Origin of the sequence: Burkholderia sp. 22088 (genome assembly GCF_052045915.1) — a bacterium.
Classification (GTDB): Bacteria; Pseudomonadota; Gammaproteobacteria; order Burkholderiales; family Burkholderiaceae; genus Burkholderia; species Burkholderia cepacia.
In genome coordinates, this window is sequence record NZ_JBQEPY010000030.1 from 1 (window position 1) to 56,640 (window position 56,640).

Genomic DNA, 56,640 nt, shown 5'->3' on the forward strand with positions numbered 1-56,640 from the left:
AGCGCTAAACGACTACGAATCCATCGCAAACCGATATTTGTCGATAATAAGTCAAATTGCAAATTAAATTAATCATGGGGCCGCTTCTCCGGTTTCAATCGCGACAGTGCGTCGAACCCATGTGACTCGTGTACGGCGACGACTCGATCCACTTCGGATCGGCAGACAGCAGCGGATTGATTCGTGTTCGAGGCCACGCTGAGGCGATCGGGCGACTTGAACGGATACGCGACGGGCGATCGCCCGATCGGGCGCCGGCGCACCGCGGTGGCGTCGGAACCTGACCCAGTTGACACGGCGGATGCGACCACCGGCCTGATCTTGCTTACCGCCCCCTGATATATGCACAGTGTTCTCGGCGGCAATCGGCCGCCGTGAACTGCCCCCTCTTGATTGGAATCAATCGCCCTCTCGAGCTTCGCGATCAGCCAACTCGCATCAACCTTCGATGCACTTGCCTCGAACCCCGACTCGCTTTCCGCGATACCGATCGCGGAGATGAGCCGCGCGCTTCGCGCGACGCGTGACCAAGTGGCCGCGCACGGATCTCGCGCCGGCCGCATGCCCTGTCTCCGCCGGTGCCTGTTCCCTCCTTCATACGCGCTCGGGCGTCAGCGGCTCGCCGCAAAGGCATCGATTCCGGTCAGCTTCGCGGACCACGCCCACAGACGCGCCGCCTCATCCGGATCGATCGCATGCGGCCGCACGCCGGATTCCTCGTTTCCCTGCGTGACGACCGCGACGTCGCAATCCTCGCAATAGACACCGCCGATCGCCGCAAGACGCGGCGACGTTGCCGCCCATACCTGGGTTGCGGCACCCTGGGCCGGCGTCTTGAAAGTCGGATCGACCGGCACACCGTGCTCGTCCACCCAGCCCTGCGCCATCATCTCTTCACGTGTCAGATGACGCTGCAGCGGCGTCGCGATCTTGCCCGGATGCAGCGAATAGGCGCGGACGCCGAACGGGGCGCCCAGCGCGTCGAGTTGCACCGCGAACAGCGCGTTGGCGGTCTTCGACTGCGCATACGCGAGCCATTTGTCGTAGCCGTGTGCGAACTGGACGTCATCCCAACGAATCGGCGACAGCCGGTGCCCGAGCGACGACACCGCGACCACGCGGGCGCCGCCGCCATGCGCGAGCACGGGCCACAGCCCGTTGACGAGCGCGTAATGGCCAAGATGATTGACGGCCATCTGCGCTTCCCGGCCATCGCCGACGCGTGTCTCCGGGCACGCCATGATGCCCGCGCTGTTGATGACGATGTCCACGTTGCGCCGCGCATCGACGAACCGCGCCACGAACGTGGCCACGCTCGCGAGATCGGCGAGGTCGAGTGCCGCAATCTCCACACCGTCGATGCCGCGCGTTGCTTCGCGCGCGGCATCGACGTGCCGTGCGCCGACGACGACGGTCGCACCGGCTTGCGCCAGTGCGCGCGTCGTTTCCAGGCCGAGGCCCGAATGGCCGCCCGTGACGATGGCGGTCTTGCCACGAAGGTCGAGATCGGCCAGTACGTCGCTTGCCGTCGATGCTGCGCCGAATCCGGAATGAAGGGGGTGTTGCCTGCTCGTCATCGAAGGCTCCTGGAACGATGCGTGAAGCACGCGCCCGCCTGTCGGTCGCGTCACTGCACGAGGCCATTTTCCGGCGGCGCCCCCGGACTGTGAATGCAATAGAATCCGATTTTTCGTCGAGATCGTCCGGAGCTTGAACGTGGATCCCCTGTCGGAAGTCCTGTCTCTGCTGGAAACGCGCGACTCGTATTTCACCGGCCTGAGAGCAGGCGGCCAGTGGGCGGTCGCCATTCCCCCGCCCGAGGGAATCAAGTTCAATGCGGTTGTCGAGGGAAGTTGCTGGCTGACCGTCGACGGCGCCGGGGCGCCGATCCGGCTGCGCACGGGAGACTGCTTCCTGCTCGCATCGCCGCGGGCATTTTCGCTGGCGAGCGATCCATCGGTTACGCCGGTCCCTGCCGCCGACGTGTACCGGAACGTCGAACACGGCATCGCGCACTATGGCGAACCGGCGAACTGCTTTCTGATCGGTGGTCGCTTCTCGTACGAGGAAGGCATGCCGCTGCTGCTTGGCAGCCTGCCGCCCGTGGTGATCGTGAACGGTGACTCCGAGCAGGCGGCGGTGTTGCGCTGGGCGCTGCAGCGGCTCGCACATGAATTCGGCAAACCATCGCCGGGGGCGTCGCTGATGGTTCGGCATCTCGGCCACATGATGCTGGTCGAGATCCTGCGCCGCTACGTGGACGGCGGCGCGAACAGCGATGTCGGATGGCTTGCCGGGTTCGCGGACTCCCGGGTGAGCACGGCGCTTGTCGCCATTCATGCGGAGCCCGCGCGACGCTGGACAGTCGACGAACTCGCGACCTGCTGCCACGTATCGCGTTCGACGTTCGCGCTGCACTTCAAGCGGCGGCTGGGATTCGGGCCGCTCGAGTACGTACTGCGCTGGCGCGTGCAACTCGCGATGCGGGAACTGCGACGCTCGAACGCATCGATATCCGCAATCGCGCAAATGCTCGGCTACGACTCGGATAGCGCGTTCGGACATGCGTTCAAGCGCATCGTGGGTTGCTCTCCTCGTGCCTATCGACATGACATCACGGGCGGGACGGGCGGCTAGCGTCATCGCCCGGCACGCTACCGCCTCTGTTGGCGCCCCAGAACCCGTTTCAGTCACGCCATCGATGCTGCCATCCTCCGATGGGATTCATTCCGATCAACATCATCGGGATAAGTTTTCTTATCACAACACCACTATATGTAAATCAAACTTGCGATCCGGACAACGCGCGACCACGAGCGTCCCCGTCGTGACGGCCCTGTCGAAGGTTGGCATGAGCCTTTGCGCGGCCTCGCCGGTGACAACGTCCTTTCTGTCTACGCCCGGCTGCGAGTGCATGCGCGCTTCGTGCCGAATCCCGTTTCGTGGAACGCCAATCGAATGATCGCAACGGCTTACCGCGCGCATCACGGAATGGCGTGCATCGGCTGGCGACTGACGCCGCCTTCGCACTGACGTCCAGACGCGGGCCCGTCGATTCGACGGCTGTCACAATTTCGGCAAGCAACGTCAGGTGCATGCCCCCCAGCCCCATGTCGCGGAATCGGGAGAGGTGTCGTTTTCCGTATAAGGCATGAATGGTCGGCGTCGACTGGTTGTCGAGACAGTTGCCTCGTCGCGGTCGAAATAAGATGGACACCCGATCGACGATGCGCGTATGATGGTTTCATTCGAGCGCCCGTTTGCTGTTTGCCCGCTCGCCCTCCACTCGCCACCGTGTTGCGTCGCGTACCGCCTCGCTCGCAACGTTTGTCCCTTTCACACCGACCCGCCGCGCCATGCATCAGGCGATGCTGGCAGCATACGCTCGTCCTTGCGAGTCGCCGCAATCGATCGCCGGGAGTTCATGATGAGCATGCATATTTACCGTGGATTCGAGATCTATCCACTGATTTACCCACACGTGCCTGCGTTGGATGGCAACCCGCATAACTACGATGCCGGCTTCGACGCAGCGGTCAAGATTTGTCTTCGCGGCACCACCGATACGCTGACGCAGAGCCAGACTTTCAGGCTTCTCGACGACAGCCCGTTCGATACCGCCGGTGACGCACGTCGTGCGTCATTGCGCTATGCCGAGAGTGTCATTGACGAAAATCGCGAAAAGCAAGGCTTCTTTTCGAGCGCCGTCTGACGCGACTCACGATGGCAAAGTAACTTTCCAGCAATTTGGAGGACGAAATGATCGTCGACGAACTTCTTGACCTGATCAGAGGGTGCAAGGTCACTCGGAGCGACGCTGTCCTGCCCGCTGGAATGACCCATTCCGCGCTATGTCATCAACAGGAGCTGCAGATGTTCGCGGCTGTGCGCGCATTTTCAATCGGAGCCGGGTATTCGGAATTCGAATCTGACGAGATCGCAAGCACCGTCATGACACGACTCGGCTAGTTTTCCCGTCGACCGTTTTCAACCAGGAGTTACATGACAACCATCACACTGAAGATCAACGAACCAATCGATGTCGCGCTGCGACGATTCCGGCGCAGTATCGAGAAGACCGGGTTGATTCGGGAGTTGCGCAGTCGCACCAGCTACGAAAAGCCCACGACGGAGCGCAAGCGGAAAAAGGCCAGCGCCGTTGCCAGGCAGCGCTTGCGGACGAAGCGCCTGATGCCGCCCCGCAAAATGTTCTAGGAACATCGTGCACGCCGTGCCGGCCGGGGGCCCGCTTGCGTCGCCATCTCGTCCCCCGGCGTGAATTACCGTGGCCGGACGACGCAGGCTGCAAGCCGGCCGGCCGCCTCGCAGCCGCAAGAGGGATGATCAGTACGCCCGTCACGCCGTGCAGCCGTGCTGCTGCCCGAAATTGACTCCAGCATCGCCTTTCGAGCGAGCGCACGTGCGCTCGCCGTGCAGCAAGTCAAAATGAAAACCATAATCAGAAGGCGAAAAACATGAGCTGGTACTGCGACGCGGAACGCGAGTTGGCCCATATCAGACGATCAATCGGGCTGCTTGAGCAAGCGCAACACGCGTTCATCAACAGATCGACCGTCAACGATCCAGCGTACTGGAGAGTCAAGCTCAACAAGCTCCGCACGCAATCCGAGCGCAACAAGGTTCTCTCACTCCAGGTGGACGAACTCCTGGCCCGCCTCGAACGCATTCAGGATTCACGCTCCCGAAGATAGGAGCCGACTCCTTCTTCGCCCCCCTCTTTTTCCGGGTGCACGCGCATTGCAGGGAGCAATCCCAGGAGCACCATCATGATCGACGCCAACCCAGGCAACACGTTTCGACACCTTCCACTCTCGCCCGAGCAGGACGCGGAAATCCGGCACTATATAAAGAAAAAAGCGCAAAAGGGCGAAGCGTGGGACACCCCTGAGTTGGCGATGATGCTCGGAGACATGCTTTCCCCTCCGCCAAGCGACGACCAGACGCCGGAGGCTACCGTCGAAGAAGTGAAACTGGCCTGCGAATATGCATTGGCCTCGATCGACGAAGCCATGGAGTCCGTATCCGCACGTGAGGAACGACTCGCCGCGATGGAAGCCGAGGAAATGAAGCACCCCAGGCAGTAACGCATCCACGATGCCCGAAGCTCGAGCCGCAGTTGCGCCACCGTTTCTTTGCCTTCAGCCGGATTGAACGACCCGGCCATCCCTCCGCCCGTCACGTCGCGTACGCAATCGCATCGTCACTCGCCTCGAAAAACGCGAATTTCCGCGAACGCCCCGGCTGCAACGGGGCACCCGTCGTTCAGCGGCCGATCGGCAACCCCGTCGGCTCGATCCAGCCCAGCTTGTAAGCGATCAGCAGCGACAGGAACAGCGTGACCGACAGCCCGACGCGTGCCGCGAGCGACCATGCCATCCGCTTGGACTTGCCGCGATCGTGATTCATGAAATACAGCGCGAAGATCAGGCTCGCGATGATCATCGCGAATGCCACGGAAACCAGCAGAGTTTTCATTGGTGATGCCCTTGAAGATCTGAATCGGCCTGAATCAGTTCGGCCAGTTTTTGCCGCTCGTCGGCGAGCGCGCCGACGCCCGACGCCGGCCAGTCCAGCGCGACGCCGTTGCCCAGCGAATCGCGCACGAGCGCCTGGTAGCGCCGGTCGTTGATCCGGCCGTGGTCCATCGTTTCCGAGATCTCGCGCCGGAACGGCAGCGGGAAACTCGCGTATGCGCGCGACAGCGCCGCATATTGTCTCGCATCGATCTCTTTCGACGATGGTATGACTGTCCAGATCACCACGGCCACGATGGCCGTGAACGGGATCGCAGTGTAGCGAAGGATGAACTTGATCGGGGTCATGAAACGGTGGGCAGAAGTGATCGCGAATGCGGGCGGCACGGCAATGCGGCAGCGAAGCCGCGGCCGGTCCGCGCAGCACGACATTGTACTGTCAGCCCCATACGGCTGACAGAGTATGATAATGACATTATCATGTTCATCACATGATTCAAGAGACCCGGCGCCCGTACGCATGCGGCGTTCCCGCCCTGCCGCCCGGCGCCGGTTTTCATGTCCGTGCCCGCGATCCGCGGCGATTGAGCGAAGCCACCATGCCAGCGCAGTACTTTCGAAACCTGACGGGAAAACACCGCAGCGCGACCGCAAACCGTCAGCTCGGGTTTTCGCTGGCGTTCGTCGCCGGCGCGGCCAATGCCGGCGGCTTCCTCGCGGTCAAGCAATACACGTCGCACATGAGCGGCATCGTATCGGCGATCGCCGACCAGACGGCGCTCGGCGACGTGCGGCTCGCGCTGGCCGGCATCAGCTCGCTGGGGTCGTTCCTGATCGGCGCCAGCTGCTCGGCGATCCTCGTCAACTGGGGCCGCCGTCGCGGCCTGCACAGCCAGTTCATGCTGCCGCTGCTGGTCGAGGCCGCGCTGCTGCTTCTGTTCGGGCTGCTCGGCAGCCATCTCGCGCTGTGGGAAACCTTCTTCGTACCGGTGACCGTGACGCTGCTGTGTTTCATCATGGGGCTTCAGAACGCGACGATCACGAAGCTGTCGGGCGCGGAGATCCGCACCACACACATGACCGGCATCGTGACCGACCTCGGCATCGAACTCGGGAAGCTGTTCTACTGGAACCGGTCGGCGATCGACGTCGACGCGCATGCGGTGGTCGCCAACCGCTCGAAGCTGCGGATTCATGCAACGATGCTTTCGTCGTTCTTCATCGGCGGCCTGGCCGGCGCAATCGGCTTCAAGCATGTCGGCTACGTATCGACCGTGCCGCTCGCCGCGGTGCTCGTCACGCTGGCGATCGTACCGGTGATCGACGACCTGCTCGCGTTGGTCCGCAGCAAGCGTTGAGCGCGCACCCGGCCGCGTTTCCCCGCGTGCCCGGTAGTAGCGCCGAAGACTCATCGATTATAATTTGATTAACATACCGACCACCCTCGCCTCGCAATGGAAACAAAAACCGCCCGCTTGACCGTCCTGATCGATCCCGCGAAGAAGGAAGCATTCGAGATGCTCTGCGCAGAGCAGGACCTCACGCCTTCGCAAGTCGTGCGGCAACTGATCCGCGAGTATCTCGACCGTCACGGCGTGACGTACAAGACCAAGAGCGCGCTCGGCAAGCGCGTGAAGTAAGCGCGGCCGCGCACGCGGCGGCGCTTGACGCCGCTTGACGCCACTTACGCGCCAATCTCCCACCGCCCCGGAGGCTGCGTACGCTGCACCAGCCGCTGCGGCTCGATGCACTCCCCGGCCTTCATGCGTCTCGCCGTGGCCGCCAGCTTGAGCTCGCCGGCCTGTGCGCACGCAAGTGCGCGCTCGAGCAGGATGCGGAGTGACGGCAGCCGCTGGCCGCCCTTCCACGCAAACGCGATGTAGTTGTTGTCGTCGCCGCACGGCACCAGCGTATACGACGCACCGAACACCGCTCGCAGTTGCTCGAGATGTTGCGGCAATGCCGGATCGTCGTCCATGAAGTTGATCGCCAGTACGCCGGTATCACTCAGGCGCGCCCGGCATGCAGCGAGGAATGCCGCGCCCGTGCACCGGCCACGCATGCCGTCCGCGACGAACGCGTCGTGCAGAATCACGTCCGTCCGGACATCAGCCCTTTCCAGGTGATCCGCGGCGTCGGCGCACACCACCGTGAACCGGCCGTCGTCGGCAGGAATCCTGAATACGTCCCGCAGCGCGATCACGTCCGGGTTGATCTCGACCGCGTCGATCGCCGCACCGGGCAGGTGCCGGTAGCAGTACTTCGCCAGCGAACCGCCGCCGAGCCCGAGCATGCAGATGTGCGCAGGCTCCGGCTGCAGCAGCAGAAAGCCCATCATCACGCGTGTATAGCCGAGTTCGAGCCGGCCCGGATCCCGGAGCGACATGAAGCTCTGCGTGCCGATATGATCGAAATGGAGCGAAAGTGCGTGCTGCGTCTCCAGCACGAAAGGCCGGCCGTCGTTCAGCGGCGTCGCCAGGAACCTGACGAACGCATCGTAGGAAAATCGTTCCTCGGCCATGGTGGGCTGTCGATCAAGCAGTCGATTGGCGCGGGTGCACTTAGACCTTCTTCAGGTAACAGGCTTTCAGCATGAAGCCGCCCATGTCGGTCTTGCAGTCGACCTCGTGATCACCGCCGACGAGCCGGATGCTCTTGACCTTGGTACCCATCTTCAGCGTGATCGACGAGCCCTTCACGCGCAAGTCCTTGATCAGCACGACCGAATCGCCATCCGACAGCACGTTGCCGTTCGCGTCCTTGACGATGTCGCCGGCCGGCTCGTCACCGGTTTCGGCGCCGGCACCGGCCGACCATTCATGGCCGCAGTCCGCGCATACGGTCAGCGTGCCGTCCGGGTAAGTGTTTTCCATCGCGCATTGCGGGCAGGCGGGGGCGGCGTTCATTGCAGCTTCCATTCAGGAGGAGTTGGGTCGTCGATAAAAATGCCGGGCGCGCTGGCAGCGTCGCCCGGCCGGCCTGACGGCACGCGCCGACGGATCGGCGGACCGCCGTCGGCGCACACGGCATTATAATGCAATTCACATATCTTGACCGCTGTATTATAATCACCGCTTTCGTGCCGTTCGCCGGATTTGCAACCCGTTTCCCCGAGAATACCGGCACATCCAAGCAGGATGCACACACTCCGGCCTCGCCGACGGCTGCTCCGGGTTTCGCGGGAAAGCGTGTTTCACGCGCGCCAGGCGCACCGCCGGCCTGGCACCGCACACCGATTCTCCGTTCAGAGGCTTTCCGACATCGTGGCAACCGTCGTGTACGTTGAAATCGGCCCCGCCTGGAACCGCAACCGCGGCGGCGCCGCACGAAAAGCAGCCGTCGACGCGGCGCGCGGCTTCGAAAGCGACATCCTGCTGATCGCGAACGGGATCAGCAGCAACGCAAAGGACAGCGCCGCCGTCGCAGCGCTGCAGGTGCACGGCGGCGCGTCCGCGCAAGTGCTGGCCACCGGCCCCGACGAGGAGGCGGCGCTGCAGGCGCTGCTGCCCATGCTGCAAGCGCGCTGATTTGCGCACCACCCGGCGTCACGGCATCCCGCCCACCCCGAATCCCCTTTTCACGAGGAAGCGATGAGCGACAACTTCACGTCCAACACCCCGAACCTGTCGGCCTCCGCCATCTGGGCGCTCGAGCGCCTCGCCGACGTCCGCTACGGGCGCGATGCGCCCGCGCTCGGCTGGTCGATCGCGCGGGAACTCGTCAGCGCGGGCTTCGTCAGCCATTCCGCACACGGCCGCTCCGGCGCGTCGATCACGGCCGAAGGGCGGACCTTCCTGAAAAGCCGGAAGTAGACCGCCGGCGGCGGCGAATCGACTTGATCCTTTTGAGCATCACAATGGCGATTTTGCGCCTTATGAGGATCGTCCTGCGCTTCTAAAGTGGAGTCACCCCGAACGAACGGGCGCCAACTTTCCGATCAAGGAGCCAGTCATGAGCCGCATCGCCATCCCCGCCATCGAAACCGCCACCGGCGCAACCGCCGACGTGTACGCACAAGTCCGCAAGGTCGCCGGCGGCACTGTCCCCAACCTGTTCGCCGCCGTCGGCCATCTCGCGCCGAACGCGCTCTCGGCCGTGCTCGACGCCGAAGGCGTGCTCGCCGGCGGCACGCTGACCAGGCAGGATCTCGAAACGATCAAGCTGCTCGTCAGCGCCGATACCGGGTGTGACTACTGCGTCGCCGCGCACAACCTGCTCGGCAAGATGACCGGCCTGTCGGCCGACGCACTGCGCGCGATCCGTTCGCGCGAGCCGAACACCGGTGACGCGAAGCGCGACGCACTGATCCGTTTCGTGCTGAACCTGCAACGGACGAGCGGCACGATCACCGACGACGAATTCGCGGCGATCCGCGAAGCCGGCTACACGGACACGCAACTCGCGGAAATCTCGCTCGCGATCGCGCTGACGATCTTCACCAACACGTTCAACCGCATCAACGACACGGTCGTCGATTTCCCGCCTGTGAAGTAAGTCGCGCGGCTGCAAGAGCATCGGGACGGCATGCGGTGCCGCTGCCGTTCCGATCGCGCCCGTCGCCGGCTCCATTGCCGCGGCGGGCGTGCCGTCTGGATGACGGCCACGGCGCTGCTTGGGGGATCGAAAAAACCGAAGTGCCACGCTGTCGCCGAGTTGTTCGTCGAGCCGGGCAACCGTAGCGATGCGCCCGGCATCGAACCGTGCGCCGACATCTGGCCGATCCGTCTGCGATTGCATCGAACCGCAGCAAGCGCCGCCTCCTTCGCATTTACTCCGCATCGCCGGCCACGCCGTCGTCCGATGCCGCCGCGTCGCGCGGACCACCGAACGACTGGCGCCGCCATTCACCTGGCGTCATCCCCGCCCAACGCGTGAACACGCGGCGAAACGCAGCCACCGACTGATAACCGACGTCGGCCGACACGGCCTCCGCGCTGGCCGACGGCCGGCGCAGCGCATTCGCGGCGAGGCTCATCCGGATATCCGTCAGCAGATCGGCGGCCGAGTGCCCGAGTTTCGACTGGAAATGACGCATGAAGGTCGCGCGCGACATGCTGCACAGCGCGGCCAGTTCGGGCAGCGTCCACGGCCTTGCCGGATCGTCGAGCATCGCGACGATCGCGGGCGCGAGACGCGGCTGGCCGGCCAGCGCCAGCAGGCCGGTCGGCGCCTGCCCCGATTCGCTGATCGCGCGCAGCGCGAGCGCGAACAGCGCCGCCGACAGCGCGTCGAGGATCGCGAGACCGCCGAGTTGCTGCTCGAGCGATTCCGCGCGCATCAGCTCCACGAGGGCGGTCAGCCGCGCGGTGGCGGCCAGCGCGTCCGCCGTGCGGCTGTCCGCCACCGCGCGCACGACGAGATCGGCCGGCAGGTGGCGCCGGATCAGCCGGTCGTGCGGCGGCGCGACCACGAAACGTCCGCACAGCATGTCCAGCCGCTCGCCGGTGCCCGCGTTCTCGCCGATGAAGACGTGACCGCCGGGCCGCTTGACCGCCGGCACCGGCGGCAAACCACTGCCGTCGTGGAGCACATGCGGGGAACCGTGCGGCAACAGCACGAGATCGCCGCCGCCGAGTTCGCGCACGGAGCCGTCGTCGGGATTCTCGAGGATCGCGCGGCCGCGCAGCACCACGTGATACGGGATCTCGCACGCAGGCGATCGTTCATACGTGACCGCCCACGGCGCGCCGAACGCGCAGCGGATTTCGAGTTTCCCGGTAACCGTGACGAGCGCCATGAAGCGGCTCAGCCAGTCGGATTCGAGTGTCATGTCGAGGGGTGAACGCACATCGGAAGTGCGGCGTGCGCCGCGTGAAAGTCCGATTATCGCGCGGCCAGCCGCTGCAATCGCGCACGTTTCCGGTTCGACGCCGTCGATGCACCGGCATCACTCGCGGCCGCCGGACGCGACGCCCGCCGCGACAAGGGTTTTGCTATCATTCCCGCGCCCTGTCTTGCCGAAATGGACATGCCCGCTCGCCGCGTGACGCACTCGCGTACCGCCGATCGCACGCCGCCGCTCACCGACCCACACCGCCGCCCGACCTGCCGGCGAGCGCGTGAACGGGCCCCGACCAGCGCGGCGTCGACGTGCCGACGGCCCGGCCGTCCCATGCCCCCTTCTTTCCGGAAACCACGATGCCGCCCGTCTCTTCCCCGCCCGTTCTCGACACGCCGCGCCTCATCCTCGAAGGCCATCCGCTCGGCGACTTCGATGCGCTCGCCACGATGTGGGCCGAGCCCAAGGTCGTCGAGCACATCTTCAACGGCGAGCCGTCCGCGCCGCGCGACTCGTGGATGCGCATGCTCGCGTATCGCGGGCTGTGGCCGCTGCTGGGCTATGGCTACTGGGCGATTCGCGAGAAGGCGTCGGGCCGCTATGTCGGCGACCTCGGCTTCGCCGATTTCCACCGGCTCATCGAGCCGTCGATTCGCGGTGTGCCGGAAGCCGGCTGGGCTCTCGCGACGTGGGCGCACGGCAAGGGCTACGCGACCGAGGCGCTCGCGGCGGCGCTTGCATGGCTCGACGGGCAGCAACGGTTCGAGCGCAGCGTATGCGTGATCGCGCCGACCAACGTGGCGTCGATTCGCGTCGCGGAGAAGGCGGGTTATGGCGAGCCGCAGCGTATCCGCTTCAACGACGCCGATTCGTTGCTGTTTTCGCGCAAGCGCCGATAGGCGAGCGTGGCCCGTCGGTCACGTCAGTCCAAGGCCGGTTCGTAAAAGCGCAGGAAGAGGCCGTTGTCCATCGGCCAGCAGTTCCCGCTTTCGTCGAGCAGAATCCAGTCGCCCGGCTTCACCGGACGCCAGCCTTCCGGCGTCGCGACTGCCCACGTGTCGTGGCGCCGCGCCACCCGGTCATGGTCGCCATCGACGAACCATCGTGTGGCATCGACGTAGGCGGTACGTTTTCTGAATCTCATCCTGCCACCCAAGAAAGCGGATATCAGCGTCGCGCTCAATGACGAAGCGCGAATCGCGTGTCGGCGCGGGGCGCGCATCGCGATGCCGCAGCGTCCGCGTCGAGCGCGCGCTGCCCGGCCTTCAACGCATGCGTCGCCGCCCGCGTTTCGTGCAACGCCGCCCAGCCCTCGGCGACGAGCGCCTGCAACGTGTCGCGTGCGACGATGGAGATCCGGACATCGGTCTCCTGCATTCTCCTGAGCGCCGACACGACCTCGTCAGGCTGATCGGGCGCCAGCGCAAGCACGAACCGCGAACGCGTCTCGGCGGCCCGGACGGCCCCGGCCCAGTCGGCCCGCCCCACCGCGGCTTCGATCGCGTTCGTGAGCGCTTCGAGACTCTGCACGACTTGCCACGGCATCATGTCGCCTTCCCGTCAGTTGCCTGTCACCGTCCGCATGACGGACGAAATCGCGGCGCATCATGCGCGCGCTTCAGGAAGCGAAATTGTAGGGAACGATACGCGGCGACATCGGTAATAGTTTGTAATGAAATGTCGAGTAACCTTGTCTGGCGGGGGATCGAGTCACACAGGCGGCGTTCGAGACAGCGGAATTCCGCAAGCGTTTTTGCCGGATGCATGCTCGACTGCACACCGTCGGCAGCGCCGCTGCCGACATCGCATCGAAGCGCTTCGGCCGCACGCGCGTGCTGGATGCCGCCCGCTTCGCGCGTTCCGCCCGGCGGCAGACGGCACGCCACGATGCGCTCATCGCGCGAATGCGCTGCATGCCGCGCCGCATGGACAGAAATGACAAGCGGTTGAAAAATCGTCCGCCGGCCGCGAGCCGATCGCGTGCAGCCGTGCAGCGTCACGTCCGTCAGGATTCCGGCGAAGGCTCCGCCGGCTCGCGGTCGCGATCGCCATCCGGACTGCCGTCCCCGGCGGCCACCCGCTTTGCCATGTCGAGGTAGGTCTGCGCCATCGCGCGCAACTCCTCCTCCGACGCGTCCTCGATCCCGATCAGCCGGTCGCTCGCCGCGTGCGTGACGGCCACGAGTTCGTCGAGCTTCAGGTGCATCGCGACACTGTCGCGGTTCTGGTTTCGCTGCAGCAGGAACACCATCAGGAACGTGACGATCGTCGTCCCGGTATTGATGACGAGCTGCCATGCATCCGAATAGTGGAAGAGCGGGCCGGTGACGAGCCACAGCGCCGTGATGGCGACCGCGCTGCCGAACGCGACCGGCGAACCGGCCCACACGGTCACGTGCGACGCGAAGCGTTCGAACGCGCGCGTGACGGGGTGCCTGACCGTGACGGCCCGGGGATCGGTCGTGGCCCGGCCGCCCGGGCCCGTCCTGGCGCGGGATGGATCGTTCGATTCACGCATGGCGCCTCCCGGATACGAATGTCGATATCGGCGCACGCGCGGGCCCGCCGTGCGCAACGGCACGCGGTTCCGCGCCCGCAGGCGGGCGCCGCCCAAAGCCGAGCAAGGTGCGTGCCCGACGGCCGCGCCCGCGCGTCGCCATCGGTGGTCAGGTGTACGCAGCGCGTGAGGCAATCGTGCGGCGCCGGTGTCGGAGCAGGAGGTGTCGCGGTTGCGCAAGGCGATCCGACGGTAGCGCGAAGGCAATCTCCCGCGGCGATACGGCGGGCCGCACGCCACCCGGCAGGTAATATTTTGTAATGATATGTAGAGCAATCTTTACCGGTTTTGCTCTGGTGAGCGTGCGCGACACCCGCATGCGCAGCGCTTTCGCAAACGTTTCCGCACGAACGACATCCCGCCCGGTATTTCAGCCGGTTGCACGCCGGATACCGCTCCGAACGTGTTTACGCGTACATCACGTCGTTCGACTAAACACGACGCCGCATCTTCGTGCGTTCGCCTTCCTGCAACGCGGCGACGCCCCGCCCGCGGCGAGACTCACCGAACGATGCAGATTTCGCCACATTCTGCCGGAATGTTTCTCAGTATCATGCGCGTCTCTTCGGCTTCCCCATGTTCGGACGGGCCTGAGCGCTCGCCACTTTCCCGTTTCGCCCCCTCGTTTAGCGATGCCCATCCGAATCCTGCTCGTCGAAGACGACGTCCCATTGTCCTCGCTGATCGCAGACTATCTGCGCATGCATCAGTACGAGGTGGACACGCTGTTCGACGGCACCGACGCCGTGTCCACGATCGTCGCGCGCCGCCCCGACCTGGTGCTGCTCGACATCAACCTGCCGGGCAAGGACGGCTTCGAGATCTGCCGCGACGCACGCATGCAGTACGACGGCATCGTCATCATGATGACGGCCCGCAACGAGCAGTTCGACGAGTTGCTCGGCCTGGAATTCGGCGCGGACGATTTTCTCCGCAAGCCGGTCGAGCCGCGCATCCTGCTCGCGCGGATCAAGGCCCACCTGCGACGGATGCGCTTGCGCCCGGTCGACGGCGCACCGGCATCGCCACAGCGATTCGAGTTCGGCAAGTTTTCGATCGACCGGGCGGATCGCAAGATTCGTCTTCCCGACGGCAGCGCGCCGCGCCTGACCTCGACCGAATTCGACCTGCTATGGGCCCTCGTCTGCCGCGCCGGCGAGGTGGTCAGCCGGGAAGACCTGACGCAGCTGTTACGCGGAATCGAGTTCGACGGCTTCGACCGCTCGATCGACGGCCGCATCTCCAAGCTGCGCCGCAAGCTGTGCGACGACCTGACGGAACCGAAGCGCATCAAGACGATCCGCTGCAAGGGCTATCAGTTCAGCAAGCACGCGTGGGAGTGACGTGCCGCCTGTCGTGGCATGCGAGCGCACGAACGCGCGAACGGGCGCGCCGTCCGCCGCCCTACCGCATGTTGCCGGTATGGCCCAGCGAATAGCGCCCCGGCTGCGGCCACACCGTCAGGCCGTGCGGCTCCATGCCGACGGGAATCGCTCGAACCGCGCCGCTCGTGGTGTCGATCGCGTAGACGACGTCGTCGAAGCGGCCCGACAGCCACAGCGTCTTGCCGTCCGCGCTGACGTTGCCCATGTCGGGGCTGCCGCCGCCGGGGATCGGCCAGTTCGCGACCACCTTGCGCGTCGCGAAGTCGAGCACCGATACGCTGCCCTTGCCGTGGCGCGGCCCGTGGACGAGATTGGAGCCGCGATTCGCGATATAGAGCTTCGTGCCGTCGCGGCTCGGATACAGCCCGTGCGTACCGACGCCGGTCGGGATGAAACCGGTCTTCGCGAAGCGGTCGCCGTCGACGACGTATATGCCGTCCGCCATCATGTCGGCGACATAGAACACCTTGCCGTCCGGCGACACGCGGATGTCCTGCGGCATCCCTTTCCGGTCGAGTTCGAGGTAACCGAGCACCTTGCGATTCACCAGGTCGATCTTCGCGAGCTTGCCGCCGAACTCGCACGTGAAGAGCGCATACCGGCCGTCGATCGAAAAGTCCGCATGGTTGATGCCCTTGCATTGCGGCACCTCTAGGCTCGATTTCAGCGCCATCGTGCCCGGGTCGTGGAAGTCGAGCCGCGCATGCGCCTCGGCCACGACGATCGCCTCCTTGCCGTCGGGCGTGAAATACATGTTGTACGGGTCGTCGACGCTCACTGCCGGGCCGGGCTTGCCCGTCTTCGGATCGATCGGCGTCAGGCTGCCGTCGGTGCGCCCTTCCGCATTGTTGGCGACCCATAGCGTCCGCAGGTCCCACGCCGGCACGACGTGCTGCGGGCTGCGGCCGACGGCAAACCGGTCGACGACCTTGTACGTGGCCGGGTCGATCGCGTAGACGTCGTTCGATCGCAGGTTCGGCACATAGATGCGCGGCAACGCGCCCGCCACCGCCGCACTCATGCGGCCGGCCCGTGCCTCGCCGTACAGGTTGTCGGGGTTGATCACGGGCGGCATGCCGGGTACGGCCGCGACGGCGGACGCCGCGATCGCACCCTGGGCGCAAAAGCCGGCCAGCGCAGCCGCGACGACGATCGCGGGACGGGGGAAGCGGATGTGACGGCGAAGGCGCGGTTGCATGACGATGTCCCGGTTCGATGGAATGGAACGACGGCAAAGGCGGCGCAATGGCGCGGCGGCGTCAGCGGCCGGCGGTGTCCTTTCTGATCGCGTCGACGGTGCGCGACACGATCGCGTCGGTGCCCAGCCGGCCGAGTTCGACGCTCGCATGACGCGGATCGCCGCCGTAGACGCCGTCGGCGGTGCCGGGCTTCGCGGCGTTGCGCAGCTTGTCGACCCTCACCATGCCCGGCGCGACCGCCAGCAGCAGCGACGTATCGGCCAGCCCCGCGTGCGTGCCGATGTCCGCGGCCGGCACGCCGTGCTCGCGCAGGATCCGGTCGTAACCGTCGGAACTGGTGCCGTAATACTCGGCCGGCACGAACGCGCGCGCGCCCGTGCCGGCCCACGACTTGTTCAGCCGCGCGACCGACTGCCGGATGTCGTTCTGGTAGCCGCCGTGGTCGCCGAGGAACACGATGTTCGTGAATCCATGGGCCCGGAAACTGTTGGCTGCGGACTCGAGGGTCTTTTCGAAGACGTCGTCGGGCACGGTGATCGTGCCGGGAAAGCGCATGTGCGACGTCGGCGGCGCATAACCGCCCTCGGGCACATAGGCGATGACGGGGGCGACGATTGCGTTGCCGAGGCCTTGCGCGATCCGCTCGGACAGCACCGCGACCCGCGCATTGTGCTTGCCCAGCGCGACGTACGGCCCGCTTTGCTCGGTTGCGCCGACCGGAATCAAGATAGTGGTCTTGCCGGCCCGGATGCTGTCGCGCAGCTCGGTCCAGGTCATGTCTTCGAGCCGCACCGTGGCGGGAACCTGGGCGAACGCGGCTTGCGCGACGGTGAAAGCGAGGGCGGCGAAGGCGACGCGTGGCAGGCATTTCATCGCGGATTCTCGACGGAAGGAAAGAGATGACGCTGCGTTCCCTCGCACCATAAACGAACTCGCGCGACTTGTCGCCGACCGCGGCGCAACGACGCACGCCCGACGTCGCGAGAAAGCATTTCGTCAGGATTGACCGGCGGATCGCGAAGTCTCTCGTTCCGTGCCGGCACGCGGCGAGTCGGATCGATTCGATGCGTGCGCTACGTCGCCTCGTGCCGGCCTCCCGCCCGCACGCGTCACGCCGGCAACACGGCCACCGCCTTGATCTCGACGATATAGCCCGGCGCGCCGCCCAGCATGTGCGCGCCGACCGCCGTCCATGCCGGCTTCGGGTGCGCATCGAGGTAGCGGTCGCGCACCTGCATGAACAACGGCAGGTCGCGCATGTCGGTATGGAAGGTCGTCAGGTCGACCACGTCGCTGAACGATGCACCCGCCGCGTCCAGTACCCGCTTCAGATTCTCGAACGCCTGCAGGATCTGTGCTTCACGATCCTCGACAAGCTGCATCGCCGCATCGCGGCCGATCTGGCCGGATACGTACAGCGTATCGCCGACCTTCAGGCCGGGCGCGTAGCCGATCTTCTCGTACACGGCTTCCATTCCCGCCGGAACGATGGCTTTGCGATCACGCATGGAAGTCTCCATGGCCGGCGTCTTCGCGCCGGCCGGTTGGTGGGTGGATAGGTGGATGGGTTGTCGACGAACATCCTGAACACGTGCCAGGCGGCGCGACGACGCGCGGCTCAACCCGTATCGCCGCCCGCGACCGGCAGCACCGTGCCGGTGATGTAGCTCGCCTCGTCGGACGCGAGGAACAGGATCGGCGCGATCTGCTCGTCGAGGCTGCCGTAGCGTTTGAGGTACGTCGATTCCGTGACCTGGCGTACGGCTTCGCCCATCCATGCCTGTTCCTGTTCGCTGTCGCCGGCCGCATTGCGCGGCACGCGGCGCGGCGGTGCGCTGGTGCCGCCCGGCGCGGTGGCCACGACCCGGATGTTGTGTTCCGCATATTCCATCGCGAGCGCCGACGTCAGGGCATTGACGCCGCCTTTCGCCGCCGAGTACGGCACCCGGCGAATCCCGCGCGTCGCATTCGACGAGATGTTGACGATCGTGCCGCCGCCGCGCGCGAGCAGGTGCGGCAGCACCGCGTGACAGGTATAGAGCGTCGGCATCAGCGAACGGCGGATTTCCGCATCGATCTGCGCCGGTTCGAATTCGGCGAACGGGCGCATGCGGATCGCGCCGCCCACGCCGTTGATCAGGATGTCGATGCCGCCGAACGTCCGCACCGCGTGCGCGATCGCCGCATGCGCCCCTTCGTACGTTTCGAGATCGGCGACGAACCCGGCCGTCTCGCCCCCCGTCGCTTCGGCCGCGACCTCGGCGACGAAATCCGCGCGATCGACGAACAGCACCCTGCCGCCTTCGGCCGCCGCGCGCAGCGCGACGCCGCGGCCGATGCCCTGCGCGGCACCCGTGACGACGATGACCTTGCCTGAGAATCGTTGCATGATCATGCCGCCTTTGCCGTGACGTTGGGGGTGAACTTCTCGTAGTGGAAGCTGTTCGGCTTCACGCCTTCGTCGTCGAAATACTTGCGCACCGCGTCGACCATCGGCGGCGGCCCGCACAGATACACGTCGACGTCGCCGTCGTTCAGCGCATCGGCCGGGATGTGCTGCGTGACCCAGCCCTTGCGCGGATGGTTCGACGCCGCGTCGGCCACGACCGTCGCGAAGCTGAAGTTCGGCAGCTTCGCCGCATACGCCTCGATCGCATCGACGAGCACGAGATCGAGATCGCGCGTCACGCCGTAGATCAGGTGCACCTTCTGCTGCGAGCCGCTGCGCGCGAGCACCTCGAGCATCGACAGGAACGGCGCGAGCCCCGTGCCGCCCGCGAGGAACAGCAGCGGCCGCTGCACGTCGCGCAGGTAGAAGCTGCCGAGCGGCCCGTGCAGTTCCAGCGTGTCGCCGGGCTGCGCCGATTCGAGCCACGTGCTCATCACGCCGCCGGGAATCTTCTTGATCAGGAAACTGACCTTCGCGTCGGCCGGCGCCGACGAGAACGAATACGAACGGTGCTGGCCGCTCGCCGGCACGTCGATGTTCACGTACTGGCCCGGCAGGAACACGGGCGCGGCCGTGCCGACGTCGAGTTCGAGCACGACGGCCGCATCGTTGTGCTGCTCGACCTTCGTCACCGTGGCCGCGAACCCGCTCTGGCCCGTCTTGCACGCGACCGACGACGTCGGCACCGCGATCACGCAATCGCTTTGCGGCACCATCTGGCAGGTCAGCACGAGGCCGCCGTCCTTTTCGTCTTCGGTGAGCGCGTCGTCGATGTAGTCGTCGCCGAGATCGTAGCGGCCGCTTTCGGCGCGGCACTTGCAGGTGCCGCACACGCCGTCGGAGCAATCCATCGGCAGGTTGATCTTCGCGCGGAAAGCCGCATCGAGAACCTTCTCGCCGGCCTTGCAATCAATGAAGCGGGTTACCCCGTCCTCGAAATTCAGTGCAATCTTGTAGCTGGACATGGTGTCACCTCCACTTCCTTTCATGACAAAACAACAGCGTCAGACGTGATAGACGTCGAGCACCTGCCGGATGTAGTCGTTCTTCAGCACGATCTTCTTGTACGAGATCAGCAGCTCATCGCCCGCCTTGCGCAACGTGACGAACATCGTGCCGAAGAAGTGATCGGTCACGCGGTAGCGGTGGTTCAGCGTGTGAAAGTTGTAGCGCACGTCCACTTCGTTCTCGCGTTCGGCCAGCACCTCGACGTTCGTCACGTTGTGGCTGGTGCGCGGCTCGGGCGTCGATGCGCCGCTGCGCTCGGTCTTGATCCGGAACACGCGATCCTCGAGGCCGCCGCGGTCCGCGTAATACATCAGCGAGATCTGGCTTTGCGGATCGTCGGTCGGCCGGTCATCGTCGTCCCACGCGGGCATCCAGTACGTGACGTCCTCCGTGTAGCAGGTCAGCCACTCGTCCCACTGGCGATCGTCGAGCAGGCGCGCTTCGCGATACAGCGCGGCGCAGACAGTCCGGTAATCGAAGCTCATGCTGCCACCTCCCCGCGTTCCTTCTTCAGCGCATCGCGCATCACGTTCACCCAGTGTTCGTGCTGGCACACGAACAGCCCTTCGTCCTCGCTGCGCTCGCCGGAAATGCGCGGGTTCAGCCCCATCTTCCTCGCGTTCTCGTCCGGGCCGTCGACCCACAGCGGCGCGCCGCGCGACAGGTCGTTCCACATCGCCGTGATGCCCGCATAACCGGCCTGGCACGCGCGAAACTCCTCGAGATCGTCGGCGGTGCCCATGCCCGTCACGTTGAAGAAATCCTCGTACTGGCGGATGCGGGTCGTGCGGTCGGCTTCGCTCTCGCCCTTCGGCGCGAAGCAGAAGATGCTGACTTCGGTCTTGTCGACGCCGAGCGGTCGCACCACGCGGATCTGCGTGCTGAACTGGTCCATCAGGAACACGTTCGGGTACACGCACAGGTTGCGCGTCTGGTTGACGATGAAGTCGGCCTGCACGTCGCCGACGCGCGCCTTGATTTCATCGCGATGCTGGTACACGGGCCGCACTTCCGGGTTCATCGTCTTCGTCCACAGCAGGATGTGGCCGTTGTCGAAGCCGTACACGCCCGCGACCGACTTGCTCCAGCTGTTCGCATCGACGGCCTTGGTGCCGTCTTCCTTGCGGCGGCCCATCGTCGCCGCGTAGTTCCAGTGCACGGTGCTGACGTGGTAGCCGTCGCAGCCGTTCTCCATCTGCATCTTCCAGTTGCCTTCGTAGATGTAGGACGAGTTGCCGCGCAGCACCTCGAGCCCGTTCGGCGCCTGGTCGACGATCTGGTCGATGATCACGCGCGCCTCGCCGAGGTAGTCCTCGAGCGGCAGCACGTCGGCGCTGAGGCTGCCGAACAGGAAGCCGCGATAGTTCGCGAAGCGCGCCACCTTCTTCAGGTCGTGCGAGCCGTGCGTGTTGAACTGCACCGGGTATTCCGTCGTCTTCTCGTCCTTCACCTTCAGCAGCTTGCCGGTGTTCGAGAACGTCCAGCCGTGGAACGGGCACGTGAAGCTGCCCTTGTTGCCGTGCTTGCGGCGGCACAGCATCGCGCCCTTGTGCGCGCAGGCATTGATGACCGCGTGCAGCTCGCCGGTCTTGTCGCGCGTGATCACGATCGGCTGGCGGCCGATCCACGTCGTGTAGTAATCGTTGTTCTCGGGAATCTGGCTTTCGTGCGCCAGGTACACCCAGTTGCTTTCGAAGATGTGCTTCATCTCCAGCTCGTACAGCTCGGCGTTCGTGAAGATGTCGCGGCGGCAGCGGAATACGCCGGCCTCCTTGTCGTCCTGCACGGCGGTGGCGAGCAGGTGATCCAGGTCGGTGGCTTGGTCGATCGTGGCGGACATGATGGCTCCTCCCATGCGCGTGCCGCGTCCTGCAAGCACGCTCGCATCGGTAATCGGTTGAATCTCGCGGGAACCCGGCCGGCGGCGGCGGCTGCGCGCCGCCGTGCCGTCGGGCGGTTAGGCCGTGGCGGAAGCGCGCAGGCGTTCGACGATCTGGTTGTCCTTGCCCTCGACGCGCGGCGTCAGGACGAAGTTGAACTCGATGTCCTGGTACGCATCGGCCTTCAGGCCGAGCGCGGCGCCGCCGGTCTTGCCGGTGACGGGCGGGATCAGCTCCTCGCGGGTCGCATACGCGAAGTCGTCCCAGATCAGCGGGTCGCCGTCGATGTTGAACTGGGTCGTCAGCTTGCGGTGGCCGTCGCTGGTCACGAAGAAGTGCACGTGCGCCGGGCGGTTGCCATGGCGGCCGAGGCTGTCCAGCAGCTGCTGCGTCGCGCCCTGCGGCGGGCAGCCGTAGCCGACCGGCATCAGCGTGCGGAATTCGTACTTGCCGTCGGCGCCCGTCTTCACCGCGCCGCGCAGGTTGAAGTCGCTCTGCTTGCCGGTCGGGTCGAAGTGCGAGTAGAAGCCGTGCGAGTTCGCATGCCAGCACTCGACCACCGCGCCGGCCACCGGTTTGCCGTCGACACCGGTGACCGTGCCGTGGATCACGAGCGGGCCCGCGCCGTCGTCCGCATCGAGGTCGATCTTCGCGACGCCGTCGCGCACCGGCGCGCCGGCGACGTACAGCGGCCCTTCGATCGTGCGCGGCGTGCCGCCGTCGAGGCCGAGCGCTTCGTCCTCGGCGTCCATCCGGATGTCGAGAAACTTCTCGAGGCCGAGGCCGGCCGCGAGCAGCGCCGCTTCGCCGTCCTGGCCGAGCTTGTTCAGGTAGTTCACGCCGGCCCACACTTCGTCGGGCGTGATGTCGAGATCGTCGATCGCCTTGAACAGGTCGCCGAGCAGCCGCAGCACGACCTGCTGCGTGCGCGCGTTGCCGCCCTTCGTGCTGTCCGCGCCCGCGTTCGACGCGGCCTTCAGCAGATCCTGCACTTCCCGGGTTTCGAAAACTTTGACGCTCATGATGGTGTCTCCACGTGTATTTGGGGGGAATGACGGCTGTGCCTGACTCGGGCTACCGCGCGACGCGGGTGAGTCCGTCGCGGGTGAAACGCCTGACCTTGTCCTCGTCGAGTTCGATGCCGAGACCGGGGCCGTCCGGCACGGTCAGTTCGAAGTCGCTGTAATCGAGCGGCTGCGTCAGGATCTCTTCGGTGATCAGCAGCGGCCCGAACAGTTCGGTGCCCCACTGCAGGTTCGCGAAACTCGCGAACAGGTGCGCGGACGCCACCGTGCTGAATGCGCCTTCGAGCATCGTGCCGCCGTACAGCTCGATGCCGGCCGCGTCCGCGATCGCGGCCACGCGCTGCGCGGCGAACAGGCCGCCGCTCTGTTCGATCTTGATCGCGAACACGTCCGCGCCGTGATGCTTCGCGATCTCGAACGCGCTGTCGGGGCCCTGCAGGATTTCGTCGGCCATCAGCGCGACCGGGAAGCGGCGCATCAGGCGCGCCAGCGCCGCGGCCGAGGCCACCGGCTGCTCGACCAGTTCGCAGCCGGCATCGGCCAGCGCCGGAATCGCGCGCGCGGCCTGCGTTTCGCTCCACGCCATGTTCACGTCGACGCGCACCGATGCGCGATCGCCGACGGCCTTCTTGATCTCGGCCACGTGCCGGATATCCGTCTCGGGCGCCTTCGCGCCGATCTTCAGCTTGAACACGTTGTGGCGGCGCTGGTCGAGCATGCGCTCGGCTTCGGCGATGTCGGTGGCCGTGTCGCCCGACGCGAGCGTCCACGCGACCGGCAGGCGATCGCGCCGGCGCCCGCCGAGCAGCTCGCTCACCGGCACGCCGAGCCGCTTGCCGTGCGCGTCGAGCAGCGCGGTTTCGAGCGCGCTTTTCGCGAAGTGATTGACCTTCGCGAGCTTGCCGAGGAACGCCATCAGCGTCTGGACGCGCGTCGCATCCTTGCCGACGATCGCCGGTGCGAGGTACGCGTCGATCGCGAGCTTCATCGCTTCGGGGCTTTCCGGGCCGTAGGCCATGCCGGCGATCGTCGTGCCTTCGCCGAGGCCCGTCACACCGTCGCTGCAGAACACCTTCACGAGCATCAGCGTCTGGCCGTGCATCGTGGCCATCGACAGCTTGTGCGGGCGGATCGTCGGCAGGTCGACGAGGCGGGTTTCGATACGTTCGATGGTGACGGAGGACATGGGGCACGCGGTGGGGGTGAAGTTCTTGAGGCGATTTATACGTCCCGGCCAGATGGAGCGTCCAATACTTTTAGGCGGGATTTTTGATACCTGGCAGGTATTGAATTCACGCTCATCACGCTGAATACTGCGGTGCGCCATACCTGTTTTGGCTAGGTATGCGGGCTGAGAGGCTTGATGGGTCGCGGTCGTGCGGGTGCGGGGTACGGTTTGGACGGGGGCGCACTGCGGCGGCTTGCGGCAGCGGGAAAACGGCCTGAAACCGACGGCCTGCCGAGTCGATCAGGGTTTTCCTGACGGGAAAAATGGTGGGGCTGGCCGTCCGGCGTTCAGCTTCGGCGTCGGTTTCCGCGAACAACCGGAAGGAATTGGGTTGGCGGGTGTCGACGTTCGTTGTCGATGTCCGTTGTTCATCAGAGGCTGACGGGCGCTGTCGGCCACGAGCGGCTATTCGGAATCGTCCACACTGGGACGCTGGAACGTCGGATCACTCCACGAAACTGCCGTTCGGTAGTGGATTGTGCGAGCGTGCAGGAGCTGGCGGCAGAGCTTGTTTGCCGCTAAAGTCGATGTCGCTCCATTCGAAAAGCATCGGATTGACGTACAAATCCCAATACCGTCCATACGCGAAGCAGAAATGGCTGACCCTAATTCAAAGAATACGATCGAAACGAATCGGCTCGGAGACGGAACTGCCGAAAACGACCAACGGATGCTCACGTCAGCATTTGTTCCCACCGCTGATTTTCGGTCATTGATTGAGTCTGACGAGCGCACGGTGGTCGTCGGACGACGAGGTACAGGGAAGAGCGCCCTGTTTTTAGAACTTCAGCGTCACTGGAAGGCAGACAAGCGAGTACATGTGCTCGGATTCGCACCTGAGGACGATGAGGTAATCGGGTTCAGGTCGATGTTAAAGCCGTTTTCGACATCGTTCAACTTAGCGCGCGCGTCAACCCGACTGCTATGGCGATATGCGATATTGATGGAAGTCGCGTCCGCACTGGAACGAAACTACAAAACAACTAAGCTCGTTGCCGAGGACGGAGTTGTCGCCGCACATGTAAAAAAATGGCAGACGACGAAAGGAAGCTTGCTACAGAAGTGTCGAGCTATCGCGAAAGGCTTTCTGTCTGCAGACTCACCGGAGGAGGCCGTCGGTGATCTTTCGGCAAATCTTGAACTGGGTGATGTCGAGCCACGCATAGTTAATATCCTTGCGAAAATGGATAGAAAATTCGTGGTTTTAATGGATCGACTGGATGAGGGTTATGAACCCGACTCAATTGGCATAGGCATTATTACTGGTCTTGTGTATGCATCAATTGAATTAAATAAGAAGACGGAGAAAATCCGGCCTATCATTTTTCTTCGTGATAATATATATCGGGCGCTCTCCAAGGAAGATCCTGACTATTCCAGAAATATAGAAGGCCAAGTGATCCGGCTCCATTGGGATTGGGCTCAGCTTCTCGTGCTTGTTGCGGCGCGAATGAGGTTATCCTTCAATTTGGAAGGCGAGCGCGATCAGCGAATCTGGGATAGGTGTACCGCTGGCGATTTACAGGGGCGTGAAGGATTTAAGCGCTGCCTGCAATTCACGCTTTATCGGCCTCGAGATCTACTATCATTGCTGAATGAGAGTTTCTATTATGCGGCACGTGACGGTCGCTATACGGCGATCTTAAGTGATCTCGACCAAGCGGCGAGGTCAATTTCTCACGGACGGCTGGACGACCTTTGGAAGGAGTATCAGCGCATCTTCCCGTCTATACAAGAAGCGTCGAACGCGTTTGCAAACGGTGAGCCGGAGTTTGTAGCATCCACTGCAATGGATGCCATTCGTCAAGTCATCGAACGTCTGCCGGAGACCACACCGCAAGGAGTGTTGCAAGACTTTCGATTACTCGAACCGAGTGGGATACTTCAAGGCTTGTACAGCGTTGGATTTTTAGGGGTTCATGAACCTCTCACGTCGGCTTTCACTTTTTGTCACGACGGACGCACCCCGGATAAAGCATTTGTCGACAGCGAGCGGCTCCTGATTCATCCGTGCTATTGGTTGGGATTGAATCTCACGCGAAACGCTCTCATGCCCGATGAAGCCGAAGAAATTACCGATGAATACGACATCAAAGTTGCTTCGACAACTCCGGAAATAAGAAGGGCAAAGATTGGGCAGATAATCACGCAGTTGGATAAAATCCCTGAGGGTCAAGATGGTGCGAGGGAGTTTGAATCGTGGTGCCTTGAAGCATTGCGGACTATATTTGCCACGCATTTGACAAATATCCAACCGCATCCGAACGGAGCGGCGGTTCAGCGACGCGACATCATTGGGCGAAATCGCGAAGCCTCAGAATTCTGGCGTCGCGCCTACTCCGATTACGGGGTTCGCCAAGTAATTTTTGAGACGAAAAATTACGTCGATATTGGCGCTGCTGAATATCGGCAAATGCAATCGTATTTAACTAATACGTATGGGCGACTTGGCTTTATGATTACACGGGATGTCGACGAGAGTCCGAGGGCCGGAAAAGATCTTGATTGGATTAAGGAGTTGAATAAATCTCATAATGTAGTTGTTATGAAGTTCCCGGCAAAATATATTTGCAAGCTACTTTTAAAGCTGAGAAGTCCGGAAAAGCACGATGCCGTTGATAAGCAAGTTGGGGCGCTTTTAGACGCATACGAGCGGAATTATCTGGAGATAAAAAGCACAAGGTCGCGGAAGTAGACACTCGTGACGTTCCATAGATTTCGATGATCGGCCGCATGGGTGAATGGCCGTTGTTGCGTGCGGAAACGACCGCCGACTGGAAGCTAATCAACCGGCTGGTATGGGTCGATCTGCGCCGGTCATGCGTCACAGACCGGCGGTCGGCCGCCGTCGGCGATGGATTCAAGCGACCGTTCGACACAGCTTTTTCGATCGTCGACAATCGGTGCAGATAAGGGCGTAGCCTTTAGCGGTTACCGTCGATCAGATCGTTCAGCAGCGCATCGAACGCGGCCTGTGCGTCTTCAAGTTCCTGCAGGGCGGCATCAAAGGTTTGCAGCGCGAACGGCGAAGGCTCGCCGCTGCCTTGCGGCGGAAATTGCTTCTGCATCGAGGCGAACGTACTCTGCACGCGCAGCGTGGCGGCCACCATGCGCTCCATCGCCTGGGTTTCTTCGGCTCGGGCCTGTTCCGGATTCATTCCGCTCTCCTTGGATGGTTTTCTTGAAGACCAGATCGTACACGCTGTGTCCGTTCTTGCCGCCCTTGGCAGAACGACTCCGTTGAAGGTTCCAACGGCACGCTGCGGGAGAAACGATTTAATCGAGAATGATTCCGCAGTCGCGCCGAGGCCAAGATACTCATCGGGCGTGGCTGCAAAATCCCGCCGCAGGTCACTATTAGTAAAATCAAATCTCGATGGTTATAGACATGAACCGCAATAGAACGCGCACGGCCGTGTGTTTGCTCGCGCTCTTATTCTTGTCAAAGGTTGGAGCGCAAGGCGTGAGGACCGAGCCGTTGCCTTGGCACCGGCGCCATCAAGTACTTGCCTACGGTAGCTGTGGATGTGCCGATAGTTGCTGGGTCGCGACGTTAAGCGATACCCGGACTCATGCAAAGGTGGCAACCTTACGCTGCGATTGCGCGGAAGTATTTTTTTCCAAGAATGACGGGAAGGAACAGGTATACGCACGGACCTGTGCGGCCTTTGAGGGCAATGACAAGTTTGGCCGTATTGTCCAAACCATGGAAGCTTTAACGCGCTAGCACCGGGATAGGCACCGCTATGCGGTGCAACGTTCGTGGCGAATGCTTCGAATGTCCGTTTTGCGCAAACACGACCCCCTTGCGGGTCGCCAACTACCGCTCCGACGAAGCGTGAGCTCAGGTGTCTTCCCACAGGTTTGCGCGCCGAGCCTTCAGACGCAGCGCACGTCGCACTACACCTGCCATAACCTGCCGAGTCCCCAGACGGCGTGCGGCACCAACCCGCACAACGACTGTTCAGTTTCCGCACACAAATTCGCAGATGCCCCCCATTCCACGCGCCCTCCGCGGGTGGGAAGAAACCCGGATAGCCCCGCTTCGCCGCGCCCGCCTACCCTCGCGCGCATGCCGGTCGACGCCCAGGCGAGAACCCCGATCCGGCCGATCCGAATTCCTCAGGAGCGTACATGGATAGCAGCAGCAACACGGCACTGTTCGACGCCGACATCTGGCACGGCAAGACTTTCAACGGACGCTGGCACGCCAGCCCGCACGCGGCCGACGTGATCGAACCCGCGACCGGCAACACGCTCGGCCGCATCGGCGTCGCGGACGGCGCAGCGGTGGCCGAAGCGTCGGCCGCCGCACATCGCGCACAGCCCGCATGGTTCGCGCTGCCGTACGACGAGCGCGCGGCCGTCCTGCGCCGCGCGGCCGCCGTCGCGGAAACTCACTTCGATGCGATCGTCGACTGGCTCGTGCGCGAAAGCGGCTCGACGCGCGCGAAGGCGTCGTTTGAAACGTCGGTCACGATCAAGGCGCTGCACGAAGCAGCCGGGCTGCCATCGCGCGCGGCCGGCGAAGTGCTGCCGTCGGTGGCCGGCCGGCTGTCGCTCGCGCGCCGCCGCCCGCGCGGCGTCGTTGGCGTGATCTCGCCGTTCAACTTCCCGCTGTACCTCGCGATGCGCGCGGTCGCGCCCGCGCTCGCGCTCGGTAACGCGGTCGTGCTGAAGCCCGATCCGCGTACCGCCGTGTGCGGCGGCGTCGCGATCGCCCGCGTGTTCGAGCTCGCCGGCCTGCCGGAAGGCGTGCTGCACGTGCTGCCCGGCGACGGCGCAGCCGGCGCCGCACTGGTTGCCGATCCGCACGTCGCGATGATCCAGTTCACCGGTTCCACCGCGGCGGGGCGCAAGGTCGGCGAAGCGGCCGGCCGCCATCTGAAGAAGGTCTCGCTCGAGCTCGGCGGCAAGAACTCGCTGATCGTGCTCGACGACGCCGACCTCGAGCGCGCCGTCGCCAATACCGCGTGGGGGGCGTATCTGCATCAAGGCCAGATCTGCATGGCGACCGGCCGCGTGCTCGTGCAGCGCGGCATTCACGACCGCTTCGTCGCGAAGCTCGTCGAGAAGGCGCGAAGCCTGCGCGTCGGCGATCCCGCGAGCGCGGACGTCGGCCTCGGGCCGCTGATCAATGCCGCACAGCTCGACCACGCGGCGAGCCTGGTGGACGCGGCCCGTCGCGCGGGCGCGCGCGTCGAGACGGGCGGCGGCCACCGCGACCTGTTCTTCGAGCCGACCGTGCTGAGCGGCGTCGCGCCGGGCAACCCGGCGTTCGACGAGGAGATTTTCGGGCCGGTCGCGGTCGTCGTGCCGTTCGATACGGACGAGGACGCCATCGCGCTCGCGAACCGCACCGAATACGGGCTGTCAATGGCGATCCTGTCCGCCGACGTCGGCCGGGCACTCCGGATCGGCGAGCGCCTGAACACCGGGCTGCTCCACATCAACGACCAGACGGTCAACGACGAAGTGATCAACCCGTTCGGCGGCGTCGGCGCATCGGGCAACGGCTCGAGCATCGGCGGCGCGGCAAACTGGGAGGAGTTCACGCAGTGGCAGTGGCTGACGATCAAGGGCGAAGCGCCGCTGTATCCGATTTGACAAGGAGACCGAACATGTACACCGAAAACGATTCACGCGCCGTCACCGCGGCCGTCGCGCGCGCGGCCGGCGCGCCCTTCTCGATCGAATCCGCCCGCCTGCGCGCGCCGCGCGGCGACGAGGTGCGGGTGCGCGTCGTCGCGACGGGCCTGTGCCACACCGACCTGATCGTGCGCGACCAGTACTATCCGGTGCCGCTGCCGGCCGTGCTCGGTCACGAGGGCGCCGGCGTGGTCGAGGCGGTCGGCCCGAACGTGAAGACGCTCGCCGTGGGCGATCACGTGGTGCTCACCTACGGCGCGTGCGGCCACTGCCCGTCCTGTGTCGGCGGTCACGGCGCGTATTGCCGGCACTTCTTCGGGCTGAATTTCGGTGGCGCCGACGCCGACGGACAGACCGCGATCCGCGACGAACACGGGCAGCCGCTGCACGATCATTTCTTCGCGCAGTCGTCGTTCGCCAGCTATGCGCTCGCACGCGAGAACAACGCGATCAAGGTGCCGCCGGAAGCCCCGCTCGAACTGCTCGGGCCGCTCGGCTGCGGGATCCAGACCGGCGCAGGCGCGGTGATCAATTCACTCGCCGTACGTGCCGGCAGCAGCTTCGCAAGCTTCGGCGCGGGCGCGGTCGGCATGAGCGCCGTGATGGCCGCACGCGTCGCCGGCGCGACGACCATCATCGCCGTCGACATCGTGCCGTCGCGGCTCGCGCTGGCGCTGGAGCTGGGCGCAACGCACACGATCAACAGCAAGGAAGTCGATGTCGTCGACGCGATCCGCCAGATCACCGGCGGCGGCGTCGACTACGCGCTCGAATCGACCGGGCTGCCCGCCGTGCTGTCGCAGGGAATCGAAGCGCTCGGCTCGCGCGGCACGATGGGCGTGGTCGGCGCGCCGAAGCTCGGGACAAAGGCGGAATTCGACGTCAACAACCTGCTGCTCGGCGGCCGTTCGATCCGCGGCATCGTCGAAGGCGACAGCGTGCCGCAGACGTTCATTCCGCAGCTCGTCCAGCTGCATCTCCAGGGGCGGTTTCCGTTCGACCGGCTGGTGAAGTTCTATCCGCTCGAACAGATCAACCAGGCCGCGGAGGACAGCAGCAGCGGCATCACGCTCAAGCCGATCCTGCGTTTGCCGCATTGAGCGGCGACACGCCCCCGGTCGCGGGGTAAATCGCGACCGGGGGCGCGCATGGGCCTCGTACGGCGGCGTAGCCGCCGCGAAAATACCGCGCCGCGGGCGCCGGGCTATATTACGCATTCGCGCGACACGCGGGCCGGCACGTCCGGCCCGAACCTTCGACCCCACTGGAGCGCAGCGTGAATACAGCCCCCGAATCCCCTGCACGGCCGGTCGACCTCGACCGGCTCCGCGCCCGCTTCGCGGCGGGCGAACCGCTGCCGGAAACGGCGTTGCCGGCTGGCGTCGCGCGCTCGTGGCTGCGTTCGCGCGACGCCGGGCTCCGGCCGTGGCAAACCGCCCGCTACGAAATGCAGCGCGAACTCGACGAATCGCGCGCGGACCGCCGGCTGACCCGCTGCGTCGCGCAGGAAATCGAGCAGTTGTGGGCCGCTTTCGGCGGCAGCGAGTGGACGATCTTCTGCGTCAATCCGCGCGGCACGATCGTCCACGCGCGGCGCAGCCCGCATTGCGACGACACGCTGCTGACGCCGATCGTCGCCGGGCGCCGGATCGTCGAGCCGAACATCGGCACGACCGCGCCGAGCTGCGTGATTCACGACGGCACCGAGGCGGTCGTCGCGGGCGCCCAGCACTATCTCGACGAATTCTCGCGCGTGTTCTGCCTCGCTGTGCCGCTGGTCGGTTTCGACGGGGAAGTGATCGGCGCGCTGGACATCACCGGCGTCGGCCGGCGCAATGTCGTGCAGTTGCGCGAGCAGTTCCGGCATGCGGCGCTGTCCGCCGAGCAGCGGCTGTATGCGATGCTGCGCGACTGCCATCTGCTGCAGGTGCAGTACGATCCGCGCTGGCTCGGCACACCGCTCGCGGGCGTCGTCGCACTCGACGCGGCGGGCCGCGTGCGCGCGGCGAGCCGGCTCGCGCGGCAGATGCTCGAGCTCGCGCCTGCCGGGCCGATCGAGCCACACGATCTCCGGCAACTCTTTCCCGGCGCGACGCCCGCGCAGCAGCGTCGTTTGCTGACACCGGCGCGTACGCCGCAGCGGATCGCGCGCGACGACGGCAGCCACATCTGGGTGCGGGCCGTGCGCGCACCGCTCGACCGGGCGACGATGCGGCGGCAATCCGATGCGCTGGACGACGCCGCCGACGTGTGCGGCACCGCACCGGCCGCCAGCCCGCAGGCGAGCCTGCACGAGCAGTCGCTCGACGCGATCCGCCGTGCGGTCGACGAGTACGACGGCAACGTGTCGGCCGCCGCGCGGCAACTGGGCATCTCGCGCACCACGCTGTATGCGAAGCTCAGGCAGCTCGATGCAGCGGGAATCACGAACGCCGGCGCGCATTGATACTGCGTGCGGCGATGGCGCCTGCGCCCCCGCCCGCCTCTCGTGCGGCCGCAACGTGAACCACACGATCCCGACCGCGCCGCCCCCACCGCCCAAGGTGCCGATCCACGGCCGTTCGGCGTCACGGGAATTCGCCGGTCGTGCATGCCGAAGCCGGCTTCGCGGCGAGCGCCTCCGGCTTCGGCAATTCGGCCGCCGCCCCGTCCGCGTCCCCGGCGCGGCAACATGGCATCAGCCCGGATAACCGCCCAACCTGCCCTCGACCCCGAACCCGTCGTCCGGCGCCGGCAGTCGCCCGAGCACCCGCTCGACCTCCAGCGCGACCGCGATGAGTTCGCGATCGGTGCCGGCCGCGCCGTCCAGTGCGAGGCCGACCGGCAGCCCGTCCGCCGTCAGGCCGGCCGGAACGGTCATGCCCGGCACGCCGGCATTGCTGCCCGGCTCGGTATTGCGGATGTAGGTCGAGAACACCGAAGCGGTTTCGCCGTTGAGCATCATCGTGTCGCCCGCCGGGATGGGGCACGCGGTGGCGATCGTCGTGGGAAAGACCAGCGCGTCGGCGCCGCTGTCGGCGAGGCATTGCCGATATGCGGCACGCGAACGCGTACGCCGGTCGAGCGCGGTGCGGTAGGCCGCTTCGCCGATCCCGTCGGGGCCGGTGACATGGCGGGCGATCTTCGCGACGTCCGGGCTCCCCACGTTCGCGACGATGTCGTCGACCGACAGGTCGTAGCCGTTCTCGACCAGGTACGCGTGCATCGACGAACGGAATTCGTACATCGCGATGACGGCCGGCTCGTCGTCGAAGAACCCCGGATAGTCGTTCAGGTCGAGGTCGACACATTCGAATCCCGCCTGCTCCAGCTTCGCCACCGCGGCATTCGCGACCGCGTCGACGTCCGGCGCGAGGCCGCGCCAGAACGTCGTGCGCGGGACGGCCAGGCGCACGGGGCGCGACGCGCTGCGTGCCGGCATCGACGTCGGCGCGCCGGTGCCGGAGAGGATCGCGTCGAGCAGCGCGATGTCCTCGACCGACCGCGCGATCGGGCCGACGGTGTCGCGCGTGCGCGAGATCGGCGCCACGCCGCCCGACGGGTAGCGCCCCACGGTCGGCCGCAGGCCGACGGCGCCGCACAACGCGGCCGGAATCCGGACCGAGCCGCCGGTGTCCGTTCCGAGCGCGGCGGGCACCACGCCCGCGCCGACCAGCGCGCCCGAGCCGCTGCTGCTGCCGCCCGGAATCCGGTTGAAATCGTACGGGTTGCGTACCGCGCCGGTGACGCGGTTGTTGCCCGACACGCCGAATGCCAGCTCGTGCAGGTTGGCCTTGCCCGCGATCAGCGCCCCGTGCGCGAGCAGCCGCGCCACGACCGGCGCGTGCTGCGGCGGCACGCGGTTGTGCAGCGCCAGCGTGCCGTTGCCGGTCGGCAGGCAGGCGGTGTCGATGTTGTCCTTGATCGCGATCGGCAGGCCCAGCAGCGCGTGCGGGGTGGCCGACGTCGCGAGGTCGCGGTCGCAGCGGGCCGCTTCGGCGAGCAGCCGCGCCTCGTCGACGCACGTGAAACCGTTCAGGTAGCGCCAGCGTGCGTGCCGCTCGATCAGCGCGTACGCGTACTCGACACAGGAAAACGCCCGGCGCAGGATCGCGTTCCGGACTTCGGTGAGCGTCAGGGTTTCCAGGGTGGCCATCGTCGTCGTTCCTCGTCACGGGGGATCGCTACAAGGTAGGGTGTGCCGATTTTGACGGCCATCATCACAATGGATGACCCCGGCCGACGGCCGCGCCACCGGTCACGCCAGCGCGGCGGCCAGGCTCGCGCGGTTGGCGACGCCCTTCTTCGCCATCACGCGCCGCAGATGCGTGCGAACCGTCGACAGCCCGATGCCGAGCGTGCGCGCGACGTCCTTGTCGGTATAACCGGCGGCGACGAGCCGCGCGACGTCGCTCTCGCGCCCGGTCAGCCCCGCGCACGCGTGGCGCCGCCGCAGCAGCGCGCGCCGGAAAAACGGCTCGATGCCGTTCAGCAGCAGCTTGTCGCGCTCGGTGAAATCCGGCCGCCCTTGCGCGCGCCAGATGCGCAGGTCGCCGACGTGTGTCGCGCCGTCGAGCGCATAGACGTTGATGCCGTGATGCATGCCTTCGCGGCGCAGGAAATCGTTGTAGAACTCGGTTCGTTCCAGCTCGCGCCGGCTCACCACCTCGTCGACGCAGGTCGCCACGCCGCGCGCGCGCAGTTGCGGCGTGACCGGGTCGATATGCTGGAACCACGCTTCGTACCGTGCGATCTGCTGCGGATCGACGTTGTACGCGAACCCGTTGCGCCACAGGCCGGTGTGTTCGTCGCAATCGAACGACGCGGCGAAATCCGCGCGGATCAGCTGCGTGATCGCGGGCAGCACGACCGTCCGCACGTCGACGACCGGCCCCAGTTCTTCCAGGCGGGCGACGATGTCGCCGAACAGCCGGAGCTCCTCCGGCGTGATGTCGGAGACGGACAGGTTCATGACGCCGCCGCGACCGACGCCTGCCATAACGCGGCCACGCCGGCGTAATCCCTGACCTTGAACGCCGAGCCGTCGCGGACGTGAACCCAGCCGAGCGTGCGCTCGGCGAGCGGCTTGTCGTGGTCGTCCGTCGCGATCTTGACGATCGCATGCGCGCGGACATGCACGAGACCGTCCGGATAGTCGGACGACGGGTTCGCGAGCGTCACCGTCACGAACGGGCCGAGCTCCTGAAGGAGCCGGGCGGCCGGCGGCTGGTCGGCCATCAGCAACGCACCGCCCTTCACGCGGTCGTCCACGCGGATGGCCATGCCGCCCGGCCGCCGCTGCGCGGCGGTCGGCAGCGACATCCACAGCACGTGGCCGGGGTTCAGATAGACCTCGTCGGGGTCGCCCATCGCGTCGCGGGTTTCAATCCGGGCTATCGGCATGCAGGGTCTCCAGTCGAATATCGGGCACCGCGTGCGGGTGCGGCGGCACCATGATGCCGCAATTTGCCGGCGTTCCGCGTGTCTTGCGACGAAGGGCGCGGCCGCCCGTGGCAGGGCAACCGCGCCGCGCGCACGCGACTTGCCGCCTTGCCTGCGCGCCGTCGGTTCGCCCGTCCCTGTTCGTGCGGGAAGCAAATGCCCCGGGCCGGGCCGCGGTCGCTACCCGCCGGTCGCCGCTGTCGGCTCCGCGTCCGCCCGTTTCGCGTGAAGTCGCAACGCGAGCCACGCGATCCCGACCGCGACCGCGCCGACCACGCCGCCGAAGGTGCCGACCCACGGCAACCCGAAGTCGCCGGCGATATGGTTGCCGATCAGCGCGCCCGCGCCGATGCCGACGTTGTACAGCCCCGAGAAGATCGACACCGCGAGGTCGGTTCCCTCCGGCGCCAGCTTCAGCACCCACGCCTGCATGGCCAGGCCGAAACAGACGATCGCCCCGCCCCACACCAGCGTATGCACGGACAGCGTGACGATGTTCAGCGCGCACGGGAACAGGATCAGCAGGCATCCCGCGAGCGCGACGATCGACCCGAGCAGGAAGTCGTCGGGACGGTGCGGATAGATGCGGTTGAAGCAGATCGCCGCCGGTATGCCGGCGATGCCGAACAGGATCAGCACATACGTGATCCGGCTGCTGCTCGCGTGGTTGACGCTCTGGACGAAGGGCTCGATGTACGTGTACGACGTGAAGTGCGCGGACACGACGAGCACGGTGATCGCGTACAGCGCCACCAGCGCGGGCCGGCGCAGGAACACGCCGACGCTGCCGAGCGACCCCGCGCCCTGGCTCGGCGATACCGGCAACGTGGCGCGCAGCAGCAGCAACGCGACGGCCGCCGCGCCGGCGATGATCAGGAACGTGACCCGCCAGCCGAACGTCTCGCCCACCACGCGCCCCAGCGGAATGCCGGCCACCATCGCGATCGCCGTGCCCATCGCCAGCAGGCTGAGCGCACGGCTTTTCCGGTCGCTCGGTGCGAGGCGCACGGCCAGCGGCACGGAAATCGACCAGAACACCGCGTGCGCGCACGCGATGCCCAGCCGGCCGACCATCAGCACCGCGAAATTCCACGCGACGCCGGTCACGACATGACTGCCGATGAACACCAGCAACGCCACCGACAGCAGCTTGCGGCGCTCGACATGGCGCGTGGCCAGCGTCAGCGGCAGGGACACGACGGCCACCGCCCACGCATAGATCGTCAGCATCAGGCCGACGTCGGTCGCCTGCATGTGCAGGCTGTCGCCGATCGCGCTGAGCAGCGCGACGGGCACGAATTCGGTGGTATTGAAAATGAAGGCGGTGAGGGCCAGGGCCAGTACGCCCCACCACGAGTGCCTGGAACTGACTGCGTCCGGTGTTGCCATACGTGGATTCGACGAGACGAGGGTTGGGGGCGCGCGGCGCGGAGAACCCGGCCCGGCGATCGCCGCGATTGTACCAGCGGCGCCTGACGCGGCGCGGCGCGGGGTGGCCGCGGGACATGGTCATGACATGGCCTTGCGCCGATAATGTGCGGCACGCTTTCACGACCCGTTCGCTCGACCTTTGTCCGCTCGCCCCCGGCGAGCCAGGAGATTCACATGCGCATTGAAACGTCATTTCTGTTCGATCTCGACGGCACGCTCGTCGACAGCGTCTATCAGCACGTGCTCGCGTGGAAGGAGGCGCTCGATGCCGAAGGCATCGAACTGTCGGTGTGGCGCATCCACCGCAAGATCGGCATGAGCGGCGGCCTGTTCCTGAATCAGCTGCTGCGGGAGACGTCGGGCAACCTCGACGCCGAGCGCGTCGAGCGCCTTGCCCGCCTGCATGCGGCCGCGTACCAGCGGCTGCGCGCGCAGGTCCGGCCGCTGCCCGGCGCGCGCGAATTGCTGGCCGCGCTGTCGGCGGCGGGCATCCGCTGGGCGATCGCGACCAGCGGACGGATGGAAACGGCCGCCATCAACCTCGAGGCGCTCGGCGTCGATCCGGCGAAGCACGTCGTGGTCACGCGCGACCAGGTCAAGTACGCGAAGCCCGACCCCGACCTGTTCCTGACGGCCGCCGCGCAACTGAACGTGCCGATCGAACACACGGTCGTGGTCGGCGACAGCATCTGGGACATGCTCGCCGCGAGCCGCTGCCGCTCGCTCGGCGTCGGGCTGCTGTCGGGCGGTTACGGCAGCGACGAGCTGGAACGCGCGGGCGCGCTGCGCGTGTACGACGATCCGGCCGATCTGCTGTGGCATCTCGACGAGATCGCGGCGCGCCCCTGAACCGCCTGCCTCGCCGACGGCGCCTGCGCGGGATCGCCGTCGGTTTCGCCGGCCACGCCGTGCCGTAACGCCACGCGGCCGCCGAGCGGCTCAGTCGTCGTCCACGCGCTTGTCGATCAGGTACCGACCCCGCTCGACGCCCGCGCGCAGCGCGTCGACCTCGGTCAGCCATTCGGGGCCGGCCGGCTCCGGCACGATCAGCTCGATGCGCGCGCCGCCGACATACACCTGCACCTCGTCGCGCCACGCGCCGCGTTCGTCGCGCCGGGCCCAGACGAGGATTTCGTGGCCGCGATACGGGTCGCGAACCTGTGCGTCCTGGTGATGTTGCATGGTGGCCTCCTGTCCTTATCTGCGATTCCGATGCAAAAAATGCGCGCCGCGTGACCACCGCGCGCGCGGCGAACCTTGTGCGCACGCGCCGTGCCCGGCCGGCACGCGGCTTGCGTGCCGTTGCGTATCGACCGTATCGACAGTCTTGACCGTTCCGGGCCGCCTCGCGCGGGCCGCAAGGATTTCCCATCATGATCGGCCACCTCGAACTTCTCGGACGCCTGCTGCTGGCCGCGCTGCTCGGCAGCGTGATAGGGCTCGAACGCGAACGCCTGAACTGGGCCGCCGGGCTGCGCACGCACATGCTCGTATGCGTGGGCTCCGCGCTCGTGATGCTGGTGTCGACGTTCGGCTTCGAAGACGTGCGCGGGCAAAACGGCGTCGTGCTCGACCCGTCGCGGGTCGCCGCGCAGGTGGTGTCGGGCATCGGCTTTCTCGGCGCGGGCTCGATCCTGCTGCGCGGCGAAGTCGTGCGCGGGCTGACGACCGCCGCGAGCCTGTGGGCGGTGGCCGGTGTCGGCCTTGCCGCGGGCGGCGGCATGGTGGTTGCGTCGGTCGGCGCGACGGCGATCGTGCTCGCGATCCTCGCGGGCGTGAAGCCGCTCGAGCGCCGCTTCATCGCGCAGCGCCAGCAACGCACGCTGCAGCTCGTGGTCGAGCGCGGCGGCCTGACGCTCGGCACGCTGCACGAAGCGCTCGGCCCGGGCCGGGTGCGCGTGAAGCGGTTCATCGTCCAGCAGTCGGACGACGATCCCGACACCGACGACATTTCCGTTTCGTTCTCGCGCACCAGCGGACCGGAATTCGCCGCCATCTGCGAAACGCTGCAAAGCATCGCCTGCGTACGGACCTGTCAACCCGATACCGCGTCAAGGAGCTTCGCGTGACCCGCGCCGACCTGCTCTCCCATCTCGTGTCGTGCCAGCTGGCCGCGCGCATGCGGTCCGGCGCATGGCTCTCGACCCGCCAGCTCGTGGACGCGCTGCGCGCATGGCTCGCCTGCCATCGCGCCGAATGCGGATGGCTCGAGCGGATCAAGATCGCGGACGCCTCGACGACGATCGCGCAAGGCATCTACGCCATCGCGGTCGCGCACGGCGATCCGGCCAGCGGCGAACGCGTGCGGCTCGATGCGGATTCGCCCGAACTGCAGGCGCTGCGCGCCCGCTGCGACGCGCTGCTGCAGCATATCGACGGCGACCGGGACGTCGACGCGCGATGATCGTGCGGGACCGCGCGACACGCGCCACGCGCCGACGCGATGGCCGACGGCGCCCCGCACGTTCCCGACCGTGTGCCCCGGTGTTCTCGCTGGCCCCAATCCGGGCCCATCCGGGGCGAGCTGCCGGCCGACGTGGCCGTGCATCGCAGCGTGCGCGCGCAGAATGCGTCCGCCCACTATCCGCCGGTCGCACGAATGCGCGTGACGCCCGCAGCGGGCACGTCGCTTGCGCGGTGAGCCGGTTTCGACCGGACGGAGCCCACCCATGCGAACCGACGCCCTCGACGGACAGGCACTCGACTACTGGTGCGCCCGCGCACTGTGCGTGGACGACGAAGACACGCTGCGCTTCACCGCCGTCACGCCGACCGTCGTCGTGACGGCCGCCTGCGACGCGTTCCGGCACCTCGATGCCCCGTTCACGCCATCGACATCGTGGGCCGACGCCGGCACGGTACTCGACCGCGTCGACGATCTGCGGATCACCCGCCACGGCGACGACGTCGAATGCGACGCCACCTTCGCCGACGGCCCGTCGACCTGCGGCGCGCACGCCCGCGATGCCCGCGTGGCGCTGCTGCGCGCGTTCGTGCGCGCGCGCTTCGGCGACGAGATCGACCCGCCGCCGCCGTTCGCGCACCGGATCGAACACGGCGCCGTGGTGCGCTACGACCCCGGCGTGCCGCTGCCCGACGCGGACGACGATCGCGGCACGGGCGACAGCACGGACATCCGCTCGATACCGCGCATGTAAGTGCATGCATGTACCCGGCGCTCATGTAAAAACGACAGTCCCGGCACCGGCCGGCTTCCCGCACGCGCCTTGCCCGGCGGGACACCGCCCGGCGGGCACGCGCGTTGCGGCACATCGGCGCTATCGACTGCCGCCACCCGCCCCGCGCCACGCCATGGACTCCACGCCGACCTTCGCCCCGCATATCTATTTCTGCGACGCCCGCCTCGTCGGGCCGCTCGACGCATGGCCGCAGACATTCGCGCACATCGCGGGCATGGGCTTCGATCACGTGCTGGTCGGCGGCTTCTGGGCGGCGAGCGTCGCCGGCTTTCCGCGCCACGTGGCCGATTTCCGGCGTCCGGCCCAATCGTTCGCGACGCGTGCAAGCGCACTCGAAACCTTCTCGCGGCTCGCGCAGCTCGCGCACGGCCACGGGCTGCGCCTGCTGCTCGAAGCCGTGCCGGACCGCATCGCGCGCGACAACCCGCTGCGCGCCGAACATCCGGACTGGTACGTCGAGCGCACGCACGACGACGCGCTGATCGATCCGCGCGGCACCGCGCACGCGCTGGACGTCGCCCACGCGAACCTCGACAGCGACGCGGTACGCGACGGGCTTTCCGCGTGGTGGTGCGCGCACCTCGGCGCATTCGCCGATGCGGGTGCCGCCGGCTTCCTGGTCGACGCGCCGCATCATCTGCCGGCCGACTGGTGGCCCGGCTGGCGCGTGGCGCTGCGCCGGGCGCGCCCGGACGTCGCGGTGCTCGCGGGCGTGCCCGGCCATGCGCGGGACGCGCTCGCGCAGCTCGAAGGCACCGGGTTCGACGCGGTGTTTTCATCGGTACGCTGGTGGGACCTGCGCGCGCCGTGGTTCGTCGACGAGCACCGGCTGCTGCGGCGCATCGGCTCGCCGATCGCGTTTCCCGACGCGTTCGACGGCAAGCGCCTCGCCGACGACTGGCCCGACGCGCCGGACGATACCGTCGCCCGCGCCTATCGCCGCGCGCTGTGGACGGCCGCGGCCGTCGGCACCGGCTGGCTCGTGCCGATGGGCTTCGAACGCGGTGTCACGGTGCCGCTGATGGCGCGCGACGCCGATGCGGCGCGCTACCGCGCCGCGTTCGAGCGCGCGCGCTTCGACCTGTCCGGCGCGATCGCCGATGCGAACGCGTGGCGCCGCGCCACGCCCGTCGCGGCCGCGCGCGGCGAGATCGTGCAGCTGAGCGCGCCCGGTGCGGCGGCGACCGCGCTGCTGCGCGGCATCGGGCCGTCGCTCGAACACGACGAAGCCGCGCTGCTGATCGCCCTGAATCCCGATCTCGACGCGGCGGCAACGGTCGACCCCGCGACGATCCTGCCCGGCGTGCCGGGCGGCTTCACGCGGGTCGTCACGCACGACGGTGCGCAAGCCAATTCGCCCGCCGCGCTCGAACCGTTCACGCTCGAACCCGGCGCATACGCGCTGCTGCATGCGTGGCCGGCACCGCCCGCCACGACACGCGCCGACGCCGCGCGCGAGCGCGGCGCGCTGTCCGCCGCGCTCGCGGCCGACCGGATCGCGATCGAGCACGTCGAGCCGTCGGTCGACGGCGGCCGCTTCGCGGTCAAGCGCGTGATCGGCGAGACGCTCGTCGTCCATGCATCGATCTTCACCGACGGGCACGCGCATCTCGCGGCCGCGCTGCAGTGGCGCGCCGCCTGCGACGACGACTGGCGCGAAATCCCGTTCGAAGCCGAACCGAACGACGGCTGGCACGCACGCGTCACGCTCGACCGGCTCGGCCGCCATGAGTTTCGCGTGATCGCGTGGCGCGACGACTGGGCGTCGCTCGTCGACGATGTCGCGAAGAAAGACGCGGCCGGTCAGGACGTGACGCTCGAACTGCGCGAAGCGCAGCTGCTGCTCGCGACCGCGCTCAGGCTCGCCGATCCGCTCGATGCGCGCGCGCTCGCGCGGATGGAACAGCTGGCCGCCGGGTTCAAGGACGCGCCGGCCGACGCGCGGCTCGCGCAACTCGGCGCGGCGCCGCTCGCCGATGCGTTCGCGGCGCTGCGCTACCGCCCGTTCGTCACGCACACGACACCCTTCCCGGTCGACGTCGAGCGCCGCGCGGCGCGCTTCTCGAGCTGGTACGAGATGTTTCCGCGCTCGGCGAGCGACGATCCGGACCGGCACGGCACGTTCGACGACGTGATCGCGCACCTGCCGCGCATCCGCGACATGGGTTTCGACGTGCTGTATTTCCCGCCGATCCACCCGATCGGCACGACCGCGCGCAAGGGGCGCAACAACAGCCTGACGGCCGGCCCCGACGACGTCGGCAGCCCGTATGCGATCGGCTCGCCGGACGGCGGCCACACGGCCGTGCATCCGCAGCTCGGCACGCTCGAATCGTTCCGCGCGCTGGTCGACGCCGCGCGCGGTCACGGGCTCGAGATCGCGCTCGATTTCGCGATCCAGTGTTCGCCCGACCATCCGTGGCTCGCCGCGCATCCGGGCTGGTTCGCGTGGCGGCCCGACGGTTCGCTGCGCTTCGCGGAGAATCCGCCGAAGCGCTACCAGGACATCGTGAACCCCGATTTCTACGCGCCCGACGCGTTGCCCGACCTGTGGCTCGCGCTGCGCGACGCGATACTGTTCTGGGTCGACGCGGGTGTGCGGATCTTCCGCGTCGACAACCCGCACACGAAGCCGCTGCCGTTCTGGGCGTGGATGATCGACGACGTGCGCGGCCGGCATCCGGACGTCGTGTTCCTGTCCGAGGCGTTCACGCGGCCGGGGATGATGTATCGCCTCGCGAAAGTCGGCTTCTCGCAGTCGTACACGTACTTCACGTGGCGCGAGTCGAAGCGCGAATTCATCGACTACCTGACCGAGCTCACGGCCGGCCCCGCGCGCGAGTTCTTCCGCCCGAACTTCTTCGTCAACACGCCCGACATCAACCCGCGCCACCTGCAGAACGCGCCGCGCACGCAGTTCGTGATCCGCGCGGCGCTCGCGGCGACGCTGGCCGGGTCGTGGGGGATGTACTCGGGCTTCGAGCTCGGCGAATCGGCGCCGCTGCCGGACAGCGAGGAATACGCGAACGCGGAGAAGTACGAGCTGCGCGCGCGGGACTGGCGCCGCGCCGCGCACATCGGCGCCGAGATCGCGCGTCTGAACCGCGCGCGGCGCGCTCACCCGGCACTGCAGACGCACCTCGGCATCACGTTCGCCGACGCGGACAACGACGCGGTGCTCGTGTTCGTCAAGGCAACGCCGGCGTTCGACAGCGTGGTCGCCGTCGCGATCAGCACCGACCCGTGGCATCCGCAGGTCGCGAACTTCACGCTCGACGCATCGCTGTGGCGCGGTTTCGGGCTCGTCGACGGCGAACCGCTCGACGCGCTCGAACAGGACGCCACGCACGCTCAAACCTGGCGCGGGCATCGCCAGTACGTCTCGCTCGATCCGCATGTGCGGCCGTATGCGATCTGGCGGCTCACGCCGTCTCCAGGCGCCGCGCGGGCGGCGGCGCGCGAACCGGGCGACGCCCGGCCCATTTCGGGAGCCCATGGATGATGAAACGCGAAGATTCCCTCGACGACGTACGTCGCGCACAGTTCCCGTCGCTCGAGCCGGCCGGCACGCCGCGCCGGCGCCGCGCGCGCCGCCGCGCACCGGCACTCTGTGCGGACGATCCGCTGTGGTACAAGGACGCGATCATCTACCAGGTGCACGTGAAGTCGTTCTACGACTCGAACAACGACGGCATCGGCGATTTCCCCGGCCTGATCGCGAAGCTCGACTACATCGCCGAACTCGGCGTCGACACGATCTGGCTGCTGCCGTTCTACCCGTCTCCGCGCCGCGACGACGGCTACGACATCGCCGATTACCGCGACGTGCATCCCGACTACGGCACGCTCGCCGACGTGCGGCGCTTCATTCGCGAAGCCCATGCGCGCGGCATCCGCGTGATCACCGAGCTGGTGATCAACCACACGTCGGACCAGCATCCGTGGTTTCAGCGCGCGCGCCGCGCGAAACCGGGCTCGAATCACCGCGACTACTACGTGTGGTCCGACACCGACACGAAATACGCGGGCACGCGGATCATCTTCCTCGATACGGAAACGTCGAACTGGACCCACGACCCGCTCGCCGGCCAGTACTACTGGCACCGCTTCTATTCGCACCAGCCCGACCTGAACTTCGACAACCCGGCCGTCGTGCGCGAGGTGCTGCAGGTGATGCGCTTCTGGCTCGACCTCGGCATCGACGGGCTGCGGCTCGACGCGGTGCCGTATCTGGTCGAGCGCGAAGGCACGAACAACGAGAACCTGCCCGAGACGCACGCGATCCTGAAGCAGATCCGCGCGACGATCGACGCCGAGTACCCGAACCGGATGCTGCTCGCCGAAGCGAACCAGTGGCCGGAGGACGTGCAGGAGTATTTCGGCGACGAGAACGAATGCCACATGGCATTCCACTTCCCGCTGATGCCGCGCATCTACATGTCGATCGCGAGCGAGGACCGTTTCCCGATCGTCGACATCATGCGGCAGACGCCGGCGCTCGCGCCGAGCAACCAGTGGGCCGTGTTCCTGCGCAACCACGACGAGCTGACGCTCGAGATGGTCACCGACTCCGAGCGCGACCTGCTGTGGCAGACCTACGCGAGCGACCGGCGCGCGCGGCTGAACCTCGGCATCCGGCGCCGGCTCGCGCCGCTGATGGAACGCGACCGGCGCCGCATCGAGCTGATCAACTCGCTGCTGCTGTCGATGCCCGGCACGCCGGTGATCTACTACGGCGACGAACTCGGGATGGGCGACAACATCCATCTCGGCGACCGCGACGGCGTGCGCACGCCGATGCAGTGGTCGTCGGACCGCAACGGCGGCTTCTCGCGCGCCGACCCCGAACTGCTCGTCTTGCCGCCGGTGATGGGCTCGCTGTACGGCTATGACGCGGTCAACGTCGAGGCGCAGACGCGCGACCCGCATTCGCTGCTGAACTGGACGCGCCGCATCCTGTCGACCCGCCGCGCGTCGCAGGCGTTCGGGCGCGGCACGATCCGCTTCCTGCGCCCGGAGAACCGCAAGGTGCTCGCGTACCTGCGCGAGCTGGACGGCCACGATCCGGTGCTGTGCGTCGCGAACCTGTCGCGCGCGTCGCAGGCCGTCGAACTCGACCTGTCCGGGTTCGCGGGCCGCGTACCGATCGAGATGACGTCGGATTCCCCGTTTCCGCCGATCGGCCAGCTCCCGTATCTCCTCACCTTCCCGCCGTACGGCTTCCTGTGGTTCGTACTCGCCGAACATGGGCGCGAACCGTCGTGGCGGCAGCCGCACGCGGAAGCGCTGCCCGAATACGTGACGCTCGTGATGCGGCGCGGCGAGGCGCGGCCGAACCTCGAGCAGCTGCACACGCTCGCGCACGATGCGCTGCCGTCGTGGCTCGCGCGGCGGCGCTGGTTCGCGTCGAAGGACCGCACGATCGGCGAAGCCAGGCTGAACGTCGTCACGCCGGTGCCGGGCGAGCCGTTCGAGTATGCGGAGGCCTGGGTCGAAGCGGGCGCGCAGCGCGACGTCGAACGCTACGTCGTGCCGCTCGCGGCCGCATGGGGCGGCGAGACCTCGCAGCCGCTGTTCACGCAGCTCGCGCTCGCGCGCGTGCGGCGCGGCCACACGATCGGCTACCTGACCGACGCGTTCGCGCTGCCGGCGTTCGCACGCGGGATGCTGCGCAAGCTGCGCGACGGCGCCGTGGTGCCGACCTCCGACGGCGGCCGCCTCGCGTTCCTGCCGGAAGACGCGCTCGCCGCGCTCGACCCCGGCGACGACGCCGAAGTGCGCTGGCTCGCGGCCGAGCAGAGCAACAGCTCGCTCGTGATCGGCGACGCGATCGTGCTGAAGCTGGTGCGCAAGGTCGCGCACGGCGTGCATCCGGAAGCGGAAATGAGCCGCTACCTGACGCGGATCGGCTACCCGAACACCGCGACGCTCGCGGGCGAAGTCGTGCACGTCGACCCGGACGGCACGCCGCACACGGTCGCGATCCTGCAGCGCTATGCAGACAACCAGGGCGACGCGTGGACGCGCTCCTTCGACTTCCTGCGCCGCGCGGTGGACGAACTCGCGCTGCCGGCCGCGGACAACGACGAAACCGACGAAGCGGACGAGGAACCGGAAGCGCTGCTCGGCTACGCGGCGTTCGCGGGCATCATCGGCACGCGGCTCGGCCAGCTGCACGTCGCGCTCGCGCAGCCGTCCGACGACCCCGCGTTCGCGCCGGAGCGGGCGACGCCCGGCCATGTCGACGGCTGGTGCGCGGACGCGATCGCGTCGTTCGAGCAGGCGCTCGACGTGCTGCACACGCGGCTCGATGCGCTCGATCCCGCGATGCGCGCGGCGGCCGACACGCTGCTCGCGTCGCGCGACGCGGCCGTGCGGGCCCTCGGCGCACTCGTGCCGCGCACGCTCGACGCGCAATGCATGCGGATTCACGGCGACTTCCATCTGGGGCAGGTGCTCGACGTGCAGGGCGACGCGCTGCTGATCGACTTCGAAGGCGAGCCGGCGCGCCCGCTCGAGCGCCGCCGCGCGAAGTCGCATCCGCTGCGCGACGTGGCGGGCCTGCTGCGCTCGCTGTCGTATGTGAGCGCGACCGCGCAGTTCGCGATCGAGAAGGCGCCGCCGCAGGCGGCCGGCCGCAAGCGTGCGCTGTTCGACCGCTTCGGGCAGGCCGCCGCCGACCGTTTCGTCGACTGCTATCGCGCGGCCGCCGACCTCGCGCCCGCACGCTTCGTCGATCCGCGCTACGCCGACCGCCTGCTCGCGCTGTTCCTGATCGACAAGGCGTCGTACGAGCTGTGCTACGAAGCGGCGAACCGCCCCGACTGGCTGAGCGTGCCGGTCGGCGGGCTCGCGGCGCTGGTCGAACGGCTGCTCGACGACGGCGGCGCATCCGACGACGGAGGCACGCGATGACCGATACGCTGTTCGAACGGTCCGACATCGACGCGCTGCTCGCCGGACGTCATCCCGATCCGTTCGCGTGCCTCGGCCCGCACGGGCAGACCGGCCGGACCGTCGTGCGCGCGCTGCTGCCCGGCGCGACCGGCGTGCACGTGCTGTCGCCCGACGGCGACGAACTCGGCACGCTCGACTGCGTCGATCGCGCCGGCTGCTTCGCGGGAACGATCGCGCGCAACGGCGGCGTCCCGCACTACCTGCTCGCGGTCGACTGGCCGGACGCGCGGCAGGTGATCGACGATGCGTACGCGTTCGGCACGCTGCTCGACGACGCGACGCTCGCGCGCCTGTCGGCCGGCGATCCGGCCGCGGTGCTCGACTGCCTCGGCGCGACGCCGCTGCGCATCGACGACACCGACGGCGTGCGCTTCGCGGTCTGGGCGCCGAACGCGCAGCGCGTGTCGGTGGTCGGCGATTTCAACGCATGGGACGGCCGCCGCCATCCGATGCGGCTGCGGCAGCCGTCGGGCGTGTGGGAGCTGTTCGTGCCGGGCATCGGCGCGGGCGAGTGCTACAAGTACGAGCTGCGCGCGGCCGACGGGCGCGTGCTGCCGCACAAGGCCGACCCCTGTGCGCGCGCGACCGAGGCGCCGCCGCGCACGGCGTCGGTCGTCGCCGACGTCGCCGCGCTCGACGCGTTCGCGTGGCACGACGAGGGCTGGATGCACGCGCGGCCGCGTGCCGACCGCTACCGCGTGCCGTGGTCGATCTACGAGGTGCACCCGGAATCGTGGCAACGCGTGCCCGACGAGATGAACCGCAGCGCGACGTGGGACGAACTCGCCGAGCGGCTGATTCCGTACGCGCGGGGCATGGGCTTCACGCATATCGAGTTCATGCCGATCGCCGAGTACCCGTTCGGCGGGTCGTGGGGCTACCAGCCGCTCGCGCAGTTCGCGCCGTCCGCGCGCTTCGGGCCGGTCGACGGCTTCGCGCGCTTCGTCGACCGCGCGCATGCGGCCGGCATCGGCGTGCTCGTCGACTGGGTTCCCGCGCATTTCCCCGACGATCCGCATGGCCTGGCGCAGTTCGACGGCACGGCGCTGTACGAGCACGCCGACCCGCGCGAAGGCTTGCATCCCGACTGGCACACCTGCGTGTTCAACGTCGGGCGTACGGAGGTCGGCGCGTTCCTCGCCGCGTCGGCGCTCGCGTGGGCGCGCCGGTATCACGTCGACGGCATCCGCGTCGACGCGGTCGCGTCGATGCTGTACCGCGACTATTCGCGCAAGGAAGGCGAATGGGTGCCGAACGTGCACGGCGGCCGCGAGAACCTCGAATCGGTCGCGTTCCTGCGCATGCTGAACGACACGCTGCACGGTGCGGCCGCGCCGGCCGGCGTCGTCACCGTCGCGGAGGAATCGACCGCGTGGCCGGGCGTCACCGCGCCGACCGGCGACGGCGGGCTCGGCTTCGACTTCAAGTGGAACATGGGGTGGATGCACGACACGCTCGCGTACCTGCGCGAAGACCCGGTGCACCGCCGCTATCACCACGACCGGATGACGTTCGGGCTCGTGTACGCGTTCTCCGAGCGCTTCGTGCTGCCGCTGTCGCACGACGAGGTCGTGCACGGCAAGGGCTCGCTCGTCGCGAAGATGCCGGGCGACGCGTGGCAGCGGCTCGCGACGTTGCGCGCGTACTTCGGCTTCATGTGGGCCCACCCCGGCAAGAAACTGCTGTTCATGGGCAGCGAATTCGCGCAATGGGCCGAGTTCGCGCACGACGCGACGCCGCACTGGGACCTGCTCGACGCGCCCGCGCATCGCGGCGTGCAGCGGCTCGTGCGCGACCTGAACCGCACGTACGCGGCGGAACCGGCGCTGCATGCGCTCGACTGCCACGCGGCCGGCTTCTCCTGGCTGATCGGCGACGACCGCGACAACAGCGTGTTCGCGTTCGCGCGCCGCGACGACGCCGGGCACCTCGTGGTCGCCGTCTGCAACTTCACGCCGGTGCCGCGCGCGGCCTACCGCATCGGCCTGCCCGCCCCCGGGCAGTGGCGCGAACTGCTGAACACCGATGCCGCCCCGTACGGCGGCACCAACGCCGGCAACGACGGCGCCGTGTGGGCCGAGGCCGTGCCCGCGCACGGCGAGGCGTGGTCGGCACTGCTGCGCCTTCCGCCGCTCGCGACACTGTGGCTGACCCCCGCCTGATTACCCGCGCCCTCGACACGGAGATCCGCCCCATGCCGACCGCCCTGCCCGCCCGTCTCGAATCCGGCCGCAGCTATCCGCTCGGCGCGACCTGGGACGGCCTCGGAACCAATTTCGCGGTGTTTTCCGCGCACGCGCAGCGCATCCAGCTGTGCGTGTTCGATCCGACCGGCCGCAAGGAACTCGCGCGCCTCGACCTGCCCGAATGCACCGACGAGGTGTGGCACGGCTACCTGCCCAACGCGCATCCGGGCACCGTGTACGGCTTTCGCGCGGACGGCCCGTACCAGCCGCAGCACGGCCATCGCTTCAATTCCACCAAGCTGCTGCTCGACCCGTACGCGCGCAAGCTGGTCGGCCAGTTCCGCTGGTCGGACGCGCTGTTCGGCTATCGCGTCCATTCGAATCGCGCGGACCTGTCGATGGACCGCCGCGATTCGGCGCCCGCGATGCCGAAGTGCGTGGTGGTCGACGAGGCGTTCGACTGGAGCACCGACCGGCGCCCGCGCGTGTCGTGGCGCAACACGGTGATCTACGAGACCCACGTGCGCGGCACGTCGATGCGCCGCGCCGGGTTGCGCCCGCCCGAACGCGGCACGTTCTCGGCATTCGCGCATCCCGCGTTCATCGATCACCTGCTGTCGATCGGCGTGACGACGGTCGAGCTGCTGCCCGTCCACGCGTTCCTGCAGCAGCGCGCGCTCGTGAACCGCGGGCTGCGCAACTACTGGGGCTACGACACGGCCGCGTTCTTCGCGCCGGAGCCCGCGTATCTCGCGACGCGGCGGCTCGACGAGATGCGCATCGCGATCCGGCAGCTGCATGCGGCCGGCATCGAGGTCGTGCTCGACGTCGTCTACAACCATACGTGCGAGGGCAACGAGCTCGGCCCGACGCTGTCGTGGCGCGGCCTCGACAACGCGAGCTACTACCGGCTCGTGCCGGGCGACCAGCGCTTTCATGTCGACGAGACGGGCTGCGGCAACACGCTGAACCTGTCGCATCCGCGCGTGGTGCAGATGGTGATGGATTCGCTGCGCTACTGGGCCACCGCGTTCAACGTCGACGGCTTCCGCTTCGACCTCGGCGTGACGCTCGGGCGCGAGGCGCACGGCTTCGATCCCGGCGCGGGCTTCTTCGACGCGCTGCGGCAGGACCCGGTGCTCGCGCAGCGCAAGCTGATCACCGAGCCGTGGGACCTCGGCCCCGGCGGCTACCAGCTCGGCCGCCACCCGCCCGGCTTCGCCGAGTGGAACGACCGCTTTCGCGACACCGTGCGGCGCTTCTGGCGCGGCGACGCGGGCCAGCGGCCGGAGCTCGCCGCGCGGCTCGCCGGGTCGGCCGACCTGTTCAACCACCAGCGGCGCCATACGTGGGCATCGGTCAATTTCGTCACCGCGCACGACGGCTTCACGCTCGCCGATCTCGTCTCGTATTCGGCGAAACACAACGAAGCGAACGGCGAGGACAACCGCGACGGCCGCGACGACAACTGCAGCACGAACTGGGGCGCCGAAGGGCCCACCGACGATGCCGCGATCCGCGCGGTGCGCGCGCGCGTCGCGCGCTCGATGCTCGCGACGCTGTTCACCGCGCTCGGCACGCCGATGCTGGTGGCCGGCGACGAGTTCGGCCGCACGCAGCACGGCAACAACAACGCGTATTGCCAGGATAACGAGCTGTCGTGGCTCGACTGGGACCTCGCTCACGGCGACGAAGCCGTGACGCTGATGCGCTTCGTGTCGCGGCTCGCCGCGCTGCGGCGCATGTATCCGGTGATGTCCGCGCCGGGTTATCCGTCGGGCGACCGCGACGCCGCACCGGGCATGGCCGAGATCGACTGGTTCGACGAGCGCGGCGCCGCGATGACCGTGCCCGCGTGGCAGGACCGCGAACGCCGCGCGCTGACGATGCGGCGTGTCGGCACGGGCCGCACCGGGCGCACCGAGGCGCTGCTGGTGATGCTGAACGCGTCGTCCGAGACGATCGTGTTCGCGCCGCCCGCGCCGGTGCTCGAATACCGCGTGCTGGTCGACACGGCTACGCCGGACGCCGGCCCGCGCAACTGGCCGGCCGACGGGCTCGACGTCGCCGCGCATGCAGCCGCGATCGCGGTGGCCGCCGTGCCGCCCGACCCGCCCTCCTGAGGACCGCCATGACATCCCGTTCCGACCGTCCAACCGGCACGCACGCGTTCGAATCGTCGTTCGGCGCGACCTGCGTCGACGCCGACCGCACGCGCTTCCGGTTTTGGGCGCCCGCCAGCCGCACGGCAGCCGTCGAACTGCACGACGACAGCGAACACACGATCCCGATGACACCCGTCGGCGACGGCTGGTTCGAGACGGTCGCGCCGTGCGGCCCGGGCGCACTGTATCGCTACCGCCTCGACGACGGTTTCACCGTGCCCGACCCGGCGTCGCGCTTCCAGCCCGGCGGCGTGGACGGCCCGAGCCAGGTCGTCGATCCGGCGTCGTATCGCTGGCGCGACGGCGCATGGCGCGGCCGGCCGTGGCACGAGACGGTGCTGTACGAGTTGCACGTCGGCGCATGCGGCGGCTACGCGAGCGTCGAGCGGCGGCTGCCGGCCATTGCCGCGCTCGGCGTGACCGCCGTCGAGCTGATGCCCGTCAACGCGTTCCCCGGTTCGCGCAACTGGGGCTACGACGGCGTGCTGCCGTTCGCGCCCGACGCGTCGTACGGGCGGCCCGAGGAGCTGAAGGCGCTCGTCGACACCGCGCACGGGCTCGGGCTGCAGGTGTTCCTCGACGTCGTGTACAACCACTTCGGCCCGGAAGGCAACCTGCTGCCGCGCTACGCGCCCGCCTTCTTCCGCGACGACCGGCGGACTGCCTGGGGGCCCGCGATCGATTTTTCGCACCCGCAGACGAGCGCGTTCTTCATCGAGAATGCGCTGTACTGGCTCGAAGAATTCCGTTTCGACGGGCTGCGCATCGACGCCGCGCACGCGATCGGCGACGACGCGTGGCTGCGCGAACTCGCGCGCCGCGTGCGGGCGGTTGCGGGCGACACACGCCACCTTCATCTCGTGCTCGAGAACGAACGCAACACGGCGAGCCTGCTCGGCCCCGGCGGTTTCGACGCGCAGTGGAACGACGACTTCCACAACAGCGCGCACGTGCTGCTGACCGGCGAGCGCGACGGCTACTACCGCGCGTACGCCGACGCGCCGCTGCGCCATTTCGCGCGCACGCTCGGCGAAGGTTTCGCGTACCAGGGCGAACCGTCGCCGCTGCACGACGGCGCCGCGCGCGGCGAGCCGAGCGCGCACCTGCCGCCCACCGCGTTCGTCACGTTCCTGCAGAACCACGACCAGATCGGCAACCGCGCGTTCGGCGAGCGGCTGCGCGCGCTCGCGAACGACGACGCGGTGCGCGCGGCCACCGCGCTGATGCTGCTCGCGCCGCCGATCCCGCTGCTGTTCATGGGCGAGGAAGACGGCAGCACGCAGCCGTTCCAGTTCTTCACCGACTATCACGGCGCGCTCGCCGACGCGGTGCGCGAAGGCCGGCGCCGCGAATTCGCGGCGTTTCCCGCATTCGCCGATCCCGCGCATCGCGACCTGATCCCCGACCCGAACGACATCGCGACGTTCGTCCGTTCGTCGTCGCACCATCCGCCGGACGACAACTGGCCCGATGCGGCCGCATGGCAGCGCTTCTACCGCAGCGCGCTGACGGTGCGCGCGGTGCTCGTGACGCCGCATCTGCCGGGTGCGCGGGCGCTCGGCGTCGACCTGCTCGCGGGCGACGGCGAACCTTCGGCGCTCGTCGCGCGCTGGCGCCTCGGCGACGGCAGCACGCTGACGATCGCGCTGAATCTCGGCTCGCTCGACGCGGCACTGCCCGAACTGCCGGTCGGCAAGATCGTGTTCGAGACGCCGCCGCGCGCCCGCGACCGGCTGACTGACCTGAAGCTGCCGCCACGCGCGTGCATCGCGTGGCGGGACGGTGCGGTCAATCACGATGCGCGGCATCATCGCGCGAACGGGCAGAGCCGATCATGACGACCGACGTTTCGATCTCGACCCTCGCGCACGCGGCCGGCCTGGACGCCGACTGGACCGATGCCGGCGGCATCGCGCGGCGGGTGGACGATCGCGCGCTCGCCGCGCTCGTCGATGCGCTGGGCTGGCCGTGCGGCACGGCGGCTCAGCGCGTCGACAGCGCGGCGGCGCTCGCCGGCGGACATGCGGCGGTGCCGCGCGTCGTGACCGGCGACGCGGGCCTGCCGCTGCCCCTGCCCGCCGCGCTCGCGCAACCGGGCGCGCGCTTCCGAATCACGCTCGAAGCGGGCGGACACATCGACGGGCGCGTGGATGCGCACGGCGCGCTGCCACCGCTCGCGATGCCCGGTTACCACGCGCTCGACGTCGGCGACCGGCGCATCGGGCTGACGATCGCACCGCCGCGCACGCACCCGTTCGACACGCGTGCGACGGATGCGGGCAGCCGCTGGGGCATCGCGGCGCAGCTCTACAGCCTGCGCCGCGCGGGCGACGGCGGCGCGGGCGACTACACCGCGCTCGCGCGGCTGGCCGCGCGCGCGGCGCGGCATGGCGCGCAGGCGGTGGCGATCAGCCCGACGCACGCCGGCTATCCGGCGCTGCCCGCGCACGACAGCCCGTATTCGCCGTCGTCGCGGCGCTGGCACAACGTCGCGTATCTCGACTGCGACGCGGTGCCGGGCGCCGAGGCCGTGCGTCACGTAGCCGGTGCGGCAGCCGATGCGCCTCTGATCGACTGGCCGCACGTGCTGCCGCTGAAGCTGCGCCGCCTGCGCGCGTGCTTCGACGCGTGGCGCGCCGACGACGCCCCGTCGCGCGACGCGTTCCAGCGGTTTCGCGCGACGGGCGGCGCGGCGCTCGACGCGCATGCGCGCTTCGATGCGCTGCAGGCGTTCTGCCTCGAACACGGGCTCGGGGCGGACTGGCGGCAGTGGCCGGCGCCGTGGCGCGACCCGGCATCGGCGGAAGTCGACGCATTCGCGCACACGCATGCCGATACGGTCGCGTTCCATACGTTCCTGCAATGGTGCGCCGCGCGCGCGCTCGGCGACGCGCAGCATGCGGCACGCCGCGCGGGCATGGCCACCGGGCTGATCGCCGATCTCGCGGTCGGCTCCGATCGCGCGGGCAGCGACGCGTGGGCGCACGGCGCGACGCTGCTGCGCGGCGTGTCGCTCGGCGCGCCGCCCGACCTGTTCAACGCGGCCGGCCAGGCGTGGGGCGTGACGACCTGGACGCCGGACGCGCTGCGCGCGGAAGGTTTCGTGCCGTTCATCGAGCTGCTGCGCGCGGCGTTCGCGCACGCGGGCGGCATCCGCATCGATCACGTGCTCGGCTTCGCGCGGATGTGGATCGTGCCGGACGGCGGCTCGCCGCGCGACGGCGCGTACCTGCGTTATCCGGTCGACGATCTGATGCGGCTCGTCGCGCTCGAGGCGGCCCGCCATCGGGCGCTCGCGATCGGCGAGGATCTCGGCACGGTGCCCGCCGGGTTTCGTGAACGGCTCGGCGCGCAAGGGGTCGCGGGCATGCGCGTGCTGTGGTTCGAGCGCGACGCGGGCGGCGCGTTCCGGCAGCCGTCCGAGTGGGACCGCGACGCGATCGCGACGACGTCGACACATGATTTGCCGACCGTGGCCGGCTGGTGGCGCGGCGTCGACCTGGCCTGGCGGCAAGCCGCGGCCCAGGTGGCCGCGCAGCACGACGAGCCGGACAGGCACGACGTGGCCGCTCCCGCGCCGGACGACGCCAGTGCCCACGATTCCGACGAAATCGTGCAGGCGCGCGGGCACGACACCGCGCCGCGCCCGGAAGCCGGCAACGCGGCGCCGCCCGACGCGCCCTCCGGCCTTCCCGCCGCGCACGCGGAACGCGCCGCCGAACGCGCGGCGTTATGGCACGCGCTGCAGCAGGCCGGCTGCGCACCGGCCAGCGCCGCCGCCCCGCCGGCCGATGCCCCGCCGGTCGGCGCGATCCTCGCGTACGTCGCGCGCAGCCCGTCGCCGCTCGCGATCGTGCCGCTCGAGGACCTGCTCGCGCTGGACGCGCAGCCGAACCTGCCGGGGCCGCCGTGCGGGCATCCGAACTGGCGGCAACGGCTGCCGCGCACAATCGACACGCTGTTCGACGCCGACGTGCGCGAACGCATCGCCGCCGTCGTGCAGGCGCGCCGTTCGAGGGAGCGCGGCGCATGACGCCGCGCGCGACGCTGCGGTTGCAGCTTCATGCGGGTTTCACGTTCGACGACGCGGCCTCGCACGCCGACTACTTCGCGCGGCTCGGCGTGAGCCACCTGTACCTGTCGCCGGTCTCGGCCGCCGAACCGGGCTCGCGGCACGGCTACGACACCGTGGATTACGGCACGCTCAATCCCGAACTCGGCGGCGAAGCAGGTTTCAATCGGCTCGTCGACGCGTTGCGCGCGCGCGGCCTCGGCGTGATCGTCGACATCGTGCCGAACCATATGGGCGTCGGCGGCTCGTCGAACGGCTGGTGGAACGACGTGCTCGAATGGGGCCCCGCCAGCCCGTACGCGCGCCATTTCGACATCGACTGGCATCCGCCCGATCCGGCGCTCGACGGCAAGGTGCTGCTGCCGTGTCTCGGCCTGCCCTACGGCGACGCGCTCGCAGCCGGCGACATCACGCTGGGCGCCGACCCGGCCAGCGGCCGCTTCTTCATCGCGTGCCCCGGACGGCGGCTGCCCGTGGCGGCCGCCACCCATGCCGACATCCTGCGCCTCGCGAACCGCGCGGACCTGAACGCGCTCGCCGAACGCTTCGACGCCGCGCCGGCGCGCGACAGCGCACGGCTGGCCGCCGCGCATGCCGCGCTGCGCGATTACGCGGCCGCGCACGGCCCGCACGCGCTCGACGCGGTGCTGCGCGGCGCCGACCCGCGCGTCGCGCGCTCGCGCACCAGCCTGCACCGGCTGCTCGAACGCCAGCATTACCGGCTCGCGTGGTGGCGCACGGCCGCCGACGAACTGAACTGGCGGCGCTTCTTCGACATCGCGACGCTCGCGGCCGTCCGCGTCGACGACGACGCGGTGTTCGACGCCGTTCACGCGCTGCCGTTGCGCCTGCACGCGGCCGGGCTCGTCGACGGCATCCGCGTCGATCACGTCGACGGCCTCGCCGATCCGCGCGCCTACTGCCGGCGGCTGCATGCACGGCTGGCCGCGCAGCGCAGCGCGCCGCCGTATGTCGTCGTCGAGAAAATCCTCGCGCCGGGCGAATCGCTGCGCGCCGACTGGGCCGTCGCCGGCACGACCGGATACGACTTCATGAACGACGTCGGCGCGCTGCTGCACGACCCGGCCGGCGCCGAACCGCTCGCCGCGCACTGGGCGGCCGTGTCGGGCTCGTCGCGCACGTTCGCGCAGGAAGCGCTCGACGGCAAGCGGCGCGTGCTGATGCGCCAGCTCGCCGTCGAGCATGCGCGCGCCGCGCGGCTGCTGCACGGGATCGCGCGCGCGTCGCCCGCCACGCGGGACCTCAGCCTGATCGCGATTCGGCGCGTGCTGGGCGAACTGGCGGTGCGGCTGCCCGTGTACCGAATGTATCCGGCTCCGCGCGAGGAGCCTGCCGATGCCGACCGCCGCGTGCTCGCGCACGCGTACGAAAGCGCGTGCACGGCCATCGATCCGGCCGACCGGTTCGCGCTCGATCGCGTCGCCGCGTGGCTGGGCTTGCCGGCCGCACGCGTGCCGCGCGCGAACGCCGACGCGCTGGCCGCGGCGCGCGTCGCGTTCGCGCAGCTCACCGCGCCGCTCGCCGCGAAAGGCG

53 protein-coding genes (1 of these 53 only partly in view) are annotated in these 56,640 nt (G+C 67.8%); 28 read left to right on the top strand and 25 right to left on the bottom strand.

Annotated elements, in window-relative coordinates; translation table 11 throughout:
* Window positions 1–611: 611 nt before the first annotated feature.
* Entirely contained in the window at window positions 612–1,577 is a 966-nt protein-coding gene (locus ACTJLD_RS39055; protein WP_124918658.1) for an SDR family NAD(P)-dependent oxidoreductase, read from the bottom strand.
* A gap of 139 nt (window positions 1,578–1,716) precedes the next feature.
* Between ACTJLD_RS39055 and ACTJLD_RS39060 the strand changes: the two genes are divergently transcribed.
* From ACTJLD_RS39060 to ACTJLD_RS39085, 6 genes are all read left to right on the top strand, one after another.
* Entirely contained in the window at window positions 1,717–2,637 is a 921-nt protein-coding gene (locus ACTJLD_RS39060) for an AraC family transcriptional regulator (RefSeq protein WP_440661456.1), read from the top strand.
* A 790-nt stretch (window positions 2,638–3,427) separates the two neighbouring features.
* Window positions 3,428–3,712, top strand: a complete 285-nt coding sequence (locus ACTJLD_RS39065; protein WP_027792578.1) for a hypothetical protein — start codon at window positions 3,428–3,430, stop codon at window positions 3,710–3,712.
* 47 nt (window positions 3,713–3,759) lie between these two features.
* Complete coding sequence (locus ACTJLD_RS39070) at window positions 3,760–3,969, top strand: hypothetical protein (RefSeq protein WP_042973949.1); 210 nt, start codon at window positions 3,760–3,762, stop codon at window positions 3,967–3,969.
* A gap of 33 nt (window positions 3,970–4,002) precedes the next feature.
* Window positions 4,003–4,215 carry a 30S ribosomal protein S21 gene (gene rpsU / locus ACTJLD_RS39075; RefSeq protein WP_021158214.1) on the top strand — a complete coding sequence of 71 codons (213 nt, stop codon included), beginning with the start codon at window positions 4,003–4,005 and terminating at the stop codon, window positions 4,213–4,215.
* A 260-nt stretch (window positions 4,216–4,475) separates the two neighbouring features.
* Window positions 4,476–4,712, top strand: a complete 237-nt coding sequence (locus ACTJLD_RS39080) for a hypothetical protein (protein WP_027792576.1) — start codon at window positions 4,476–4,478, stop codon at window positions 4,710–4,712.
* A gap of 75 nt (window positions 4,713–4,787) precedes the next feature.
* Entirely contained in the window at window positions 4,788–5,105 is a 318-nt protein-coding gene (locus ACTJLD_RS39085) for a hypothetical protein (protein WP_027792575.1), read from the top strand.
* A gap of 178 nt (window positions 5,106–5,283) precedes the next feature.
* Here ACTJLD_RS39085 and ACTJLD_RS39090 read toward each other — a convergent pair whose 3' ends face one another.
* Together ACTJLD_RS39090 and ACTJLD_RS39095 are read right to left on the bottom strand one after the other, a co-directional pair.
* Entirely contained in the window at window positions 5,284–5,496 is a 213-nt protein-coding gene (locus tag ACTJLD_RS39090; protein WP_006489184.1) for a twin transmembrane helix small protein, read from the bottom strand.
* Window positions 5,493–5,843, bottom strand: a complete 351-nt coding sequence (locus ACTJLD_RS39095; protein WP_027792574.1) for a hypothetical protein — start codon at window positions 5,841–5,843, stop codon at window positions 5,493–5,495. Before ACTJLD_RS39095 ends, ACTJLD_RS39090 begins: the two co-directional genes overlap by 4 nt.
* Before the next feature lie 251 nt (window positions 5,844–6,094).
* Between ACTJLD_RS39095 and ACTJLD_RS39100 the strand changes: the two genes are divergently transcribed.
* Together ACTJLD_RS39100 and ACTJLD_RS39105 are read left to right on the top strand one after the other, a co-directional pair.
* Window positions 6,095–6,853 (top strand): YoaK family protein, encoded by a 759-nt coding sequence (locus ACTJLD_RS39100; RefSeq protein ID WP_059687771.1) that lies wholly within the window; start codon window positions 6,095–6,097, stop codon window positions 6,851–6,853.
* A 96-nt stretch (window positions 6,854–6,949) separates the two neighbouring features.
* Window positions 6,950–7,135, top strand: a complete 186-nt coding sequence (locus ACTJLD_RS39105) for a ribbon-helix-helix protein, CopG family (protein ID WP_021158209.1) — start codon at window positions 6,950–6,952, stop codon at window positions 7,133–7,135.
* A 44-nt stretch (window positions 7,136–7,179) separates the two neighbouring features.
* Here ACTJLD_RS39105 and ACTJLD_RS39110 read toward each other — a convergent pair whose 3' ends face one another.
* Window positions 7,180–8,016, bottom strand: coding sequence for a hypothetical protein (locus tag ACTJLD_RS39110; RefSeq protein WP_060317594.1), 837 nt, complete (start codon window positions 8,014–8,016; stop codon window positions 7,180–7,182).
* 40 nt (window positions 8,017–8,056) lie between these two features.
* Window positions 8,057–8,401, bottom strand: a complete 345-nt coding sequence (locus ACTJLD_RS39115; protein ID WP_440661460.1) for a zinc ribbon domain-containing protein YjdM — start codon at window positions 8,399–8,401, stop codon at window positions 8,057–8,059.
* A gap of 282 nt (window positions 8,402–8,683) precedes the next feature.
* Here ACTJLD_RS39115 and ACTJLD_RS39120 point away from each other — a divergent pair, with 282 nt between their 5' ends.
* The 3 genes from ACTJLD_RS39120 to ACTJLD_RS39130 all read left to right on the top strand — a co-directional run bounded on the left by ACTJLD_RS39120 (window position 8,684) and on the right by ACTJLD_RS39130 (window position 9,989).
* Window positions 8,684–9,022: an HPr family phosphocarrier protein gene (locus ACTJLD_RS39120; RefSeq protein WP_333998605.1), complete on the top strand. Its 339-nt coding sequence runs from the start codon at window positions 8,684–8,686 to the stop codon at window positions 9,020–9,022.
* A gap of 63 nt (window positions 9,023–9,085) precedes the next feature.
* Complete coding sequence (locus tag ACTJLD_RS39125) at window positions 9,086–9,307, top strand: hypothetical protein (RefSeq protein WP_021158205.1); 222 nt, start codon at window positions 9,086–9,088, stop codon at window positions 9,305–9,307.
* 139 nt (window positions 9,308–9,446) lie between these two features.
* The gene (locus ACTJLD_RS39130) at window positions 9,447–9,989 is read left to right on the top strand and encodes a carboxymuconolactone decarboxylase family protein (RefSeq protein ID WP_060194522.1); all 543 of its coding nucleotides are present in this window, start codon (window positions 9,447–9,449) and stop codon (window positions 9,987–9,989) included.
* A gap of 274 nt (window positions 9,990–10,263) precedes the next feature.
* Here the strand turns inward: ACTJLD_RS39130 and ACTJLD_RS39135 are convergent, their stop codons facing one another.
* Window positions 10,264–11,265, bottom strand: coding sequence for a cupin domain-containing protein (locus ACTJLD_RS39135; RefSeq protein ID WP_059855627.1), 1,002 nt, complete (start codon window positions 11,263–11,265; stop codon window positions 10,264–10,266).
* Window positions 11,266–11,633: 368 nt separating this feature from the next.
* On the opposite strand from ACTJLD_RS39135, the gene ACTJLD_RS39140 reads away from it, so the two are divergent.
* The gene (locus ACTJLD_RS39140) at window positions 11,634–12,173 is read left to right on the top strand and encodes a GNAT family N-acetyltransferase (RefSeq protein ID WP_027792568.1); all 540 of its coding nucleotides are present in this window, start codon (window positions 11,634–11,636) and stop codon (window positions 12,171–12,173) included.
* A 23-nt stretch (window positions 12,174–12,196) separates the two neighbouring features.
* On the opposite strand, the gene ACTJLD_RS39145 is transcribed toward ACTJLD_RS39140, so the two are convergent.
* From ACTJLD_RS39145 to ACTJLD_RS39160, 4 genes are read right to left on the bottom strand one after another with little or no spacing between them, the layout of a single operon-like run.
* Window positions 12,197–12,418, bottom strand: a complete 222-nt coding sequence (locus tag ACTJLD_RS39145) for a hypothetical protein (RefSeq protein ID WP_027792567.1) — start codon at window positions 12,416–12,418, stop codon at window positions 12,197–12,199.
* Window positions 12,419–12,453: 35 nt separating this feature from the next.
* On the bottom strand, window positions 12,454–12,822 hold the full coding sequence (locus ACTJLD_RS39150) for a hypothetical protein (protein WP_440661464.1): 369 nt from the start codon (window positions 12,820–12,822) through the stop codon (window positions 12,454–12,456).
* 23 nt (window positions 12,823–12,845) lie between these two features.
* On the bottom strand, window positions 12,846–13,274 hold the full coding sequence (locus tag ACTJLD_RS39155) for a hypothetical protein (protein WP_334067595.1): 429 nt from the start codon (window positions 13,272–13,274) through the stop codon (window positions 12,846–12,848).
* Window positions 13,275–13,279: 5 nt separating this feature from the next.
* A complete protein-coding gene (locus ACTJLD_RS39160) occupies window positions 13,280–13,792 on the bottom strand; it encodes a low affinity iron permease family protein (protein ID WP_124535974.1) in 513 nt (170 codons plus the stop codon).
* A gap of 671 nt (window positions 13,793–14,463) precedes the next feature.
* Between ACTJLD_RS39160 and ACTJLD_RS39165 the strand changes: the two genes are divergently transcribed.
* The gene (locus ACTJLD_RS39165) at window positions 14,464–15,174 is read left to right on the top strand and encodes a response regulator (RefSeq protein WP_027792565.1); all 711 of its coding nucleotides are present in this window, start codon (window positions 14,464–14,466) and stop codon (window positions 15,172–15,174) included.
* Window positions 15,175–15,235: 61 nt separating this feature from the next.
* On the opposite strand, the gene ACTJLD_RS39170 is transcribed toward ACTJLD_RS39165, so the two are convergent.
* From ACTJLD_RS39170 to ACTJLD_RS39210, 9 genes are all read right to left on the bottom strand, one after another.
* Window positions 15,236–16,414, bottom strand: a complete 1,179-nt coding sequence (locus ACTJLD_RS39170) for a YncE family protein (RefSeq protein ID WP_134319398.1) — start codon at window positions 16,412–16,414, stop codon at window positions 15,236–15,238.
* A 61-nt stretch (window positions 16,415–16,475) separates the two neighbouring features.
* Window positions 16,476–17,288, bottom strand: coding sequence for a creatininase family protein (locus ACTJLD_RS39175; RefSeq protein WP_134319397.1), 813 nt, complete (start codon window positions 17,286–17,288; stop codon window positions 16,476–16,478).
* Window positions 17,289–17,524: 236 nt separating this feature from the next.
* Window positions 17,525–17,923 (bottom strand): RidA family protein, encoded by a 399-nt coding sequence (locus tag ACTJLD_RS39180; RefSeq protein WP_440661467.1) that lies wholly within the window; start codon window positions 17,921–17,923, stop codon window positions 17,525–17,527.
* Between the two features lie 110 nt (window positions 17,924–18,033).
* Window positions 18,034–18,810, bottom strand: coding sequence for a benzoate diol dehydrogenase BenD (gene benD / locus ACTJLD_RS39185; RefSeq protein ID WP_027792561.1), 777 nt, complete (start codon window positions 18,808–18,810; stop codon window positions 18,034–18,036).
* Complete coding sequence (benC, locus tag ACTJLD_RS39190; RefSeq protein WP_060173573.1) at window positions 18,807–19,829, bottom strand: benzoate 1,2-dioxygenase electron transfer component BenC; 1,023 nt, start codon at window positions 19,827–19,829, stop codon at window positions 18,807–18,809. Before benC ends, benD begins: the two co-directional genes overlap by 4 nt.
* A gap of 39 nt (window positions 19,830–19,868) precedes the next feature.
* On the bottom strand, window positions 19,869–20,357 hold the full coding sequence (benB, locus tag ACTJLD_RS39195) for a benzoate 1,2-dioxygenase small subunit (RefSeq protein WP_027792559.1): 489 nt from the start codon (window positions 20,355–20,357) through the stop codon (window positions 19,869–19,871).
* Complete coding sequence (locus ACTJLD_RS39200; RefSeq protein ID WP_334046453.1) at window positions 20,354–21,712, bottom strand: Rieske 2Fe-2S domain-containing protein; 1,359 nt, start codon at window positions 21,710–21,712, stop codon at window positions 20,354–20,356. The genes benB and ACTJLD_RS39200 overlap by 4 nt, the downstream gene beginning before the upstream one ends.
* Before the next feature lie 117 nt (window positions 21,713–21,829).
* On the bottom strand, window positions 21,830–22,774 hold the full coding sequence (gene catA, locus ACTJLD_RS39205; protein ID WP_059693414.1) for a catechol 1,2-dioxygenase: 945 nt from the start codon (window positions 22,772–22,774) through the stop codon (window positions 21,830–21,832).
* A gap of 52 nt (window positions 22,775–22,826) precedes the next feature.
* A complete protein-coding gene (locus tag ACTJLD_RS39210; protein ID WP_440661471.1) occupies window positions 22,827–23,963 on the bottom strand; it encodes a muconate/chloromuconate family cycloisomerase in 1,137 nt (378 codons plus the stop codon).
* A gap of 637 nt (window positions 23,964–24,600) precedes the next feature.
* Here ACTJLD_RS39210 and ACTJLD_RS39215 point away from each other — a divergent pair.
* Window positions 24,601–26,700: a P-loop ATPase, Sll1717 family gene (locus ACTJLD_RS39215; RefSeq protein ID WP_440661473.1), complete on the top strand. Its 2,100-nt coding sequence runs from the start codon at window positions 24,601–24,603 to the stop codon at window positions 26,698–26,700.
* A 229-nt stretch (window positions 26,701–26,929) separates the two neighbouring features.
* Here ACTJLD_RS39215 and ACTJLD_RS39220 read toward each other — a convergent pair whose 3' ends face one another.
* The gene (locus ACTJLD_RS39220) at window positions 26,930–27,163 is read right to left on the bottom strand and encodes a hypothetical protein (RefSeq protein ID WP_011549124.1); all 234 of its coding nucleotides are present in this window, start codon (window positions 27,161–27,163) and stop codon (window positions 26,930–26,932) included.
* Between the two features lie 976 nt (window positions 27,164–28,139).
* On the opposite strand from ACTJLD_RS39220, the gene ACTJLD_RS39225 reads away from it, so the two are divergent.
* The 3 genes from ACTJLD_RS39225 to ACTJLD_RS39235 all read left to right on the top strand — a co-directional run bounded on the left by ACTJLD_RS39225 (window position 28,140) and on the right by ACTJLD_RS39235 (window position 32,100).
* Complete coding sequence (locus ACTJLD_RS39225; protein WP_440661475.1) at window positions 28,140–29,612, top strand: benzaldehyde dehydrogenase; 1,473 nt, start codon at window positions 28,140–28,142, stop codon at window positions 29,610–29,612.
* Window positions 29,613–29,626: 14 nt separating this feature from the next.
* Window positions 29,627–30,754, top strand: coding sequence for an NAD(P)-dependent alcohol dehydrogenase (locus tag ACTJLD_RS39230; protein WP_091921738.1), 1,128 nt, complete (start codon window positions 29,627–29,629; stop codon window positions 30,752–30,754).
* A gap of 176 nt (window positions 30,755–30,930) precedes the next feature.
* On the top strand, window positions 30,931–32,100 hold the full coding sequence (locus tag ACTJLD_RS39235) for a helix-turn-helix domain-containing protein (protein WP_440661477.1): 1,170 nt from the start codon (window positions 30,931–30,933) through the stop codon (window positions 32,098–32,100).
* A gap of 231 nt (window positions 32,101–32,331) precedes the next feature.
* Here ACTJLD_RS39235 and iaaH read toward each other — a convergent pair whose 3' ends face one another.
* The 4 genes from iaaH to ACTJLD_RS39255 all read right to left on the bottom strand — a co-directional run bounded on the left by iaaH (window position 32,332) and on the right by ACTJLD_RS39255 (window position 36,464).
* Entirely contained in the window at window positions 32,332–33,789 is a 1,458-nt protein-coding gene (gene iaaH, locus ACTJLD_RS39240) for an indoleacetamide hydrolase (protein WP_440661479.1), read from the bottom strand.
* A gap of 102 nt (window positions 33,790–33,891) precedes the next feature.
* The gene (locus ACTJLD_RS39245; RefSeq protein ID WP_440661481.1) at window positions 33,892–34,605 is read right to left on the bottom strand and encodes a helix-turn-helix transcriptional regulator; all 714 of its coding nucleotides are present in this window, start codon (window positions 34,603–34,605) and stop codon (window positions 33,892–33,894) included.
* Window positions 34,602–35,036, bottom strand: a complete 435-nt coding sequence (locus tag ACTJLD_RS39250; protein WP_136470644.1) for a hypothetical protein — start codon at window positions 35,034–35,036, stop codon at window positions 34,602–34,604. The genes ACTJLD_RS39245 and ACTJLD_RS39250 overlap by 4 nt, the downstream gene beginning before the upstream one ends.
* A gap of 219 nt (window positions 35,037–35,255) precedes the next feature.
* Window positions 35,256–36,464 (bottom strand): sugar transporter, encoded by a 1,209-nt coding sequence (locus tag ACTJLD_RS39255; RefSeq protein ID WP_027792550.1) that lies wholly within the window; start codon window positions 36,462–36,464, stop codon window positions 35,256–35,258.
* A 216-nt stretch (window positions 36,465–36,680) separates the two neighbouring features.
* Between ACTJLD_RS39255 and ACTJLD_RS39260 the strand changes: the two genes are divergently transcribed.
* On the top strand, window positions 36,681–37,355 hold the full coding sequence (locus ACTJLD_RS39260; RefSeq protein ID WP_021161534.1) for an HAD family hydrolase: 675 nt from the start codon (window positions 36,681–36,683) through the stop codon (window positions 37,353–37,355).
* Between the two features lie 90 nt (window positions 37,356–37,445).
* Here ACTJLD_RS39260 and ACTJLD_RS39265 read toward each other — a convergent pair whose 3' ends face one another.
* Window positions 37,446–37,688, bottom strand: coding sequence for a DUF6566 family protein (locus tag ACTJLD_RS39265; RefSeq protein ID WP_175865186.1), 243 nt, complete (start codon window positions 37,686–37,688; stop codon window positions 37,446–37,448).
* Between the two features lie 191 nt (window positions 37,689–37,879).
* On the opposite strand from ACTJLD_RS39265, the gene ACTJLD_RS39270 reads away from it, so the two are divergent.
* From ACTJLD_RS39270 to treY, 10 genes are all read left to right on the top strand, one after another.
* Window positions 37,880–38,575, top strand: a complete 696-nt coding sequence (locus ACTJLD_RS39270; protein WP_027792547.1) for an MgtC/SapB family protein — start codon at window positions 37,880–37,882, stop codon at window positions 38,573–38,575.
* On the top strand, window positions 38,572–38,910 hold the full coding sequence (locus ACTJLD_RS39275) for a hypothetical protein (RefSeq protein ID WP_226181933.1): 339 nt from the start codon (window positions 38,572–38,574) through the stop codon (window positions 38,908–38,910). Before ACTJLD_RS39270 ends, ACTJLD_RS39275 begins: the two co-directional genes overlap by 4 nt.
* 265 nt (window positions 38,911–39,175) lie before the next feature.
* Window positions 39,176–39,664, top strand: coding sequence for a phage protein NinX family protein (locus tag ACTJLD_RS39280; protein ID WP_059687745.1), 489 nt, complete (start codon window positions 39,176–39,178; stop codon window positions 39,662–39,664).
* A gap of 154 nt (window positions 39,665–39,818) precedes the next feature.
* A complete protein-coding gene (locus ACTJLD_RS39285; protein ID WP_440661485.1) occupies window positions 39,819–43,208 on the top strand; it encodes a maltotransferase domain-containing protein in 3,390 nt (1,129 codons plus the stop codon).
* Window positions 43,208–46,621, top strand: coding sequence for a maltose alpha-D-glucosyltransferase (treS, locus tag ACTJLD_RS39290; RefSeq protein WP_059693490.1), 3,414 nt, complete (start codon window positions 43,208–43,210; stop codon window positions 46,619–46,621). The genes ACTJLD_RS39285 and treS overlap by 1 nt, the downstream gene beginning before the upstream one ends.
* Window positions 46,618–48,825, top strand: coding sequence for a 1,4-alpha-glucan branching protein GlgB (gene glgB, locus ACTJLD_RS39295; RefSeq protein ID WP_060356991.1), 2,208 nt, complete (start codon window positions 46,618–46,620; stop codon window positions 48,823–48,825). The genes treS and glgB overlap by 4 nt, the downstream gene beginning before the upstream one ends.
* A gap of 32 nt (window positions 48,826–48,857) precedes the next feature.
* Entirely contained in the window at window positions 48,858–50,972 is a 2,115-nt protein-coding gene (gene glgX / locus ACTJLD_RS39300; RefSeq protein WP_440661488.1) for a glycogen debranching protein GlgX, read from the top strand.
* Between the two features lie 8 nt (window positions 50,973–50,980).
* Window positions 50,981–52,852, top strand: coding sequence for a malto-oligosyltrehalose trehalohydrolase (gene treZ / locus ACTJLD_RS39305; RefSeq protein WP_440661490.1), 1,872 nt, complete (start codon window positions 50,981–50,983; stop codon window positions 52,850–52,852).
* Window positions 52,849–55,047, top strand: coding sequence for a 4-alpha-glucanotransferase (gene malQ, locus ACTJLD_RS39310; RefSeq protein WP_440661492.1), 2,199 nt, complete (start codon window positions 52,849–52,851; stop codon window positions 55,045–55,047). Before treZ ends, malQ begins: the two co-directional genes overlap by 4 nt.
* A protein-coding gene (treY, locus tag ACTJLD_RS39315; RefSeq protein WP_440661494.1) for a malto-oligosyltrehalose synthase crosses the window boundary here: on the top strand, window positions 55,044–56,640 show its 5' portion. It continues 1,169 nt past the right edge of the window; the window shows 1,597 of its 2,766 coding nt (coding positions 1–1,597); it begins with the start codon at window positions 55,044–55,046; its stop codon lies off the right edge, out of view. Before malQ ends, treY begins: the two co-directional genes overlap by 4 nt.

Bases quoted from the DNA above. Each gene is read 5' to 3' on its own strand.
- ACTJLD_RS39055 (WP_124918658.1), bottom strand. From the start codon at position 1,577: ATGACGAGCAGGCAACACCCCCTTCATTCCGGATTCGGCGCAGCATCG.
- ACTJLD_RS39065 (WP_027792578.1), top strand. From the start codon at position 3,428: ATGAGCATGCATATTTACCGTGGATTCGAGATCTATCCACTGATTTAC.
- ACTJLD_RS39070 (WP_042973949.1), top strand. From the start codon at position 3,760: ATGATCGTCGACGAACTTCTTGACCTGATCAGAGGGTGCAAGGTCACT.
- rpsU (WP_021158214.1), top strand. From the start codon at position 4,003: ATGACAACCATCACACTGAAGATCAACGAACCAATCGATGTCGCGCTG.
- ACTJLD_RS39080 (WP_027792576.1), top strand. From the start codon at position 4,476: ATGAGCTGGTACTGCGACGCGGAACGCGAGTTGGCCCATATCAGACGA.
- ACTJLD_RS39085 (WP_027792575.1), top strand. From the start codon at position 4,788: ATGATCGACGCCAACCCAGGCAACACGTTTCGACACCTTCCACTCTCG.
- ACTJLD_RS39090 (WP_006489184.1), bottom strand. From the start codon at position 5,496: ATGAAAACTCTGCTGGTTTCCGTGGCATTCGCGATGATCATCGCGAGC.
- ACTJLD_RS39095 (WP_027792574.1), bottom strand. From the start codon at position 5,843: ATGACCCCGATCAAGTTCATCCTTCGCTACACTGCGATCCCGTTCACG.
- ACTJLD_RS39100 (WP_059687771.1), top strand. From the start codon at position 6,095: ATGCCAGCGCAGTACTTTCGAAACCTGACGGGAAAACACCGCAGCGCG.
- ACTJLD_RS39105 (WP_021158209.1), top strand. From the start codon at position 6,950: ATGGAAACAAAAACCGCCCGCTTGACCGTCCTGATCGATCCCGCGAAG.
- ACTJLD_RS39110 (WP_060317594.1), bottom strand. From the start codon at position 8,016: ATGGCCGAGGAACGATTTTCCTACGATGCGTTCGTCAGGTTCCTGGCG.
- ACTJLD_RS39115 (WP_440661460.1), bottom strand. From the start codon at position 8,401: ATGAACGCCGCCCCCGCCTGCCCGCAATGCGCGATGGAAAACACTTAC.
- ACTJLD_RS39125 (WP_021158205.1), top strand. From the start codon at position 9,086: ATGAGCGACAACTTCACGTCCAACACCCCGAACCTGTCGGCCTCCGCC.
- ACTJLD_RS39130 (WP_060194522.1), top strand. From the start codon at position 9,447: ATGAGCCGCATCGCCATCCCCGCCATCGAAACCGCCACCGGCGCAACC.
- ACTJLD_RS39135 (WP_059855627.1), bottom strand. From the start codon at position 11,265: ATGACACTCGAATCCGACTGGCTGAGCCGCTTCATGGCGCTCGTCACG.
- ACTJLD_RS39140 (WP_027792568.1), top strand. From the start codon at position 11,634: ATGCCGCCCGTCTCTTCCCCGCCCGTTCTCGACACGCCGCGCCTCATC.
- ACTJLD_RS39145 (WP_027792567.1), bottom strand. From the start codon at position 12,418: ATGAGATTCAGAAAACGTACCGCCTACGTCGATGCCACACGATGGTTC.
- ACTJLD_RS39150 (WP_440661464.1), bottom strand. From the start codon at position 12,822: ATGATGCCGTGGCAAGTCGTGCAGAGTCTCGAAGCGCTCACGAACGCG.
- ACTJLD_RS39160 (WP_124535974.1), bottom strand. From the start codon at position 13,792: ATGCGTGAATCGAACGATCCATCCCGCGCCAGGACGGGCCCGGGCGGC.
- ACTJLD_RS39165 (WP_027792565.1), top strand. From the start codon at position 14,464: ATGCCCATCCGAATCCTGCTCGTCGAAGACGACGTCCCATTGTCCTCG.
- ACTJLD_RS39170 (WP_134319398.1), bottom strand. From the start codon at position 16,414: ATGCAACCGCGCCTTCGCCGTCACATCCGCTTCCCCCGTCCCGCGATC.
- ACTJLD_RS39175 (WP_134319397.1), bottom strand. From the start codon at position 17,288: ATGAAATGCCTGCCACGCGTCGCCTTCGCCGCCCTCGCTTTCACCGTC.
- ACTJLD_RS39180 (WP_440661467.1), bottom strand. From the start codon at position 17,923: ATGCGTGATCGCAAAGCCATCGTTCCGGCGGGAATGGAAGCCGTGTAC.
- benD (WP_027792561.1), bottom strand. From the start codon at position 18,810: ATGATCATGCAACGATTCTCAGGCAAGGTCATCGTCGTCACGGGTGCC.
- benC (WP_060173573.1), bottom strand. From the start codon at position 19,829: ATGTCCAGCTACAAGATTGCACTGAATTTCGAGGACGGGGTAACCCGC.
- benB (WP_027792559.1), bottom strand. From the start codon at position 20,357: ATGAGCTTCGATTACCGGACTGTCTGCGCCGCGCTGTATCGCGAAGCG.
- ACTJLD_RS39200 (WP_334046453.1), bottom strand. From the start codon at position 21,712: ATGTCCGCCACGATCGACCAAGCCACCGACCTGGATCACCTGCTCGCC.
- catA (WP_059693414.1), bottom strand. From the start codon at position 22,774: ATGAGCGTCAAAGTTTTCGAAACCCGGGAAGTGCAGGATCTGCTGAAG.
- ACTJLD_RS39210 (WP_440661471.1), bottom strand. From the start codon at position 23,963: ATGTCCTCCGTCACCATCGAACGTATCGAAACCCGCCTCGTCGACCTG.
- ACTJLD_RS39215 (WP_440661473.1), top strand. From the start codon at position 24,601: ATGGCTGACCCTAATTCAAAGAATACGATCGAAACGAATCGGCTCGGA.
- ACTJLD_RS39220 (WP_011549124.1), bottom strand. From the start codon at position 27,163: ATGAATCCGGAACAGGCCCGAGCCGAAGAAACCCAGGCGATGGAGCGC.
- ACTJLD_RS39225 (WP_440661475.1), top strand. From the start codon at position 28,140: ATGGATAGCAGCAGCAACACGGCACTGTTCGACGCCGACATCTGGCAC.
- ACTJLD_RS39230 (WP_091921738.1), top strand. From the start codon at position 29,627: ATGTACACCGAAAACGATTCACGCGCCGTCACCGCGGCCGTCGCGCGC.
- iaaH (WP_440661479.1), bottom strand. From the start codon at position 33,789: ATGGCCACCCTGGAAACCCTGACGCTCACCGAAGTCCGGAACGCGATC.
- ACTJLD_RS39245 (WP_440661481.1), bottom strand. From the start codon at position 34,605: ATGAACCTGTCCGTCTCCGACATCACGCCGGAGGAGCTCCGGCTGTTC.
- ACTJLD_RS39250 (WP_136470644.1), bottom strand. From the start codon at position 35,036: ATGCCGATAGCCCGGATTGAAACCCGCGACGCGATGGGCGACCCCGAC.
- ACTJLD_RS39255 (WP_027792550.1), bottom strand. From the start codon at position 36,464: ATGGCAACACCGGACGCAGTCAGTTCCAGGCACTCGTGGTGGGGCGTA.
- ACTJLD_RS39260 (WP_021161534.1), top strand. From the start codon at position 36,681: ATGCGCATTGAAACGTCATTTCTGTTCGATCTCGACGGCACGCTCGTC.
- ACTJLD_RS39265 (WP_175865186.1), bottom strand. From the start codon at position 37,688: ATGCAACATCACCAGGACGCACAGGTTCGCGACCCGTATCGCGGCCAC.
- ACTJLD_RS39270 (WP_027792547.1), top strand. From the start codon at position 37,880: ATGATCGGCCACCTCGAACTTCTCGGACGCCTGCTGCTGGCCGCGCTG.
- ACTJLD_RS39280 (WP_059687745.1), top strand. From the start codon at position 39,176: ATGCGAACCGACGCCCTCGACGGACAGGCACTCGACTACTGGTGCGCC.
- ACTJLD_RS39285 (WP_440661485.1), top strand. From the start codon at position 39,819: ATGGACTCCACGCCGACCTTCGCCCCGCATATCTATTTCTGCGACGCC.
- treS (WP_059693490.1), top strand. From the start codon at position 43,208: ATGAAACGCGAAGATTCCCTCGACGACGTACGTCGCGCACAGTTCCCG.
- glgB (WP_060356991.1), top strand. From the start codon at position 46,618: ATGACCGATACGCTGTTCGAACGGTCCGACATCGACGCGCTGCTCGCC.
- glgX (WP_440661488.1), top strand. From the start codon at position 48,858: ATGCCGACCGCCCTGCCCGCCCGTCTCGAATCCGGCCGCAGCTATCCG.
- treZ (WP_440661490.1), top strand. From the start codon at position 50,981: ATGACATCCCGTTCCGACCGTCCAACCGGCACGCACGCGTTCGAATCG.
- malQ (WP_440661492.1), top strand. From the start codon at position 52,849: ATGACGACCGACGTTTCGATCTCGACCCTCGCGCACGCGGCCGGCCTG.